The sequence below is a fragment of the Streptomyces cupreus genome (genome assembly GCF_014257025.1).
In the GTDB taxonomy this organism is placed as follows: Bacteria; Actinomycetota; Actinomycetes; order Streptomycetales; family Streptomycetaceae; genus Streptomyces; species Streptomyces cupreus.
On record NZ_JACMSF010000046.1, the window covers coordinates 1 to 57,671 of the forward strand.

Consider the following 57,671-nt stretch of genomic DNA (forward strand, 5'->3'; position numbering starts at 1 on the left):
CCCATGATCGGCCAGACGATGATCAACGTAAAGGTATCCGGTGCCCGTACCCGTCTGTCGACGTTCCTGGCCGGTGCGTTCCTGATGGTGCTGTGCATCGTCTTCGGCCCGGTCGTCTCCGACATCCCCATGGCTGCCCTGGTCGCCGTCATGATCATGGTGTCGTTCGCCACCTTCGACTGGCACTCGATCGCGCCGAAGACACTGAAGCGGATGCCGGCCGGGGAGATCACCGTCATGGTGATCACCGTCGCGTGCGTGGTCGCCACGCATAACCTCGCCATCGGTGTCGTCGTCGGCTCCCTAACCGCCATGGTTATTTTTGCCAAGCGCGTCGCACACCTCGCCGAGGTCACCGCCGTCACCGACCCCGAGGGCACAACGGTCGTCTACCGGGTGACGGGCGAACTGTTCTTCGCCTCCTCCAACGACCTCGTCGGACAGTTCGACTACGCGGGCGACCCCGATAGGGTCGTCATCGACCTGTCCGCGGCTCACATCTGGGACGCCTCCTCCGTCGCCGCCCTGGACGCCATCGAGACCAAGTACGCCCAGCGCGGCAAGACCGTCGAGATCACCGGTCTGAACAAGCCGAGCGCCCAGATCCACGAGAAGCTCAGCGGCGAACTCGCCGGCAGCCACTGAGCAACCGTGCGCCGGGTGGCTGCCGTGAGAGAGATCAGTCGGCAGGCTGGAGGGGGCGTGACGGCCAGTCGAGGAGACGGGCGCCGAGTACGGCGGTTTGCAGGATGTACCGCTGGTCGGGATCGGCCGGGTCGTGGCCGGTGAGTTGGCGGATGCGGGTGAGCCGGTAGGTGATTGTACGAACGCTCAGTCCGAGTCGCCGCGCGGTGGCGGTGTTCAGGCAGCCAGTGGCGAAGTATGCGGTCAGGGTCTCCAGGAGTGCCTTGGGTCCGCCGCGTGCGTCTTCGAGGCCGCCGAGGGCGGTGGCCACCAGGTCGGTGATGGCGGCCCGGTCTCTGCCGAGGACCTGGAAGACGAGCAGGTCGGAGGCGTGTATGAGCGGGGGGCTCAGACCGAGCTGGGTTGCGAGGTCGAGGGCGCTGCGTGCTTCCTGGTAGGAGCGGACGATGCCGCTGGGCCCGGGCCGCGGGCGGCTGACGGCGATCCGGCACTGCTCGTCGACAGCGTGGCGCACGGCGGTGGCGAAGAAGTCGGGAACATCCTGCACCGCGCCGGGCGAGACGCACACGAGCAGGCTGTCCTTGGTGGTGATCAGTACGTTCCCTGTGCTGAACCGGGAGGTCAGCGCCTCTTCGACATAGCGGGTCGTGTCGTCGCCCGCCCCGACGGGGCTGTCGGCCCGGGCGACGGCCACGCTGTGCGGTCCGACGAGCCGCAGCCCGAACCGTTCGGCCCGCTCGGCAAGACGACCCAGGTCGGTTCGGCCGTCGAGGAGGTCGTCGACGAACTCCCGCCGCATCGCCTCTTCACCTCGGACGGCTGCCCGGTGAGCGGTCTCGTAGCCCTGGGTCAGCGCCACCGTCGCATCGCCGATCGCTTTGATCAGAGCGGAACCGACCTCCCTCAGATCCTCGGGCGCCAGCACCTGCTGGGAGTCCGACAGGTCCGTCCAGATCCGGCAGACCGAGCCGAGATACTCGGCCACCAGGAACCGTAGGGCCGTTCCGCGGGCGGCAGCCGCCGCAGCGAGCTGCCGTAGCTCCTCAAGATCCTCCTCGGGCAGTCCCCGCTTGTTGAGAGAGGCGTCGGCGAGCCGTTTCAGGTGGCGGTGCATGTCCCCCGGCGGGGGTTCGTTCTCCGCCGCGGTCTCGGCATCCAGTGCGGGGACTGCGGCAGCTGGTGCCACCGGACCCGCATCTTGGGGACGCCTCCTCGTCGGCATGCTCCCATTTTGCCGAAGGACGGAAAAGTGCGGGGGGTCGAGACGGCCGTGTATGTGCCGACTCGGCAGGCGTCCTGCTGGGCCGCTCGGGTAATCGGTGGGTGAAGCGCCCGCTGGAGAACCCTGCGAACAGGGGGTACTGCGCTGTGCCCCGAAGCCGCCTCCTCTCGTCGGCCCGGAGGGTCGCCCAGATCCTCCTGGTGACGTTGGGCTGCCTGTTCGCCGCCCCGGTCGTGAGTTCGGCGGACTCGTCGTCCGTGCTCGTGATGCGGATCGACTCCACCATCACGCCGGTCGCCGCCGATCACCTTGAGGAAGGAGTACGCACCGCCGAGCGGGACGGACACGAGGCGCTCCTGGTCGAGATGGACACCCCGGGCGGGCTGTTCCAGTCGACCAGGGAGATCGTTCAGGACGTCCTCGCCTCCGATGTCCCGGTCATCGTGTACGTCACCCCGTCCGGAGCGCGAGCGGCATCGGCAGGCGCGTACATCGCGCTGTCTGCACACATCGCCGCCATGACGCCGGGCACCCACATCGGGGCCGGTACGCCGGTGACGGGACAGGGTGAGGACGCGAGCGAGAAGGTGGTCAACGACGCGGTCGCCTTCGCCGTATCGATCGCCGAGCAGCGGGGGCGCAGCAGGGACTTCGCGCGGGACATAGTCCGCGAAGGCAGGTCGGTGTCCGACGAGGAAGCCCTCCGGATCAAGGTCGTCGATTTTGTATCACCGTCCCGCGATGCCCTGCTCACAGAGCTGGACGGCCGCCGTGTCGTGGTCGGCCCTCCGGACGCGGAACGTGAGGTGGTGCTGCGCACGGCCGAAGCGCAGGTCGTGGAGCACGAGCTGGGGTTCTTCGGTGAGGTGCGGCAGTTCCTGGCGAGCCCGGAGTTGGCATATCTCTTCCTCTCGATCGGCACGCTCGCCGTGATCTACGAGCTGGCCAGCCCGGGCATGGGCTTCGCCGGTGTCATCGGAGCCATCCTGCTCGTCCTCGGCTTCGTCGCGCTCAGCGTGCTGCCCTTCAACGCCGGCGGGCTGCTGCTCCTCGCCCTGGCTGCCGCTTTGTTCGTGGCAGAGGTGCTCACTCCGGGCGTCGGCGTCTTCGCCGCGGGGGGAACTGTCTGCCTGCTGTTCGCCGGCGTGCTGATGTTCCGCGGCGAACTGGAAGTGGATCCCGCCGTGCTGTGGCCGACCGCCTTCGTGGTGGGCGGCGGCACGGTGCTCGCCGGCCGTCTGGCCTGGCGAGCCAGGAAGAAGCCGCCGACGACCGGGCACCAGGCATTTCTGGGCGAGGAGGCGGTCGTACGACGCGTCGAGGGCGCCACCGGGCAGGTGCTGCTCGAAGGGGCGTGGTGGACCGTCCGCGGCCGCGACGCCGAACTCGCCGAGGGGCAGCACGTCCGTGTGGTCGACGTCGACGGCTTGGAACTGATCGTCGAACCCGCCGAGCCCCCACCGGGCCGCGGAACCGAACAGGAGGACAGGCCATGAACGCGAGCCTGGTCGGCATCATCATCGGCGCAGGCGTTCTGCTCCTGCTGCTGATGTCCGCCGTGAAGATCGTGCCCGAGTACGAGCGTGGGGTGATCTTCCGCCTCGGCCGGATCATCGGAGCCAAGGGGCCGGGGTTGTTCTTCATCATCCCCGTGGTGGACCGGATGTTCCGTGTCTCGCTGCGTACCGTGACGATGGACATCCCCCCGCAAGACGTCATCACGAAGGACAACGTCACCGTACGGGTCAACGCCGTCACCTACTTCAACGTCGTCGACCCCAACCGCTCGGTGGTCGCCATCGAGGACCACATCAAGGGAACGTCGCAGATCGCCCAGACGACGCTGCGCAGCATCCTCGGCCAGGTCGACCTGGACGAGTTGCTGGTCAACCGGGACGAGATCAACCAACGGCTCCAGCGGATCATCGACGACGTCACCAACCCGTGGGGCGTCAAGGTGACCCTCGTCGAGGTCAAGGACGTCGAACTGCCCGAGGCCATGCGCCGGGCCATGGCCCGTCAGGCAGAGGCCGAGCGCGACCGGCGGGCCAAGGTCATCCACGCCAAGGGCGAGTTCGAGGCGGCCCAGACCCTGGCGGACGCCGCAGAACGGATCGAGGGCCACCCCGCGGCCATGCACCTGCGGATCCTGTCGACCATGGCGGAGATCTCCAGCGAGCGGAACTCCACCCTGATCTTCCCTCTGCCCATGGAGGTTCTCCGCCTCGTCGACATGCTCCGGCCCTCCGACGCGGCACCGGGCGCAGCCCGCACCGCGTAGCCGTATGGATCAGTACGTCCTCAGCTCACAGGTGATCGGCATGAGCCCCTCGATGGACGACCGGCACATCCTCGCAGAGATGGAGCGACACCTCTCCCGTGACGACCCCGAGCTGGTCGAACGGATGGACGCGTTGAACCATCAGTTCCCCGACGACGAGAACGACTCCGGTACCCGGAACGACGAGCAACAACGGTACGACTGGCGCTGGAAGGCCATCGTGGTGTTCGCCATCGTGCTGGCGGCGGGCCTCATCCTCACGGCGATCTTCAGCAGGACACCGTCGACCGATGACAAACACGCACCGCCGTACGGCCGTGCTCCGGCTGTCTCCGTCCACACCCCGGGGCCGGGGCTTCTGGCTGCCGCTCCGGACAGCACGGGCCACCACCTGCAGAAACAGCTCCTCCATGCCTGAGCGGGCCTCCGGCTGGAAGCACTCAAGAAGGCACGCCAGGTCATCGAAAGGTCGGCTGCATGCCCCGTCGCAACCGCAGGAACCGCGCCTTCCTCGGCCGTCTCCCGCTGCCAGAGCGGGCGTTCGTGGCGGATGCCCTGCGCACGGAGACCGTCGGCGGCGTGGTGCTGCTCGCCGCGGCCGCCGTGGCACTCGTGTGGGCCAACACGCCATGGAGCGACGCATACGAGACCGTACGGGACTTCCACTTCGGTATCGGGGCCCTCGGTCTTGACCTTTCCGTGGCCCACTGGACGGCTGACGGACTGCTGGCGTTCTTCTTCTTCGTCGCCGGTGCGGAACTCAAACGGGAACTGGTGGTCGGCGAGTTGCGTCATCCCGGCACGGCGGCACTGCCGGTGATCGCGGCGGTCTGCGGCATGGCGGTACCGGCCCTGGTCTACGGGCTCATCGCCACTGGCCTCGGCGGCACGTGGAACGGCTGGGCCGTCCCCATCGCCACCGACATCGCCTTCGCGCTGGGCGTGCTCGCGGTGATCGACACCCACCTGCCCTCCGCGCTACGTGCCTTCCTGCTGACCCTGGCCGTGGTCGACGACCTGGGTGCCATCGTCGTCATCGCTCTCTTCTACACCTCAACCATCAATCTGGCGGCCCTCATCGGCGCCGTAGTCGGTCTCGGTCTGTTCTTCCACCTGCACGACCGACGGCGCGTGCACGGCTGGTACTGGTACCTGCCGCTCACCCTGGTGATCTGGGGCCTGACACACGCCAGCGGCGTCCACGCCACCGTGGCCGGGGTCGCCATGGGACTGCTGCTGCGGGTGGCGGAGGACGGCGAAAGGGGCCGACGACCGGCCGAATGGATCGCGCACTTGGTCCGCCCCGTCTCCGCCGGGGTGGCCGTCCCGCTGTTCGCCCTGTTCGCGGCAGGCGTCAGCCTCACCGGCGACACGCTGAGGAACGTGATCAGTCAACCGGAACCACTGGGCGTGGGGCTGGGCCTGGCCGCCGGCAAGGTTCTCGGCGTCTTCGGCGGCTCCTACCTCGCCGTACGCTTCACCGGAGCCCGACTCAGCCGGGACCTCGTCTGGGCGGACGTGCTGGCCGTGGCCATGCTGGCCGGCATCGGCTTCACCATCTCGCTGTTGATAGGCGAACTCGCCTACCCCGACCCCGCAGACCTCGGGCAGATCAAAGCCGCCGTCCTCCTCGGTTCCCTGACCTCCGCACTCCTGGCCGCTGTGCTGCTGCGGCTGCGCAACAACAAGTACCGGCGGCTGTACGAGGAGGAGAACCGTGACCAGAACGCCGACGGCATTCCCGACATCTACCAACAGGCCGACCCCGTCCCCCCACGGACTGACGACCCACAGCCTCAGCATCGGGAGCGTCACGGTCGCAGGGGCGACAGATCCGTCGACACCTGAGCATCCGGTGGGTGATCCCCCCTGTCCGGGAACGCAGCGTTCCCCGTCCCTTGCTCTCACGGAGCGACACTGAGGGTGGGCGGACCCCGAGCCGTCCCTCGGGCGGCCCGGCGAATGGGTTTCGGCGGAGGAGCATCTGCCCCGTCCCCCTGGAGAAGGCGATGAACGGCTCGGTACGGATGGGACGAGTCATCGGGGTGCCGCTGCGCATCCACTGGACCGTGCCGCTGCTCGTGATGCTTTTCGGATACAGCCTGGGCAGTCACATGCTCCCGGCCGGCGTTCCGGACCAACTCAACCCTTCGGCCCAGGAGATGCTCCTGACAGGTGCCCTGTGCCCTACCGGCGCAGAGCCGCTCCGAGCTGCGCTGGTGTGCCCCCTTTGCGGACGCTGTTGGCTGATTCGGCCCTGCCGAGCCGACGCTCGGCGGGGCAATTCAGGGGCCGAATCAGCCAACAGCGTCCTTGAGCAGGTGCGGCCCACCACGGTGACTCGGGCCGAGCCGAGTGTGACGGTAGACCGGCTCGGTGGTCACGCCGACGGTGTCATCGGTGGTGCGATGACGTCAGGTAGTGCTGCCTGAGGAGTTCCTTTCCGTAGTCGTTACCGTTGGGGGTCCGTATGATCGAGTGGACGTGCAGCTGGGTCGGGGAGCCGCCCTGGGTCGCGCCGTCGGCGCCTGCCAGCGGTCCCGGATCCTGACAGTCCACCTCGATCCACCCGACCGGGCTGTGCACCCGGACGTAGAAGGCGTCGTCGTCGCTGGTGCCGCCGGCTCAGGTGACGTACGTGTTGTCGAGGTGCTTGCGGATCTCGGCCATCCTTACCTTCGCCGCGTCGGCCTTGGCACGGCCGACGAACGCCTCCGCGATGCCAAGGAGCTTGTTTCTTCTGAGCGGCGGTCAAGACGTTGCCGCGGATGCCGGTGTACTCCTGGACTGTGTTGTCGGAGAACGCGCCCGCCTTCATGGACTCGTTGGACTTGGTGGAGGACTCGATGGCGACGGCCTGCTGGGCCTCGGTGAGCGAGTTGATGAAGGCGAGGGACGAGACGACCTCCTCGTGGCACACGGTCACGGTCTCGCCGTCGATCTCCATGGAAGTCGGTTCGGACCCCCAGAAGCAGGGGCTCATCACGACCTGGCTGCCAAGGACGAAGTAGTTGATGACAAGGTGATGACCCGTCGAACTGGAAGCCCCAGGGCTCGGTCGCCGACGGGGTGCCCATGACGGTCCAGTAGAAGGCGTCCTCGTTGAAGGCGTCGGTGTTGTTGATCGCCTCACCCGCCGCCTGGTTGATCCGGCGGATCTTCTCGGTGGTCTCCAGGCCGTCCGCGCTGAGCGCGGAACTTCAACAGGGCGGTACCCAGGGTCTTTTGATTGTCAGTCAGATAAGCGAGGGAGACGCCCTGGCGCTCGTAGGAATCGATGTTGCTCCACATGCGCCACTCGGTGGAGTGGACGGTGAACTGCGTCGACGTCTTCTGGTCGTCGGTGAGCCCGTCCAGGAAGGCGTTCGCGGCGGAGACGACCGGGGGGCCAGGGGCAGCACGACCAGGGAGTTGCGGGTCGCGCCGGTGAAGACGATCGCCCGCCCGGCACCGGCATCGAGGCGAAACAGCTTGGCCACTGCCTTCCCTGCGAAGGTCACCACCAGCAGGAACAGGACGTAGAAAGGGATGACAACGGCCCACCGGTCAGGTTGTCGTCGAGTTGGGGATCTGGGAGTGACCACGGTCAGCAAGATCGCGGCCATCAGCGGAACTGTCGTGGTGGTCGCCGCGTCGGAGAACTTCTGCCCGGCCGGCCAGAGTGCGGACCACGCTTGCAGGGCCCAGGCGAGGGCGAGCGGGATGACGATCAGGAAGGCGAAGGCTTCGAGGAATGGGCTTGCCTCGACGATGTCGGCCAGCTCGGAGCCCATGAACATGTACAGGAACAGCGGCAGCAACAGCATCTGAGCCACGAGCAGCAGCGGGGTCGCGGCCAGCAGGCGGCGACTGGAGCCGCCGGCCAGCCCGGAAAAGACGATCACGTAGTCCACGCACGGGCACAGCAGGACCAGCAGGACCCCGACCTGTACGGCCGGGTCGGCGGGCAGGAACGTGAACATCCCGGCGACGACGAGCGGCACCACTACGAAGTTCACCACCAGGGCTGCGGTGAGGAACCGGCCGTCGCGCAGCGAGCGGACCAGTTCGGCGGCCGGGACCTGGAGGAAGGTGACGAACAACAGGGTGCCGAGGACCGGGTTGATGGCGTGTTCCAGCCCTGGGCTGGCGTCCGGGTCCGCCCAGCCCAGCAGGCCGCCGACGGCCATCGCGGCGAGGTAGATCGCGACCTGGTGGTGTTCCATCCGCTCGACCAGGCCCTGCGGTCCCTGCTGCGACAACCCGGCTGCTCCCTCGCGCTCGTACCGTGCCGCCCGGGGGCGGTCGGCTGTCCCTCCTTTTGGGGAACAGTGCCGCTGACTGCTCACAGCGGCCGCTCAGGGGTGTGTTCTTCAGGGGCCGCTGACCGCACCCGGGGCGCGGTCCCGGCGACGATCACCTTCGCCGCCTGGCCATCGTGAGCCCGGCCGATCCATGTCCCGTGGTCGCCATCGGGTGCCGCTGCGCGTACGGCTGGCGCGGCGACTCCTGCTCACCAGTGGTTGTGTACTCCTGGCGGCCGCGGCAGGTTCACCGTTCGATCATGCGCCGCGCGACGGTCTGCTGATCTTGTTGCGGGCCACCAGTTCCAGCACTACAGCCACCGCGACGGCCTCCACGGCCAGCAGGGCGACCAGCACGAACAGCTGGACCGCTCCAGCCAAGAGGGGTGATGCCCCGCCGAGCAGCATGCCGATGAAGGCGCCTGGCAGGGTGACCAACCCAACCGTCCTGGTCTGGTCGAGTGCTGGGATCAGCGCTCCGGCGGCCGACTGCCGGGCGATCTCCAGCCGGGCATCCCGATCCATGAACCCAATGGACAAGGCCGCTTCGACCTCTCCGCGACGCGTCTCCAGCTCCTCCAGTGCGCGCCGCCCGGCGAGCACCGTCGCGGTCAGCGCGCCCCCGATGAGGATGCCGGTGATCGGAATGAGAGCGATGCCCCTGACCGGCAGCACGCCGATCGCCACAAGCAGCACGACGACCGGGAACACGGCGACGCCGATCGGCACGGCCGCCCACCGCCAGGTGTCGTTCTTGGTGATGCGGCGACCAGCTGTACGGGTTGCCACCGCGAACATCATCGCTATGAAGGCGAAGAGCAGTGGGCGCGAGTCGAGCGCCCACCTGACGACGGCCGCGACCGCGGCCAGCTGCACCGTCGCCCGTAGCCCGGCGGTGACGATCGCGCGGGTATGCCCCAGCTGCGCCAGTGCCGCTACCGCGGCGCCCGCGACGAGCAGCACCGCGAGCGCGACGCCCAGAGCCGGGTTCACCGGAAGTAGGGTGGAGGCCGACGTGATCACGGCCTCACTCTAGGCGGGGTGCACAAGGCCGTCCTCGGTGATTGGGCAACCTCCTTCAACTCCGGTGCCGTCGAAGGGCGAGACTCGGACATCGCAGGGATCAAGGGGGTATGGATGCGTCAGTGGGCATGTTCGACACCCCGGCGAGGGCGAATCTGGCACCTGACAGACCTTGAGTGTCCCAGTGACGGCCGACTGCTCCACGGCTCTGCCCCTTCGCCCTCTCCCTCTGTGTGAACATCGTTCGTATGGAGGGGAGCTCGCTGCCGCGTCGTTCGCCGCAGACCCTTGCTGTCCGGCATTGCAGGAGGCGATGGCCGCCCTCGCGCCGGGGTTTCACGCGCGCTCCAGGAAACGCCGCAGCACGTTAACCCAACTGAGTCTTTCCTGTGAATGGCCGGTGTGAGTCAGAGGCCGGCGGGTGGGTGAGAAGGGTGGCCCGTGGTGAAACGCTACGCGGGTGGACGAGCGCCGCCGCGCGGACTGGGTGATCCGCGCGGCGGCGATTGGGCCGGCTCCAGGGACCGTAGTGGGGCCGACGCGTCTGGATGCAATTGCGAAGAAGGAAGGTCGGCACCGGTCCCCGGTGCTCAGGGTTGGCTGAGGAGGTAGCCGCCCATGGAGGTGAAGTACTCGGTCGCGCTCATCTCCCGGCCGTCTTCCGTCCGTACGCGCGTGATGGCCAGGCCGTGGTTGCGGCCGGTACGGGCATCGGCTCCGGCTACGATCACCACGCCGTCGCCCTCGCGATAGAAGATGCGGCCCGGCGTGCCGCCGTAGCGGCCCTGGGACACCACGGCGGCCAGGATCTCAAGTCGCTTGCCCTTGTGGAAGGTGAAGGCGCTGGGGTACGGCTCGGACTGGGCGCGGACGAGGCGTTCGAGGTCCTCCGCCGGCCAGGTCCAGTCGATGCGGATGTCCTCGGCAGACCGCTTGTGGAAGAAGCTCGCCTGGGACCGGTCCTGCTTGGTGAACTCCGTCTGCCCGGAGGCGATGAGGTCGAGCGCTCCGATGGTGACCGGCGCGATCAGGTCGACGGTTTTGTGGAACAGGTCGGTGGCGGTCTCGGTCGGCCCGACCGGCATCGCCACCTGCCGGACGATGTCGCCGGCGTCGAGTTCGTCGTTCATCATGTGCGCGGTGACGCCGACTTCGGGTTCGCCGTTGATCAGGGCCCAGATCAGCGGTGAGAAGCCGGCGTACTTGGGCAGCAGCGAGTCGTGCACGTTCAGCGTGCCGTGGCGCGGGAGGTCGAAGATGCGCGGGGGGATCCATGTACGCCAGTTGTTGGCCACGATGATGTCCGGGTCAGCCTCCTTGAGGCGCTCGAACAGCTCGTCGTCGTCAGGTCGGTTGCGGATCAGTACCGGGACGCCGTGCTCTTCGGCGAGGTCGGCGACGGAGTCGCTCCAGATCTTCTCGTAGGCATGCTCGCTCTTGGGGTGCGTCACGACCAGTACCACGTCGTGCTCGGAGTCCAGGAGGGCTTTGAGGGTGCGGTGCCCCCAGGTCTGGTAACCGAACATGACGACCCGCATGGGGTTCCTCCTCAGAGCAGGGATAGACCGGCGGCAAGTAAAGCAAGGCTTACCTTGGTTTTCAACGCCTATGTAGGGTGCCCCAGTTGACAGCTGCGGATGCGCGGTTGTCCGTTTTGCCTATCGACAGCTTCACGGGATTAGCTTAGCCTCCCCTAAGTTTGGTGAGCCGCTCCATCGGCGTGCCCACCTTCACTCTCCGCACGCTCGACAGGCGGCGGCCCCGCACGATGGGAGTGACATGTCACAGGTTCTTCCTGGTGACGTACCACCGGTCCATGACCTCATTGGCATCGGCTTCGGACCGTCCAATGTGGCCATGGCGATCGCACTCAGCGAGCACAACGCACGCGTCGGTAGGCAGAAGGCGGTCACCGCTCACTTCTTCGAGCAGCAGCCGCGCTTCGGATGGCACCGCGGCATGCTCATCGACGACGCGACCATGCAAGTGTCCTTTCTCAAGGACCTGGTGACGCTCCGGAACCCGGCCAGCGAGTTCAGCTTCCTGTGCTACCTGCAGAGCAAGGGACGGCTGATCGACTTCATCAACCACAAGAACCTCTTCCCGCTGCGGATCGAGTTCCACGACTACTTCGAGTGGGCCGCGGCCAAGGTCGACGACATGGTCTCCTACGGCCACGAGGTCGTCGGCGTCACGCCTGTCGTCCGTGACGGAGTCGTCGAGTACCTGGACGTGACAGTCCGGTCGGGGGAGGGGCTCGTGATCCACCGGGCCCGCAACCTAGTCATCGGCACCGGGCTGCGTCCCCTCATGCCGGAGGGCGTCGAGTGCGGCGACCGCGTCTGGCACAACTCCGAACTGCTGGCGAAGGTAGATGAGTTGGAGGGCACTTCGCCCACTCGGTTCATCGTCGTGGGCGCCGGTCAGAGCGCCGCCGAGAACGTCGCCTACCTCCACCGCCGCTTCCCCCAGGCCGAGGTCTGCGCCGTCTTCTCCCGCTACGGCTACAGCCCCGCCGACGACAGCAGCTTCGCCAACCGGATCTTCGACCCCGCGGCGGTCGACGAGTACTTCGCCGCACCCGAGATCGTCAAGCAGCAGTTGATGGACTACCACGGTAACACCAACTACTCGGTGGTGGACATCGACCTGATCGACGACCTGTACCGGCAGATGTACCAGGAGAAGGTCCTCGGCACCGAGCGGCTGCGCTTCCTCAACGTGTCCCGGCTCACCGGCGTCGAGGAGACTTCGGACCAGATCCGCGCCACCGTCAAGTCCCTTGTCACCGGCGAGGAGACGTCGCTGGACGCCGACGTCGTGGTCTTCGCCACCGGCTACAGCCCCGCCGACCCCCTCGGCCTCCTCGGCGAGGTCGCGGACAGTTGCCTCCGCGACGACGCGGGCCGCGTCCGCGTCGAGCGCGACTACCGCATCGCGACCGACTCCGACCTGCGCTGCGGCATCTACCTGCAGGGCGGCACGGAGCACACGCACGGCATCACGTCGTCCCTGCTGTCCAACACCGCCATCAGGGTCGGCGAGATCCTGGACTCGCTCCTCGACCGGGGCTTCAAGTCCGCGTCCGACGAGGCCCGGCCGGTCGCCGACGGAATCGGCAGCACCTCCCGTTAGCCCCCCGCCCACCGGTCCCACCCCCACACCCCGCCTGGTGCACCGCACCCGCAGGCGTGGCAGCACTGCGCAACACCGTGAAAGGAACATCCGTGTCCACTGGTACACGCCCTGGGCTGACGCGGTTCGCCAGATACGTACCCCGCGCCGCCGTGGCTGCCGTCGCGGCGCTTGCCCTGACCGCCTGTGGGGGCGGGACCGACAACGCCTCTGCCGAGTCCACGTCCTCGGCATCGGCCGGTGCGGACGCCAAGTCCGCCTTCCCGGTCACCGTGGAGCACAAGTACGGCAGCACGACGATCGACAAGGAGCCCAAGAAGGTCGTCACGCTCGGCCTGTCCGACCAGGACGCGGTGCTGGCGCTCGGGATCAAGCCGGTCGGTGCCGTGGACTGGTTCAAGGAGCAGCCGTACGGCAAGTGGCCGTGGGCCAAGGACAAGTGGGGCTCGGACCTGCCGGAGATCGTCGGTGAGCGCGACGACTACAACATGGAGAAGATCGCCGCGCTGAAGCCGGACCTGGTGATCGCCCAGTACTCGGGCATGAAGAAGGAGCAGTACGACACCCTCTCCAAGTTCACCAAGGTCGTCGCCCAGCCCAAGGGCCATGAGGACTACCAGGCGCCCTGGCAGGACATGACCCGGCAGATCGGCAAGGCGCTCGGCAAGGAAACCGAGACCGAGAAGCTGATCTCGGACATCGACGCCCGCTTCGCAGCAGTCCGGGACAAGCATCCGGAGTGGGCCGAGAGCACGCTCGCCGTGGCCGACAGCTTCGAGGCGGCTAAGTACGCGGCGTTCACGAAGACCGACCCCAAGGCGATCTTCTTCAACGAACTCGGATTCAAGCTCCACCCCGAGATCGACAAGCTGGCCGAGCCAGGTTGGAACGTCGCCGAACTCAGCGCCGAGAAGCTCAACGTGCTCGACGTCGACCGCCTCGTCTGGGTCACCTCCAGCACCGAGGCCAACGACCGTATCAAAGCCGAGCCGCTGTACAAGAAGCTGAAAGTCCACCAGGACAAGCGCGACCTGTTCGTCCCCTACCAGGACCCGGACATCGGCGCCGCGTTCTCCTTCAACACGGTCCTGTCGATCCCCTACGCGATCGACGAAATCGAGCCGCTGCTGACCGCCGTCAAGTGATCGCCCGTCTCACCCCCCACACCGCAACGCCCGCCGGTACCGCCGTCATACACGGCGGGCAGGCACGTAGCACGCACCGTGAAATCCCCGTGAAAGGAACATCCGTGTCCACTGGTACACGACCTGCGCTGACGCGGTTCGCCAGATACGTACCCCGCGCCGCCGTGGCTGCCGTCGCGGCGCTTGCCCTGACCGCCTGTGGGGGCGGGACCGACAACGCCTCTGCCGAGTCCACGTCCTCGGCATCGGCCGGTGCGGACGCCAAGTCCGCCTTCCCGGTCACCGTGGAGCACAAGTACGGCAGCACGACGATCGACAAGGAGCCCAAGAAGGTCGTCACGCTCGGCCTGTCCGACCAGGACGCGGTGCTGGCGCTCGGGATCAAGCCGGTCGGTGCCGTGGACTGGTTCAAGGAGCAGCCGTACGGCAAGTGGCCGTGGGCCAAGGACAAGTGGGGCTCGGACCTGCCGGAGATCGTCGGTGAGCGCGACGACTACAACATGGAGAAGATCGCCGCGCTGAAGCCGGACCTGGTGATCGCCCAGTACTCGGGCATGAAGAAGGAGCAGTACGACACCCTCTCCAAGTTCACCAAGGTCGTCGCCCAGCCCAAGGGCCATGAGGACTACCAGGCGCCCTGGCAGGACATGACCCGGCAGATCGGCAAGGCGCTCGGCAAGGAAACCGAGACCGAGAAGCTGATCTCGGACATCGACGCCCGCTTCAAGGCCGTCCGCGACAAGCATCCCGAGTGGAAGGGCAAGACGGTCGCCGTCGGGGAGCCCTACGAGCCGGGCAAGTTCTCCGCGTTCTCCCCCAACGACCCCAAGGTCATCTTCCTGACGGAGATGGGTTTCACCACCTCCGAGAAGTACCGCCAGGCTCTCGGCAAGGAGAACATCGCCGACCTCAGTGTCGAGCGCCTCGACGTCATGGAGGCCGACCGCACGGTGTGGCTGGGCACTCCCGACACGGAGAAGGCCATGAAGGCCGACCCGCTGTACAAGAAGACCAAGGTGTACCAGGAGAAGCGGGACCTGTTCCTGCCGTACGACAGCCCGGACATCGGCGCCGCGCTCTCCTTCAACACGGTGCTGTCGATCCCGTACGCCATCGACCAGGTCGTACCGATGCTGGAGGCCATCAAGTAAGCCGGACGGGGTGCCGCCCGCCGGCACCTGTCCAGGCTCCAGCCCGACCCGCCCGCCCGGTGGCCTTTCCGCACCGGGCGGGCGCGGCTCGCCACGCGACGACCCACCACTGACGTATTGCCACGGACCATCAGGAAGGGCCACGAACGATGTTTGACGCCGAGTCGGACCGGACAGCCGCGTCCGGTACACCCGTCACCGGCGGGCAGTCCGGCATCTGGCTTGCCCAGCAGATCGAGCCCGACGGCTCGGCCTACAACGTCTCGTTCGTCCTGAAGCTCCGCGGTGACATCGATCTCGATCGCCTGACGGCCGCCGTCCGGCAGGCCACCGAGGAAGCCGAAAGCCTGCACGTCCGGATCGTCGCCGAGAAGGGCGTACCCCACCAGGTCCCCACGCGCTTCCCGGTCGACGTCCCCCACGTCCACCTCAGCGGAGAGCCCGACCCGGAGGACGCGGCGCACCGGTGGATGGAAGCCGCCCGCGACCGCCCCGCCAACCTCGCCGAGGGCCCGCTGTTCGCCCAGGCGCTGCTCCGGCTCGCGGACGACCGCGTCTGGTGGTATCAGCGGTATCACCACATCGTCGTCGACGGTGTCGGTATCGCCGAGATCGCCCGCCGCGCAGGCGACCTCTACACGGGCGAGGACGTAACCCCGGACGACGACAAAGCCCCCGCTTCGGACTGGACGCTCTCCCGGCTGGTCGACGCGGACACCGCCTACCGCGCCTCCGAGCAGTACGCGCAGGACCGCGCGTACTGGCTTGAGCGGATGACCGACCGCCCGGAGCCCGTCCGGCTCGTCGAGCGCGCCTCGGCACCCATGCGGCGGCGCATCCGCCGCACGACAGAACTCCCGGCTCCGGTCGCCGCCCGGCTGCGCACCGCCGCAGCCGACGCGGACGTACGGCTTTCCCGCCTCCTGGTATCAGCCGTGGCCGCCTACCTGCACCGCGCCACCGGCGAACAAGACCTCGTGCTCGGCCTGCCCGTCACCACCCGGCAGGACCCCGCGACCCGGCACATCCCCGGCATGGTGTCCAACATCCTGCCCCTGCGCGTCACCGTCCGCCCGGACATGACCGGAGCCCAACTCCTGGCCGCTGCCCGCACGGCCATCGCCGAGACCGTCACGCACAGCCGCTACCGCGCCGAGGACCTCGCCAGGGAGCTGGGACTGGTCGACGGGGTGCAGGAACTCGTCGGCCCCACGGTCAACATCCTGCCGCGCGACGGGGGTCTGCGCTTCCGGGATCTCGAAGCCGACCTCGTCCCGCTGTGGCTCGGCCCGGTCAGCGACCTGGCGATCACGATCGACGACTTCGACGCCAACCACGGCCTGCGCATCCACTTCGACGCGGAAGCCGATGTGTGCGACGAGTCGACGCTGGCGGAGCACGAGCGGCGCTTCCTCATGCTGCTCCATACGTTCGCCGGGGACCTCTCCCGCCCGGTCGCCCACCTGGAGCTGGTCTCCGACGCGGAACGCGCACAGCTGCTCGGCGAGTTCGGCGTGGCGCCCCGCGAGGTGCCCGAACTGTCCTGGCCGACCGCCTTCGAGCAGCAGGTGCGCCGCACCCCGGACGCCGTCGCCCTCGTGTGCGAGGACCGGGAGCTGACGTACGCGGAGCTCAACGCCGCCGCCAACCGCCTCGCCCGACTTCTGGCCGCCCGGGGCGTGGGCGGCGAGGACGTCGTCGCCGTGGCGCTGCCCCGTTCGCCGGAACTCGTGGTCTGCCTGCTGGCCGTAATGAAGGCCGGAGCGGCGTATCTGCCTCTGGACGCCGACCACCCGCAAGACCGCATTGCGTACATGCTGGACGACGCCGGCGCGCGGATGGTCGTGACCACGCGGGAGCTTTCCGCCGACCTGCCGGGGACGCCCGGTGTCGAGCGGCTGTTGCTCGACGAGCCCTCCGTGGCCGTTGAGTTGCCCACCCTGGACCCCTCCGACCTGGGCCTGACCATCGCCCTGGACCAAGCCGCGTACGTCATCTATACCTCGGGCTCCACTGGCCGCCCCAAGGGCGTCGTGGTCTCGCACGACGGTGTCGACAGCCTCATCGCCACCGCCACCGACCGCATCGGCATCACCGCCGACAGCCGCGTGGTGCAGTTCGCGTCCGTCGGCTTCGACGTGACGGTCTGGGACCTGATCATGTCGCTGTGTGTCGGCGGCCGGATCATCGTCGTACCGACCGACCGACGGGTCGCAGGCCCCGCCCTCACCGACTACATCGCACGGCACCGCGCCACCCACATGATCCTGCCGCCGTCGCTCGTTTCGGCACTGCCGCAGGACTGTGAACTCCCCGAGGGGGCTGTGCTGATCGTCGGTACCGAGGCGGTCCCCAGCGAGCTGATCGCCCGCTGGTCGGGGCGGCTGCAGGTCGTCGTCGCTTACGGGCTCACCGAGGCGACCGTCAACTCCACCCTGTGGATCGCCGATCCCGACCGGCCCGGCGCCGCGCCCATCGGGGTCCCCGACCCCAACACCCGCGTCTACGTGCTCGACTCGGCCCTCCGCCCGGTCCCGGTCGGAGCCGAGGGCGAGCTCTACGTCGCCGGGCGCGGCCTCGCCCGCGGCTACCTGGGCCGACCGGGGCTCACCTCGGAGCGGTTCGTCGCCGACCCGTTCGGCTCCGAGCCGGGCGCGCGCATGTACCGCACGGGCGACCGGGTGCGCTGGGCCACGGACGGCAACCTCGAGTTCCTCGGCCGGGCGGACGGCCAGATCAAGATCCGCGGCCACCGCATCGAGCCGGGCGAGATCGAGAGCGCCTTCATGGCCTGCCCCGGTATCGCCCAGGCCGCCGTCCTCGTCCGCGAGGACCACCGGAACGTCAAGCGGCTCGTCGCCTACCTCGTTGCCGAAGCCGGTACGGACCCCGACGCCGCGGTGGCTCAGGCGCGCACCCAGATCGCGGACACGCTGCCGGACTACATGGTCCCGTCCGCCCTCGTCCGCCTCGACGGCCCCCTGCCGCTCACCCCGAACGGCAAGCTCGACCGCCGTGCCCTGCCCGAGCCGCAATGGACCGCGATGGCCGGCGACGACCAGCCCACCACCCCCGCCGAGACCGCGCTCGCCGCGCTGTTCGCCCAGGTGCTGGGTCTGCCGTCGGTCGGTGTCCACGACAGCTTCTTCGAGCTGGGCGGTGACAGCATCGTCGCCATTCAGCTCGTGGGCCGCGCCCGGGAGGCCGGGTACTCCATCAGCCCGCGCGAGGTGTTCCGTCACCGTACGGTCGCGGCGCTGGCGCGGCTCGCCGGAGAAAGCGGCACGGGGGGCGCTGCGAAGGGCCGGAGCGGGGACCTGCCCGCTCCCTTCTCGCTCGTCGCGCTCAGCGAGGCCGAGCGTGCCGAGTGCGTCGCGGCTGTCCCAGACCTCGTCGACGCCGTCCCGGCCACGCCGCTCCAGGAGGGCTTCTACTTCCACGCCTCCGTCGACGAGTGCGGCGCCGACGGCTACACCGTGCAGGACACCGTCGACCTCGCCGGTGACGTCGACCCCGAGGCCCTGCGGGCCGCCGTACAGCGCCTCCTCGACCGCCACCCGCTGCTGCGCGCCGCCTTCCACCAGCTCCCGGACGGCAGGATCGTCCAGCTCATCGGCGAGCGGGTCGAACTGCCCTGGCGCTACGCCGACCTGTCCGGTGTGGACGCCGAGCGGCAGGCCGCTGCCGCCGCCGAGGTCGGGCGGGAGGAGTGGGCGGCCGGATTCGACCTGGCCGTGCCGCCCCTGCTGCGGGCCGCGCTGATCCGGTACGGCGCCGAGCGCTCCCAGCTCGTGCTGACACTGCATCACATCGTGGTGGACGGCTGGTCGGTGTTGCTCCTGATGCGTGAGCTGCTGAACGGCTACTGGCCGGGCGACGCAGGGGCGTCGCGGCCGTTGGAGGATCTGGCGTACCGGGCCTACGCGGGCTGGCTTGCCGCCCGCGACACCGAGGGCGCACTGGGTACTTGGCGCGCGGCGCTCGCCGGCTTCGACGGCCCGACCCGGCTGCCTGTGATCGGGGCGGACATGGAGGATCGTCGTACGAGCACGATCACCGTGGAGCTGTCCACTGCTGAGACCGCTGACCTCGCGGCCCGGGCCCGGCGGCTCGGGCTGACGCTGAGCAGCGTGGTCCAGGGCGGTTTCGGCCTGCTGCTCGGCGATGTCGTCGGCTCCCGCGACGTGGTCTTCGGCACCACCGTCTCGGGCCGCCAGGCCCCCGTCGAGGGCGTCCAGACCCTGGTCGGTCTCCTCATCAACACGCTTCCCGCGCGGCTGCGGTGGCGTCCCGAGCAGTCGCTCGTGGACGTCCTCGCGCGCTTCCAGGACGAGCAGGCGGACCTGCTGGACCACCAGCACATGGGACTCGCTCAGATCCAGCGGGCCCTGGCGCATGGCGACCTGTTCGAAGCGCTGGTCGTCGTGGAGAACCTGCCCGACGCGGGCGAGCCATCCGACCCGACCGGACAGGTCCGCATCACCGGCTCGCACATCCGCGACTCCGTCCACTACCCCCTCGCCCTCACCGTCCTGCCCGGCGAACGGCTCCGGCTGCGCCTCGACCACGACCCGGCTCGCCTCGACACGGAGGCGGCCCGCCGGTTCGCCGATCGCCTCAAGGGCCTGCTCGACCAGCTCGTCACCGACCCGCGCCGCCCGGTCGCCCGGCTCGCCACCCTCCCGGCCGACCAGGTGCGCGCCACCCTGGACCGGCTGACCGGTGCCGTCCACGCCCTGCCCGACGACACCGTGCACGCGGCTTTCGCCCGGCAGGCCTACCGCACGCCGGACGCGACCGCACTGGTCCAGGAGAACGGGCGGACCACCACGTACGCCGAACTGGACGCTCGGGCCGAGGCGTTGGCGCACCGGCTGCTCGGCCAGGGTGTGACGCCCGAGTCCGTCGTCGCCGTCGCCGTGCCCCGTTCGGCCGAGACGATCGTCGCCCTGCTCGGCGTCCTCAAGGCGGGCGCGGCCTACCTGCCGGTCGACGTCGACTACCCGGCCGACCGGGTGCGCTACATGCTCGCCGACTCCGGGGCGCGGACCGTCGTCGTCACCGCCGCGGCCCGGACCCGGCTCCCCGAGCTTGAGGGCGTTGCGCACGTGGTGCTCGGCGAGGGGACGGCCGCCGCCCCGGAGGCGACGGTGGGCGTGCCGGTCCACCCGGACAGTGCCGCGTACCTGATGTACACCTCCGGCTCCACGGGCCGCCCCAAGGGCGTGAGCGTGCCCCACCGCGCAGTCGTCGGCCAACTCGTCTGGACCGCTGCGCAGTTCGGCTACGGGCCGGGGGAGCGGGTCCTGCACCAGTACTCGACCAGCTTCGACCCGTCCGTCCTGGAGATCTTCACCCCGCTGCTGACCGGCGGCACCGTCGTGATCGCCCGGCCGGACGGGCACCGGGACCCCGCGTACCTCGTCGAACTCATCCGCCGCGAGCGGGTGACGAGCATCGATCTCGTGCCCTCGCTGTACGGCGCCCTGCTCGCCGAGGACGAGGCAGGACCGTGGTGGACCACCCTGCGCCGCGCCTTCAGCGGCGGCGAGGCTCTGCCCGTCCCGCTGGCCCGGCGCTGGCGGGAGCGTACCGGCGTTCCGCTGTTCAACGTGTACGGCCCCACCGAGGCCGTCATCCAGGTCACGAGCTGGGAGGCCGGTTCCGGCCTCCACGACCGGGGCTCGGTGCCCATCGGGCGATCCGTGTGGAACACCCGCCTGTACGTCCTGGACCGCCACCTCCGCCCCGTCGCGGAGGGCGAGCCGGGCGAGCTGTACATCGCGGGCGCACAGCTGGCCCGCGGCTATCACGGGCGCACCGCGCTGACCGCGGAGCGTTTCGTCGCCGATCCGTTCGGCGGTCCGGGGGAGCGGATGTACCGCACCGGAGACATCGTTCAGTTCGGTGGAGACGGTGTGCTCACCTATCTGGGGCGCACCGACCACCAGGTCAAGATCAGGGGTAACCGGGTGGAGCTCGGGGAAATCGAGGCCCGGCTGCGCGAGGTGCCGGCCGTCGGCGAGGTCGCGGTCGTGGCCCGCGACGACAAACGGGGAGTCAAGCAGCTGGTGGCCTACCTGGTCCCGGCCGCCGACGCGGACCTGGACGTCGAAGCCGTACGGGCCGCACTGAGCGGTGCGCTGCCCGCACCAATGGTGCCCAGTCACTTCGTACGACTGGACGCGCTGCCGCTCACCCCCGGCGGCAAGGTCGACCACAAGGCACTGCCCGCACCCGAGGTGCGCACGCGGCAGAGTCGTACCGCTGCCGTATGCGAGGGCCACGAGCGGCAGTTGTGCGCCATCTTCGCCGAAGTCCTCGGCATCGACACCGTCGAGGCGGACGAGGACTTCTTCGTCCTCGGCGGCGACAGCATCCTGTCGATGGCGGTCTCCAGCCGCGCCCGCAAGGCGGGCCTGGCGGTCACCCCGCGGGACGTCTTCGAGCACCGCACCCCGGCCGCTCTGGCGGCCACCCTCACCGGCACCGGCACGGAGCACAGCGCCCCGGCCGAGGCCGCCGCCTCCGACGGCGTCGGTGACGTGCCGCTGCTGCCGATCGTCCACCAGCTCCGCGAGGACGGCGGCACGATCAACCGCTTCAACCTGTCGATGCTGCTCCAGGCCCCCGCCGACGCCGACACCGAGAAGCTGACCCGGGTCCTCCAGGCGGTCCTCGACCACCACGACGGCCTGCGGCTCACCCTCACGCGCATGGACCTCGGCCCGTCCATACCGGCCCTGTGGTCCGCCCGGACCGCCGCCCCGGGCGCGGTCGACGCCTCCGCGCTGCTCCGCCGCGTCGACGTACGGGACCTCGACGACGCCGCTGTCCGGGCGGCCATCGGCGACGAGTCCGACGCCGCCGCCAACCGCCTGGACCCCGACGGCGGTGTGATGGTGCAGGCGGTGTGGTTCGACGCCGGTACGGACCGTCCCGGACGGTTGCTGCTGGTCGTCCACCACCTGGTGATCGACGGTGTGTCCTGGCGGATCCTCCTCGGCGACCTGGCCGCCGCCTGGGACGCCGTCGTACGGGGTGAGCGGCCCGCCCTGGAACCGGTGCCCACCTCCCTGCGCGGCTTCGCCCGCAAGGTCGCCGAGCAGGCCACCTCACCGCAGCGGCAGGCCGAACTGCCGTACTGGGCCAAGACCCTGGCCCCCGGCGCCGAGCTGCTGCCCACAGCCACCCGCACCGGTACGTCCGGCGCGGCACGGGAACACCTCGTCACCCTGCCCGCCGAGGAGACCCGGGCGCTGCTGACCGCCGTGCCCGCCGCGGCGGGCGCCGACGTCACCGAGGTCCTGCTCGCCGCGCTGCGGCTGGCTGTCACCCGCTGGCGCGCATACGGCGGTTCGGCCCCCGACGGCGACCTGCTGGTCGACCTGGAGCGGCACGGTCGTGACGGCACCGACGCCGACCTGTCGCGCACCGTCGGCTGGTTCACCGGCCTCCACCCCGTACGCCTGCCCGCTGCCGCTGCCGCCGCCGACCCGCTCGACACGCTCAAGCAGGTCAAGGAGTCCGTGCGGTCCGCCCCGGACTCCGGCGCCGGGTACGGCATGCTGCGCTACCTCAACCCGCAGCTCGCCCCGGTGTTCGCCCAACTGTCCACCGCTCAGGTGCTGTTCAACTACTTCGGCCGACTCCCGGCCGAGCAGAGCAGCGACTGGGCGCCGGCCGTCGAGTCGGACGCGCTGCGCCTCGAGCCCGACGCCGACCTTGCCCTGCCGTACCCGCTCCAGGTCAACGCCGTCTGCGCGGACACCCCGCAGGGCCCCGAGCTGCGGGCCACCTGGACCTGGCCGGAGGGCGACGTGCTCACGGCCGAGGACGTGCACGCCCTCGGCCGTGCCTGGGCGGACGCCCTGCGCGAGCTCGTTGCTCGTACCGGGACGCCCGGTGCCGCGCCGTCCCTCACCCCGTCGGACGTGCCGCTGGTCACCCTCAACCAGGCCGACATCGACCGTATCGAGCGGGTCAGCCCGGTGCCGGTCGCCGACATCTGGCCGCTGTCGCCATTGCAGGAAGGCATCTACTTCCACGCCAGCTACGACACCTCGGCCCTCGACGTCTACACCGCGCAGGACACCTTCGACTTCGGCCATCGGCTGGACGCCGACCGGATGCGCGCGGCCTGCGCGGCCCTGCTGCGCCGCCACCCGAGCCTGTGCGCCGGTATCACCAGCGACGGCCTGCCCGAGCCGGTCCAGTTCGTGGCCCGGGCCGCCGACCTGCCCCTGCCGCTCACCGAGGTGGACCTCACCGGCCTGGCCGAGGACGAGCGGCAGGCACGGCTGGCGGAGATATCCGACACCGACCGGCGGCAGCGGTTCGACCTGGCCGCGCCCCCGCTGTTCCGGCTCACCCTGATCCGGCTCACCGACACCACCGACCGGCTGATGCTCAGCCACCACCTCGTCGCGTGGGACGGCTGGTCCCAGTCCCTCTTCCTCGAGGAGCTGCTGGAGCTCTACGCGGCGGCCGGCGACGACAGCGCCCTGCCCGCTCCCGGCAGCTACCGGGACTACCTGAGCTGGCTCGCAGGCCGGGACTTCGACGCGGCCCGCGAGACCTGGCGGCGGGCCCTGGCCGGACTGGACGAGCCGACGCTCGTCGCCCGCGAGCGCGGTGACGAGCCGACCATGCCCCGCCGCCGCACCCTCAGCCTCGGCCGCGCGCTGAGTGACCGGCTGCGCTCGTCGGCCCGTGAACACGGGCTCACCCTCAACGCTGTGCTGTCCGCCGCTTGGGCGCTCGTCCTGTCCGCTGCGGTCGGCCGTGACGACGTGGTGTTCGGCGCCACCGTCGCGGGCCGCCCGGCTGAGGTGCCGGGGGTGGACAGCACGATCGGCATGTTCCTCAACACCGTGCCCCAGCGGATCACCCTCGACCCTGCGGAGCCGGTCGGCGACCTGCTGCGCCGCATCCAGGCGGAGCGGGTTCCCCTGATGGACCACGAGTACCTGGGCCTGGCCGAACTCCAGCGCGGGGGCGGTCACCCGACGCTCTTCGACACGCTGTACGTCCTGCAGAACTTCGCCGACGAGGGCGCCTTCAAACGGCTGACCGAGCGGCACGGCATCACGGGCGTGGGCAGCGTGGACGCGACCCACTACCCGATGACCCTGATCGTCAACCCGGCGGAGACCGTCCAGGCCAAGCTGGAGTACCGGCCCGACCTGGTCGACGACGAGCGGGCCGAGGCCACGCTGGACCGCTTCGGCGCCCTCGTCGAGCGGCTCGTCGGCGACCTGACCACGCGCGTCGGATCCCTGGACCTGCTGCTGCCCGGCGAGCGGGAGTCCCTGACCGCCGAATGGGCCGGCAGCCGCGAGCCCGTGCCCAACGAGACCATCGCCGACATGCTCACGGCCCAGGTCGCCCGCACGCCGGACGCGGTGGCCCTGGTCTTCGGCGAACGCGCGCTGACGTACGCCGAGTTGGACGCGCACATCAACCGGATCGCCCGGCTGCTGCTGGCACGGGGCGCGGGCCCGGAGAAGGTGGTCGCCCTCGCGTTGCCCCGGTCCATCGACATGGTGGCCGCGCTGTTCGCCGTCCTGCGCACGGGCGCCGCCTACCTGCCGCTGGACCTGGACCACCCGGCCGACCGGCTGCGGCTGATGGTCGAGGACACCGGCCCGCTGTGCCTGGTGTCCACCACGGCCGTCGCTCCGACCCTGCGCGCGAAGGACGGTCCCGTCGCGCCCGAACTCCTCCTGGACGACGAGTCCGTGGCCGCCGAACTGGCCGCGCTTGCGGGCAAGGAGATCACCGACGCCGAGCGCCCGGCCTTCGCGCACGACGTAACGGACCGCCTGGAGTACCCGGCGTACGTCATTTACACCTCGGGCTCGACCGGGCGCCCCAAGGGCGTCGTCACCCCGTACCGGGGTCTGACGAACATGCAGCTCAACCACCAGAAGGAGATCTTCGACCCGGCCATCGCCTCGGCAGGTGGGCGGCGGCTGCGCATCGCTCACACCGTGTCCTTCGCCTTCGACATGTCCTGGGAGGAGCTGCTCTGGCTCGTCGAGGGCCACGAGGTGCACGTCTGCGACGAGGAGCTGCGCCGCGACGCCGAGGCCCTGGTGGCCTACTGCGACCGGCACCGCGTCGACGTGGTCAACGTGACCCCGACCTATGCCCAGTTGCTCATCGAGGCGGGCCTGCTCGACCAGGACGACACAGCCGGGAAGCACCGGCCCGCCCTGGTGCTGCTCGGCGGGGAGGCCGTGTCGGACGCGGTGTGGAGCAGGCTGCGCCACACTGAGGGCACTTACGGCTACAACCTGTACGGGCCGACCGAGTACACGATCAACACGCTCGGCGGCTCCACGACGGGCAGCGCCACCCCGACCGTCGGCCTGCCCATCCGCAACACCCGTGCCTACGTGCTCGACGCGATGCTGCGCCCCGTCCCGCCGGGCTGCCCCGGCGAGCTGTACATCGCCGGCACCGGCGTGGCCCGTGGCTACCACGACCGGCCCGGCCTGACCGCCGAGCGGTTCGTCGCCGACCCGTTCGGCGAGCCGGGCGAGCGGATGTACCGCACGGGCGACCTCGTACGGCAGCGGCCGGACGGCCTGCTGGACTTCCTCGGCCGCACCGACGACCAGGTGAAGATCCGCGGCTACCGGATCGAGCTGGGCGAGATCTCCACGGCGCTGTCCTCACATCCGGAGGTGGCCCATGCCGCGGTGGTCGTGAACGAGGCCGCGGACACCAAGCGCCTGGTGGGGTACTTCGTACCGGAGGACGGCACGGAAGCGGGGGAGGATCTGCTCCAGCGCCTGCGCGACCACCTGAAGGCCGGACTGCCCGACTACATGGTCCCTGCCGCGCTGGTCCCCGTATCGACGCTGCCGCTGACCGTCAACGGCAAGCTGGACGTCAAGGCGCTGCCCGCCCCGGACTTCGGCGGCGCGGGCAGCAGCCGCCCGCCGCGCACACCGCAGGAGGAGACGCTCTGCGCACTCTTCGCCGAGGTGCTCGGGCTGCCCGAGGGCAGCGTCGGCATCGACAGCGACTTCTTCGACCTGGGCGGCCACTCCCTGCTGGCCACCCGCCTGGTCAGCCGCGCCCGCACCGCCCTTGACGCCGAACTGGCGATCCGGGACCTGTTCGAGGCGCCGACCGTCGCCGAGCTGGTGGAGCGTGCGGCCCGCTCGGACACCGCCGCCCGCCCCGCGCTGACGGCAGCAGAGCGCCCCGAGGAGCTGCCGCTGTCCCACGCCCAGCAGCGGCTGTGGGTCATCCAGCAGATCGAGTGCACCTCGGCCGCGTACAACTTCCCGCTGGTGATGCGGTTGCGCGGTGCCCTCGACAAGGACGCGTGGCGCAGGGCACTGGCCGATGTGACGGTCCGCCACGAGGCGCTGCGCACGGTCTTCGCCGAGCGCGACGGCCAGGTGTTCCAGCGCGTCCTGCCCGCCGAGCAGGCGCACCCGGTGGTGGAGCACGTCAGCGCCGCCGAGGACGAGGTGCCCGGCGTCGTGGACCGGGTCGTCAACCGGCCGTTCGACCTCGCCGCCGAACTGCCCCTGCGCGCGACAATCGTGGAGCTGGCACCCGACGACCACGTCGTCGTCCTGCTGCTGCACCACATCACCACCGACGAGTGGTCGGACCGACCCTTCCTGCGTGACCTCGCCACCGCCTATGCCGCGCGCCTCGACCCCGGCGAGGCCCCCGACTGGGAGCCGCTGCCCGTCCAGTACGCCGACTACGCCCTGTGGCAGCAACGCCTGCTCGGCGACCTCGCCGACCCGGGCAGCCTGGCCGCCCGGCAGCTGGAGTACTGGCGTACGACGCTGGACGGCGCGCCCGAGGAGCTGGAGCTGCCCGCCGATCGCCCCCGGCCCGCACGTCCGGCGTTCTCCGGCGCCGAGCTGGACATCGAGTTCGACGCCGACGTCCACGAGGGGCTGAAGCGGCTCGCCCGCGAGACCGGCGCCAGCATGTTCATGGTCGTGCACGCGGCCGTCGCCGCCCTGCTGCACCGCATGGGCGCCGGGACGGACATCCCCCTGGGCGCGCCCATCGCCGGGCGGAGCGACGAGGCGCTCGACGATCTGGTCGGCTTCTTCGTCAACACGCTCGTGCTGCGCACGGACCTCGGCGGCGACCCGAGCTTCAGCGACCTGCTGGCCCGGGTCCGGGAGACCGACCTGGCCGCGTTCTCCCACGCGGACGTGCCGTTCGAGTCGGTCGTGGAGAAGCTCAACCCGACCCGGTCCCTCTCCCGCAACCCGCTGTTCCAGGTGATGGTCGGCTACCACGCCCGCACCGGCGAGGGCCTGGAACTGCCCGGACTGGGCGTGGAGTACGTGCCGTTCCGGATCAGCTCCGCCAAGTTCGACCTGGTGTTCAGCTTCACCGAGCAGCTGGCCGCCGACGGCGGCGCGGGCTCCCTTGCCTGCCGTCTGGAGTTCGCGACCGAGCTGTTCGACCACGAGACCGCCGAGCGGATCGGCGACCGGCTGCGCAGGCTCGTCGCCGCCCTGGTGGCCGCACCCGAACGGCCCGTCTCGCAGGCGGAGATCCTCTCGGACGACGAGCGGCGGCAGGTCCTTGAGGGCTTCAACGCCACCGCACGCGAGGTGGACGAGGCATCCCTGCCCGCCCTGTTCGCCCAGCGGCTCGCCGAGCGGCCCGACGCGGTCGCCGTGGTGGAGCGGTCCCGCTCGGTCAGCTACGCCCAGTTGGACGCCCGCTCCAACCGCATCGCCCGGCTCCTCGCCGCACGCGGTGTCGGCGCCGAGAGCGTGGTGGGTGTGGCCGTGCCCCGGTCGGTCGACATGGTCGCCACCGTGCTGGCCGCGCTGAAGCTGGGCGCCGCGTTCCTGCCGCTTGACCTGGCCCACCCGGCCGACCGCCTCGCCTACATGATCGAGGACGCCGGCACCGCGCTGGTCGTCGGTACCGAACCGGTGGCAGGGAAGATCCCAGGCGTGGCAGGCGCACCAGTGGTGTTGCTGGACGCCCCGCAGACGGCCACCGAACTCGACCGGCTGCCCGAATCCCCTGTGGAGGGCGACCCGGTCGCCCTCGACCAGGCCGCGTACGTGATCTACACGTCCGGTTCGACCGGCCGCCCCAAGGGCGTCGTCGTCCCGCACGAGGGCATCTCCAGCCTGGTCGCCACCGCTGTCGACCGTATGGGCCTGCAACGCGACAGCCGGGTGCTGCAGTTCGCGTCCATCGGCTTCGACGTCTTCGTCTTCGAGCTGGCGATGGCCCTGTGCCACGGCGGACGCCTCGTCCTCATCACCGACGAGGCCCGCGTCGCGGGACCGGCGCTCACGGACTTCCTCGCGGACCAGCGGATCACCCACATGATCCTGCCGCCGTCCCTCGTGTCGGCCCTGCCGCCCGGCTGCGAGCTGCCCGAGGGGTCCACCGTCCTGGTCGGCACCGAGACGGTGCCACCGGACCTGTTCGAGCGCTTCGGCAGCACCGCCCACCTGATCTGCGCGTACGGTCTGACCGAGGCGACGGTCAACTCCACGCTGTGGCCCTCCCGGGAGCACGGCGGCCGCCCGGCCGGCCGGGTGCCGATCGGCCGGCCGGACCCCAACACCCGTGCCTACGTCCTGGACGAGCACCTGCGGCCGGTGCCGCCTGGGGTGGTGGGGGAGCTCTACGTCTCCGGCCGCGGCCTCGCCCGCGGCTACCTCGGCAAGACCGCCCTGACCTCGGAGCGGTTCGTCGCGGACCCGTACGGCCCGCCCGGCAGCCGCATGTACCGCACCGGCGACCGCGCCCGGTGGCGGGCGGACGGCAACCTCGACTTCCTCGGCCGGGTCGACACCCAGGTGAAGGTGCGGGGCTTCCGGATCGAGCTGGGCGAGATCGAGGCGGCGCTGACCTCGCACCCGTCGGTGGCCCAGGCCACCGTGGTACCCGACCGCGACGGCGACATCGTCCGCCTGGTCGGCTACGCGGTCCTCGAGTCGGGGGAGCTCGACCCGCTGGAGCTGCGCGCCCATGTGAGCGGGCAGCTGCCCGAGTACATGGTTCCGGCGTTGATCGTGCCGCTGGACGGCCCGCTGCCGCTGACGCCCAACGGCAAGCTGGACCGCAGGGCACTGCCCGCACCGGACTGGTCCGCGATGACCGGGGACGCCCGCCCGGCCACCGAGACACAGGCCCGTCTAGCCGAGCTGTTCTGCGAGATCCTGAAGCTGGACAGCGTCGGCGTGCACGACAACTTCTTCGCACTCGGCGGCCACTCCATGGCCTCCATGCGGCTCCTGGGCCGTATCCGCGCCGAGTTCGACGTCGAACTGAGCATCCGGGACGTCTTCGACGCGCTGACGATCGCCGGTATCGAGGCCAAGCTGGAGGGCGCGGCCAAGGCCCGTCCGGCCCTGCGTCCGGTCGAGCACCGTGCGGAAACGCGGGCGGTGGCCCCGGTCCAGCGCAGGCAGTGGGAGGCGTACCGCCGTAACCCGGGCTTCGACCATGCGCTGGTGCTGCGCTCGCCGGGCGGACTGGACGCGGAAGCGCTGTCGGCGGCGCTGGCGGATGTGGTGACGCGCCACGAACCCCTGCGTACCGCCTTTGAGGAGCGCGAGGGCGCGGTGTTCCGCCGGACCGCGGAGCAACCGATCCTGCGACGGGAGGAGCGCGCGGACCTGGACGCCCGCCTGGCCGAACTGGCCGCCGGGAGACCGGAGCTGGAGCGGGAGGCACCGCTGCGGGCCCACCTGCTGTCAGCTGAGGACGGCGAACATGCGCTGCTGCTGACCACGCACCACCTGGCCGTGGACGAATGGTCCGTGGTGCCGCTTTTCCGTGACCTCACCACGGCGTACGCGGCCCGTACGCAGGGCCGGGCGCCCGAGTGGGAGCCGCTGCCGGTGTCGTACGCGGACTACACGCGCTGGGCGAGCGAGGTGCTGGGTGATCTCGGCAACCCGGAGAGCCGGGGCGCCCAGCAACTGGCGTACTGGCGGCAGACGCTGAAGGACGTACCGTTCCAGCTGGCCCTCCCGGCGGACGGCGGCACACGCCCGTCCTCGCCGGGTAGCGGCCACGTGGGCTTCGTCCTGGACGAGGAGTTGCACGCGGCCGTGGACGACCTGGCCCGGACGACCGGCACCAGCATGTTCATGGTGCTGCACTCGGCCCTGGCGGCGCTGCTCACCGCGCACGGCGTGGGTACCGACCTGCCCATCGGCACGATGGTCGCCGGGCGCACCGACGACCAACTCGCCGACCTGGTGGGCTGCTTCCTCAACACGGTGGTACTGCGCACCGATACGGCGGGTGACCCGACGTTCGCGGAGCTGCTGTCCCGTGTGCGGGAGACCACGTTGAGTGCCCTGGATCGCCAGGAGGTCCCGTTCGAGGAGGTCGTCCGGGCCACCGGCCTGCCGCCGCAGGGCCCCCAGGTCATGGTGATCCACCATGAACAGGCCGACTTCGGGCAGTTGGAGGGCGGCATGGGCTCCTTCCACGCCGTACCGACCGGCTCGGTGCGTGCCGAGCTGACGCTCAGCTTCTACGAGCCGCAGGGCGAGGGCCCGGTGCACTGCGAACTCATCCACTCGACCGCCCTGTTCGGCACCGCGAAGGCCAGGCGCCTGGCCGACGAACTCCAGAACCTGCTGCAGACCGTTGCAGCCGACCCGGAACAGCCGCTGTCGGAGCTGTTCACCGCCATGTCCACAAGGAGTGACGACGCATGACCACCAACCCGTTCGAGGACCCGCAGGGCAGCTTCCTGGTCCTGGTCAACGACGAGAACCAGCACTCACTGTGGCCCTCCTTCGCCGAAGTACCGGCCGGGTGGCGTGCCGTCTTCGGTGAGGACACCCGCGAAGCCTGCCTCGCCTATGTCGAGTCCCACTGGACCGACCTGCGCCCGGCGAGCCTGATCGCCCAGCAGGGCTCATCCGGCAGACAGGTCCTCGCCGCCGTCGGAGAGACGTGGATCGACTCTCCGGCGGCGGCCCTCTGTTAGATGCCTCCATCGGGTCACCCTCGATGCCGTACGTCGGCGTGAGGAACAGCTCAAGGGCGTCGTCCGACTCCCGGTAGAAGCACCCGGCCGCCGTGAGAGTGGCATGCGAGAGCTGTGTCTCCCCGAGACAGGACTCGAGCAGCCCGCCGCCGAGCCGTTTGGTAAGCGCGTTCATCTGGACGTAGTGATTGGCCGGGTTGCTCGGTATGACCGCGTCCCGAACGGCGTCGGCGGCCTCCGCGTCGTACTGGTATCCGGCCGCGTCCGCCGCCTTGCGCAGACCAGCATGCTTGTGCTGGTACGCCTTGTTCATGGAGTCCACGGCGTCGTCCCCGTCCCGGACGAGCCACTGGAGATGGGCAACGTAGTCGACCATCAGGCGCCGATTGGGCGCGGCCTCGTGGGCAAGTCCCTTGCTGTGCAGTGTGACTACGGCGGCGGCCTGTCGGTGCAGGGCGGCCAACAGCCCCCAGCCGACCAGGAAAGGGCGGCGGTCCTCGGGGCAGGAGCGTGGTCCGCGACTCCCCGGACCAGCAGCTTGGTCAGAGCGTCCCGCATGTCCTGCCTCTTGTGCGCCAGAGTTTCCGCGCAGGGACCCGGAGCGCGACCTCAGGCAATGCACGGCACTCTTGCTGCCGGTGCGACGCCCCGACGTCGGCAGCAACTCACCGGAGTCGTTGTTCCACTCCGCTCTACGCCCCCTGCCGGCTGTCCGCCCACGCCGCCCACAGCGTGGCGTACCGCCCGCCCGCCACGGCCAGTTCCTCGTGGGTGCCGTTCTCTACGACCCGGCCCTCGTCGAGGACGACGACGCGGTCGGCGGTCGCGGCCTGGGGCAGGCGGTGCGCCACCATCAGGCCCGTGCGGCCCTCCAGTGCTTTCAGGGCGGCTGCCTCCAGGACGCGGGCGCCGGCGCTGCCTGCGTCGGCGGTGGCCTCGTCCAGGATGGCGATCGGCGGGTCGGCGAGGACGAGGCGGGCCAGTGCCAGCTGCTGGGCCTGGGACACGGTCAGCCGGTGGCCGCCCTCGCCGACGACCGTGGCGAGCCCGTCGGGCAGTGCCTGAGCCCATTCCAGGGCCCCCACCGTCGCCAGGGCCGCCCGCAGTTCCTCATTGGTGGCCTCCGGCCGGGCCAGCCGCAGGTCTTCGGCCAGCGGTCCGGCGAAGACGTGGACCTCCTGGCTGATGAGCGTCACGGCGCGGCGGACGCCCGCGGGGCCGAGCTCCCCGGCGTCGACGCCGCCCAGCGTGATCGTGCCGCCGGACGGCTGGTGGATACCAGCGATCAGCTTGGCGAGGGTGGTCTTGCCGGCTCCGCTCGCCCCCACCAGGGCGACCCGTTCCCCGCTGCCCACCTCCAGGTCGACGTCGCGCAGCACCGGGTGGCCGGACACGTAGTGGTAGGTGAGCGAGGAGACCTTGACCGAGCCGTCCACCGGTACGGCTCGACCGCCGGGCTCCGGTTCGCCGGCGAGGTTCGACACGCCGACCAGGCGGGCGAGGCTGGCGCCCGCCGACTGGGCGTCGTCGAGGAGGAACAGGGCGGCGTTGACCGGGTTGAACAGGCTGTGGAAGTACAGGGCCGCCGCGGTCGCCGTGCCGATGCTCACCGAGCCGCCCTCGACCAGCAGGAAGCCGGTGACCAGCACCCCCGACAGCCCGATGAACTCGGCGAGGTTGAGCCGGGAGAAGAACCCGGTCACCGTGTGAATGCCGCGCAGCGCGAGGTCGACGGCCGACCTCGACCGCTGCTCCAGGACGTCTGCGTGCACGCGGTTGAGCCGGAAGGCGCGTACGGTGCGGACGCCGCCGACGCTGTCGAGGAGCTGGTGCTGGAGCGCTCCGGTGGCCACCCGGTGCTCGGCGTACACGGGCGCGGCCCGGCGCACGTACCAGCGCACGGACAGCACCTGGACCGGCACGGCCAGCAGGACAGCGATCAGGAACCGCCAGTCCAGCACGGCGAGTCCGACGAGCGTCAGGACGATGACGAGCGCGGATCGGGCGAACTCCGGCAGGGCCTGGCGCACCGAGTTCGTAATCACGGAGACGTCGCCGGTGACCCGGGAGACCAGGTCACCGGAACCGGCCGCCTCCACTCGCTCCAGCGGCAGCGCGAGGGCCCGCTCGACGAACCGCTCCCGCAGAGCCGCGAGGACGGTCTCGCCCAGCCGGGCCACGAGCGCGCTGCCGACGGCGGTGGCTGCACCGCTGGCCAGGGCGACCGAGATGAGCAGGACCGTCGGTAGCACCAGGGCATCCGTACCCGCCTGCCCCACCACCAGGTCGACGACGTGCCCGAGCAGGGGAGCCGTCAGCAGGCCGGTGCCGGTGCCGGCGACCAGGACGCCCAGCGCTGTCACCGCCAGGAGGCGGTGGCCGTGCAGCAGGGCGCGGAGTGCGGCCAGGGTCTCGGCGCCGCTGGCGGTCGGCAGTAGCGCGCGGTTCGCTGCGGGACTGGCTTCGCTCATCGTTGTCTGGGTCCGTCCTTCGTCGGGCCGTTCCGTGGCGCTCACTTCCGTGCCGTACTCGGACGTCATGTCAGCACCGCCGCACGGTAGGTCTCGTCGGCGGCGACGAGTTGGGCGTGGCTGCCGTCGGCGGTGACCGTGCCGTCGTCGAGCACCACGACCCGGTCGGTCGCTGCCAGCAGTGCGGGGCTGGTGGTGACCAGGATGGTGGTGCGTCCGCGACGGATGTCCAGCAGCCGGGCGGCGATCCGGGACTCGGTCACCGTGTCCACCGCGGTGGTCGGGTCGTGCAGGACCAGTACGGGGCGCTCGGCGGCCAGTGCGCGGGCCAGCGCGACGCGTTGCCGCTGCCCGCCGGACAAGGAGCGGCCGCGTTCGGCGAGCACGGTGTGCACGCCGTCGGGAAGCTGTCGGGCCACGTCGTCGGCCGCCGATGCGGTGAGGGCCGGTTCGACGTCCGTCGTGGCCGGGTCCGCTCCGGCGCGGACGTTGTCCAGGAGGCTGGCTTCGAACAGATCGGCGTCGTGAGGGGCGACCAGGATCACGCGGCGCAGATCGTCGGGGTCCAGGTCGGCGAGGGGCACGCCGTCGAGCTCGATCACGCCTTCGACCGGATCCGTCTCCCTGGCCAGGCAGTGCAGGAGATCGCCCGCCGCGGCCGGGTCCCTGGTCACGATGCCGGTGAGGCTTCCGGCCGCGATGTCGAGGTCGATCCCGCGCAGCGCACCGAGCGCGACACCGCGCAGCCGGATCTCGCCGGCGACCGGGTCGGGAGGCGGGGCGCCGCCCGGTTCCACGGCAGCGGGTGCCGCCAGCACCTCGGCGATCCGGCGGGCCGACGCACGGCCCTGGGCGAACTCGGCGTTGACGTAGGTCAGCAGCTGGAACGGCCCGAGGAGGAACTGGGCGAGTCCCACCGCCGCCACCAGATCGCCGACGCTGATGCTGCCGCGCATGGCCAGGTATGCGCCGACCAGCCCGATCGCCGCGATGAAGACGCCGGTCAGGGCGAGGACGGCGCCTTCGTGCCCGGCCCGGCTCCGGGCGGCACGCAGCGCGGCGGCCAACGAGTCCTGGCTGGTGTGCCGATACCGGGACACGGCGGCTGCTTCGGCGCCCATTCCCTTGACCACCCGCAGCCCCGCGACGAGGTCGGCGGCGACGCCGGAGGCATGGGCGGCGCGCTCCTGTTCGGTCTCGCTGCGCTGTTCCAGCGGGCGGCTGATGCGGTGGCCCAGCCACAGCAGGGGCGGTATGCCGAGCAGGACGAGCAGGCCGAGCGGCACCGAGATGCGCAGCAGCGCCACCGCGCTGATCGCGAGGGCGGCCAGGGCCGCGGAGCCATACGGGACCAGGGTCACCACCAGGCCCGCGCGCCGGGCGTCGTTGGTGGCGACGCTGGTCAACTCGCCCGGGAGCCGGTCGGCGTCGGCGCCGCCGCGTGGATCGAGCACCCTGGTGCCGAGTTGGAGCCGGAGCCGGTGCGCAGCCTCTTCGCCCGAGCCGTCCGTGATCCGGGCGCCGATCCGGTAACACGTGGACAGGACGAGGAAGACGGCGGCGAGGATCAGCAGCCAGCGCAGCATGGTTCCGGCGGAGCCTGTGGCCACCGCGTCGTCGATGATCACGCCGATGACCAAGGGCACCATGGCCTCGCACCCCTGGTGGGCCATGCCGAGCAGGGATGCCGCCACAAGGCGGCGGCGTTGGGCTTTGATCGCTCCACGGAGGACGTGTCCCCCCGTCGGTCCTCCAGCCGGCATGCGGTACCTCCGCCGATGGTCAGATGGTTAGGTGAGGCTACTCTAATTAAGCTGCCCGTCAGTCCAGACCTGTGCGGCGCCCTCCGGGGTCTACCCGTTACCCGTGACGTGCAATACCTGTGCGTTGACCGGCCGTTGGCGTGCGGTTAGCCTCACCTAAGTAACATTCCGCTGTTCATGCGTCGCGCTGTCCGGTGACGCGGTGAGAGCACGGTGAGCCGCCGCCAGGGGGAGTTGTCGTTGTCGGTCGAAGCCCAGGCGGTGCCCGGGACCGAGGTCACCGGTCCCGCCGTGCCCGCAACCCGGAGGAGCGTGGCCGCGCTCCACGGCGCGGGACTGCTGCTCTCCCTCGGCGCCCTGGTACTGATCGGACTGGTCAGCGTGTGGGTGGGCACCAGAGGCATTCCGTTCACCTCGACTTGGAGCCTGCTGTGGCGTCCTGACGGGTCGGAAAACTCGGTCATCATCCACGACTACCGCATCCCCCGTACCCTTCTCGGACTGCTCGTCGGTTCGGCCCTCGGGCTGTCCGGCGCGCTGATGCAGGCCCTGACGCGCAACCCGCTCGCCGACCCCGGTCTGCTCGGCGTGAGCCAGGGCGCCGCCACCGGCGTGGTCCTGGCCATCGCCTACCTCGGGGTGGGATCGGTGCTGGGTCAGATATGGTTCGCGCTCGCCGGCGCGGCCCTCACCTCGGTGGTGGTCTACCTGCTGGGCTCCTCCGGGCGGAAACTGGCCACGCCCGACCGGCTGGTCGTCGCGGGAGCGGCGGTGACGGCCGTGCTGTTCGCCTTCTGCTCGGCGGTGCTGCTGCTTGAACCGCGGGCCTTCGACCAGTTCCGCTTCTGGACGGTGGGTGCGCTGGCGGGCCGGTACCTGGACGTCGTGTACGTCGTCCTGCCGTTCGTCGCCGTGGGGCTGCTCATCGCCCTGGCAATCGCCCCGTCGCTCAACGCCCTGGCCCTCGGCGACCAGATGGGACGCGCGCTGGGCGTGAACGTCGGCCGGACCCGGGTGCTGGGCGCCGTCGCGGTGATGCTGCTGTGCGGCGCCGCCACCGCCGCGGTCGGCCCGATCAGCTTCGTGGGCCTCGCCGTACCGCACGTGGCTCGCTTCATCGTCGGCCCGGATCAGCGATGGGTGCTCGCGTACTCCACGCTCCTTGCGCCCGTGCTGCTGATCGGCGCGGACGTCCTGGGCCGGGTGCTCGGCGCGCCCGGCGAGGTCCAGGTCGGAATCGTCACCGCGTTCCTCGGTGCACCGTTGTTCATCGCGCTGTGCCGCCGCCGAAAGCTGGTCATGCTGTGAGCACCGTACGGAAGCCGGGCACCACCGCCACCGCCGCGCCCCCCGCCGTCCCGCGCCTCGCGAAGCCGCGGGTCATCAGCGGACTCGTCGTACGGACCGGGCGAGGCGGAGTCTCCGTGCGGATCCAGGGGCGCGTGGTGGCCGTGACGGCCGTGCTGCTCGCCGTACTCGTCGTCGTCATGGGTGTCAGCCTGACCACCGGTGACTTCGCCCTGTCCGTCGGAGAGGTCCTGCGGGCGCTCACCGGCAGCGGAGACGCCGGTGCCGACTTCATCGTCAACACCCTGCGCATGCCCCGTCTGGTGACCGCGGTGTGCGTCGGAGCGGCGCTCGCGGTCAGCGGGGGGATCCTGCAGACCCTGACCGGCAACGCCCTCGGCAGCCCCGACTTCATCGGCTTCACCAACGGGTCGGCCGTCGGCGCGCTGGTGGTCATCATCGTGATGCACGGCAGCATGACGCAGATCGCGCTGGGTGCCCTGATCGGCGGCCTGGCCACGGCCGCCCTGGTGTATCTGCTCATGATCGGGCGGGGGTTGCAGGGGTTCCGGCTGGTCGTCATCGGCATCGGGGTCAGCGCGCTGCTACTCGCCGTCAACTCCTACCTGATCACCCGGGCGACCTGGCAGGAGGCGCTGGAAGCCCAGGCGTGGCTCATCGGCAGCCTGAACAACCGCGGTTGGACCCACGCCAACGCCATCGGCCTCGCCGTCGTCGTACTCCTCCCGCTCGCCTTCGTGCTGGCCCGTCGCCTGTCCATGGTGGAGATGGGTGACCTCACGGCGACCGCGCTCGGCGTCAGCGTGACGCGCACCCGCGCCGTCCTGCTGGTCATCAGCGTCGCTCTGGCCGCGTTCGCCACCGCGGTGACCGGCCCCATCTGGTTTATCGCCCTGGCAGCACCCCAACTCGCCCGCCGGCTGACCGGGGCCTCCGGCCCGGCTCTCGTGCCCACCGCCCTCATGGGTGCCGTCCTGCTGACGGCGAGCGACCTCGCCGTACAGCGCCTCTTCGCCCCCGCCCTCCTTCCGGTGGGTACGGCCACCGGCACCATCGGCGGCCTGTACCTGATCTGGCTGCTGGTCACCGAGTCCCGAAAGAGCCGCGCATGACAGGAACGAACACCCCGGCGCCCCGCCTGCGGGCCGAGAACTTGACGCTGTCGTACGACCAGCGGACCGTCGCCACCGGCCTCGGCGTCGACATCCCCGACCACTCCTTCACGGTGATCATCGGGCCGAACGCGTGCGGCAAGTCCACCCTGCTGAAGGCGCTGGCACGGATGCTCAAGCCCAAGGCGGGGGAGGTCTACCTGGACGGAGCCGCCATCGCCTCCTATCGCACCCGCGAGGTCGCCCGCCGGCTCGGGCTGCTCCCGCAGTCGTCGACCGCGCCCGGTGGTATCACGGTGGGCGACCTGGTGGCCCGCGGACGCTATCCCCACCAGCGGCTGCTGAAGCAGTGGTCCGCGGACGACGAGGCCGCCGTCACCGCAGCGATGCGGCAGACCGGCGTACTCGAACTCGCCGACCGGCCCGTCGACGACCTCTCCGGCGGCCAGCGCCAGCGCGTCTGGCTCGCCATGGTGCTCGCCCAGCAGACCCCCATCCTGCTGCTGGACGAGCCCACCACCTTCCTCGACATCGCGCACCAAGTAGAGGTCCTGGACCTGTGCGCGGCCCTGCACGCGCGAAAGGGCCACACCGTCGTCGCCGTCCTGCACGACCTGAACCAGGCCTGCCGCTACGCCACCCACCTCATCGTCATGCGACCCGGCGGCGAGGTCGCGGCCGAGGGCGACCCGGCGAGCGTCATGACGGCCGAGCTGATCGAGGACGTCTTCGGCCTGCCCTGCCGCATCATCGACGACCCGGAAACCGGTACGCCGCTGATGGTGCCCGCCGCGCCCAAACGCCCCGCCCCCGACGACTCGTCCGCGACCGTCATGGCCGACCTCTCTCAGGGACACCGCTGATGCTCTGTATGCGCCTGACGAACGCCCGCTTCCTCACCATGGACCCGGACCATCCGGTCGCCCACGACCTGGGCATCTGGCAGGGCCGGATCGTCGGCCTCGACGAGGCCGTGACCTCCCTGCCCGCACGCGAGGTGATCGACCTGCAGGGCGCCACCGTACTGCCCGGCTTCATCGACGCCCATGTTCACCTGGCCTGGACCGGCTTCAAGCAGAACACCCCAAGCATCGCGGGTCTCACGCGGATCGACGCCGTGCTCGCCGTCGTGGAGGAGGCCGTCTCCCGGCAGTGTTCACACGGCGCCTGGGTGAGCATCGCCGGCTACGACCAGAGGGCCCTCGGCCGCCACCTGACCGCCGCCGAACTGGACAAGGTCAGTTATGGCCGCAAGGTGTTCATGATGCACGACTCCGGGCACGGCTGCGTCGTCAACTCCGCCGTGCTCGACCTGCTCCCCGCCGACATCCCGCACGACAACGGCTTCCTCGCCGAGGGCGCCATGGGAGCGGCGCGGGCACTGCGCCTGCCGTACTCCCAGGAGGAGCTCGCCGAGGCGATCGGGCGCGCCGCCCGGTCCTGCCTGTCCGAGGGCGTCACCGCCTGCGCCGAGGCCGGCATCGGTGGCACCCTCTTCGGCCACAGCCCCGTCGAACTGGGCGCCTACCAACTCGCCCGCGAGAAGGGCCTGTTGCCGCTCCGCGTGCAGCTCATGGTGTCCGCGGACCGGCTGCGCCCGGTCGCCGCGCACGAGGCCGACGGCATTCCCCGGGCCCTCGACCTCGGCCTGCGCACCGGATTCGGCGACGACTGGCTCTCCGTGGGAGCGCTGAAGATCTACACCGACGGCGGCATGATGGCCCGGACCGCCGCGCTCAGCGATCCGTACGAAGGGCTGGACCACACGGGCCAGTTGCAGGACGACCCTGAGGTACTCGCCGACACGATCGTGGACGGCCACCTCGCCGGGTGGCAGCTCGCCGTCCACGCCATCGGCGACCGCGCGACCGATGTCGCCCTGGACGCCCTGGAACGGGCCCAGCGCCTGCGGCCGCGCCCCGAGGCGCGGCACCGCATCGAGCACGCCGGCCTGATCCGCCCCGACCAGCTCGCCCGTTTCGCACAGTTGGGCGTCGCCGCGGTCGTCCAGCCCAACTTCCTGCGCTACTTCGGCGACGACTACGCGGCGATCATGGGAGAAGAACGGGCACCTTGGCTGTACCGCGGCAGGGGCTTCCTGGACCACGGCATCACGCTGGTCGGCAGCTCCGACCGCCCCGTCACGGACGGCTCACCGCTGCGGGCCATCCAGTTCATGGTCGAGCGAGCCTCCACGTCCGGCCAGGTGATCGGCCCGGACGAGGGCATCACCGTCGACCAGGCCCTGTACGCGTACACCGCCGCCGGTGCCTTCGCCTGCCACTGGGAGGACCGCGCGGGCAGCCTCACCCCGGGCAAGCGCGCCGACCTGGTCGTGCTGGGTGACGACCCGCGGCGCGTCGACCCCTCGAGGATCGGTGACATCGAAGTGGTGGCGACGTACGTCGACGGCCGCGAGACGGAGAGGGCCACGCCGTGAAAAAGCTGGAAGACGCCATCGAGGCATACGCGGACCTCTGGCAGGACGATGAGCAATGGCCCAGGTGGGTCATCTGGAACACCGCCGCCGGCACCCTGGTCTTCGATCGGGAGACCAACTGTCCCGTGTACATCGACGACGAAGCGGCCCAGCAGGAGGTCCTCCGCAGGATGCGCGCGGCGGGTGTACCCGAGAGCGAGGACTACCCGGGCCGTCCCTGCGCGTAGGCACGATCCGGTCCGGCCGGGAACGCGAACCCCTCGCTTGTCTGTGACCAGGCCGGTGAGCTGTCCTGCGCACGGCGCATCCGAGGAAGGAAAGCCTGGACCACGGCAATGCCGCGCCCCACCCAGCCGCCGACCACATCCTCCGTGCGTCCCGAGCCCGGAGGATGCCGCCGTGCTGGTGACTCTTTCCCGGCCGTTCGTGCGCTCGGGAGCCCTGCGTGAACGCCCTGACTCCCTCTACGCCTTCCGCGCGGCCGACTTCGTCGTCTCGGAGGCTCCCGACGGCACACTCGACGGGTGTCTCGCGCTGCGCGTCCACGCCGCCGACACCGCGACCGGACTCGGGTCGGCAGGCGTTCTGTACAACTTCTGCGTGGCCCGCCACAGGCAGGGACACGGAGTGGGGACCCGGCTCATGCGTGCCGTACTGGCCAGGGCGAGCGCCCAGTCGCTGGGAGGGCTCTTCACGGCCACCATCGGCGGGGGCGATCTCTTCCTCCGGTACGGGTTCAGACCGTCGTCCCCCGGCATGGCGCTGGCCGCCTGGGCCCAGTCCCTGGACCCGCCGCAACGCTCGGATCCTGTGACAGCGCAGGGGGCGTGGCCAGCGGTCAGGCGCCGTTCCGCTTGTCGTCCGGGACCACCGTTGTGCCTGGGCTGTTCTCGCCGAGGATGCCCCGCAGCAGGGCGTGCGGCACCCGGCCGTCGAGTACATGCGCCTTGCGCACCCCGGACTGGACGGCTCGCAGACAGCCCTCCATCTTCGGCAGCATTCCGCTCCGCAGCCCCGGAAGCAACGCGTCCAACTCGCCGACCGCCAGGCGCTCGATCACCTCGGTGCTGTGCGGCCAGTCGCGTAAAGCCCCGCCACGTCGGTGAGCATCACGAGCCGTTCGGCGCGCAGGGCCGTGGCCAGCGCCGACGCCGCCAGATCGGCGTTGACGTGTAGATCTCCCCGCCGGTGCCACGTGCCACGGGGGAGACCACCGGGATACGTCCCTGTTCCAGGAGCACGCGTACCGTGTCCGGTTTCACGTCCACGATGTCGGCGACGAGACCGATGTCGACCGGTCTGCCATCCACCCGGGCGGACCGCCGCACGGCGGTCATCGTGTGCGCGTCCTCACCCGTCATACCTACGGCGAAGGGGCCATGCGCGTTGATGCAGCCGACCAGCTCTCGCTGGACACGGCCTGTCAGGACCATGCGCACCACCTCCATGGCCTCCGGAGTGGTCACCCGCAGGCCCGCCTCGAAGCGAACCTCCAGTCCGAGGCGGTCGAGCATCGCGCTGACCTGGGGTCCACCGCCGTGCACGACGACCGGACGCACCCCGGCACGCCACAGGTCCACGACGTCCTGGGCGAACGTCCGCTGCAGGTTGCCGTCCACCATGGCGCTGCCGCCGAACTTGACGACGACCACGCCGCCCTCGAGCTCCTCCGGCAAAGGCAGTGCCCCGACGGACGGTTCCACGTCCGCGCCCTGAACGACGACTGTTGCCATGCGTGTTCTCACTCCTTCACGAGCTGTACGCGCTGTTTCGTGGATCGCGAGCGTGATCCGGTATCCGGAGAGGACGATCGTCCCTGGGCCGGTTATCCATCCGAAGCCATCACGTCGTCCGACGCTTGCCGGTTGAGGAGCAGATCGCGCAGCAGACGGTCGGTTGTGCAGACCATGCCGCTGTGCGCGGCCCACTGGAGTGCCATGGAATGCTCCTCAGCGGAGCAGTCGGCCACGGCGTCGGCAACGACGAAGGGCTGTATGGCGTTCGTGAAGGCGTCCGCCGCCGTCAGCAGGACGCCGACACCTGGCCGGCGATCCTGCGCAAAGGAACGGACGAGGGCACCGGGATCCTCTTTGCCTCTCCTGGCCGACACGCACCGGCAGCCCTCTCCGCTTGACCGCCCGCTTGTCTGGGGCTGGAACGAGGTGACGCTGGCGCGCAGCCGGTTGGCGGGGCAACGTCGTCGGGCACATCGTGCCCTACCGCATCCGCCTGTCCCAGGGAAAGGACGCGTACTGGGCCATTGAGGCGAGACCGGCGGAGCCGCACGAGCTGGCCCAACACTGCTTGTTCCCTCCACGGGTTACTTCACAGAGGAGGTCGACCAACACCTGGCGTATGCCTGCGCAGGCCTGCCGGTGGTGGACCGAGTCGTCCCCGACCGGCAGGATCGGCGCCCCCGCTCCGGACGGCCCGCTGACTCGAGCGAAGGGTTGACCTTCGAGTTCTCTGATGAGGCAACGGCCTTTGGACGGGGGCCGGACTCAGCGGACCAAGCGGTAACCGGTGACGAACTCGGTCTTGATCCATGCCAGATGTGCCGGTGTACACGTGAACGTAGGCCGTACGGCCCGGGCGCCCCAGCGGCTATGCGCGGGCACACCGGCCAGGCGGGGCGGCGAAGACCGGGACGAGGTGAGCGATGGGCTGACAGCGATCAAATCGAGCCTGGAACAGTGGGCATCCAGCGGGATCACGAGTGGGGTCGTCCGTTACGGGTGGCTGGGCGTGGCCCCTGGGCGTGCGCTGGGTGGGAACATGCGGGCGGTGCCGCGGACGCGCAGGGCGACCTCGTCGTCGGCGGCGGGCGGGAGGGCGGCCGGGTCGAAGATGCGGGCGGTCACGTGGGTGCCGTCGGTCAGGCGCAGGACGAGCATGGCGTCGTGGCCGTAGAAGTCACGCCGTACGACGGTCGCGGCGATGGCATCCGGATCGCCGGGTGGGGCGAGCGTGATCTGCTCGGGCCGCAGCAGCACGCGCATCGGTCCGGTCGGCAGACGGCCTTCGACTGGTGTGAGCCGTATCGTGCCCAGCGGGGTGTGGGCCCGGTCGCCGTCCGCCGTGGCGGGCAGCCACACCGCCTCGCCCACGAACCCGGCGACCCACGGGTCGGCCGGTTCTCTGTAGAGGAGTTCCGGTGGTCCGCTCTGGACGATGCGGCCGTCCCGCATGACCGCGATCTCCTCGGCCACGGACAGTGCCTCCGCCTGGTCGTGGGTGACGAGGACGGCCGTGGCGCCGTCGGCGCGCAGGGCCTGTCGGACGTCTCGGCGCAGTTCGGCCCGCAGGGCGGCGTCGAGTGCGTTGAACGGCTCGTCGAGCAGCACGACCGGCGGGTGGGGCGCGAGTGCGCGGGCGACCGCAACGCGCTGTTGCTGCCCGCCGGAGAGGTGGTGCGGCATCCGGCCCTCGAAACCCGCCAAGCCCACGAGTTCAAGTACGGTGGCCGCCCGGCCGGCCCGCCGGGCGGAGCGGCCGAGTCCGTAGGTGACGTTGCCGAGGACGGACAGGTGCGGGAAGAGCGCGCCCTCCTGGGGGACCACCGCGATCCGCCGCCGCTCGGGCGGCACCGATGCGCCGCGGGTCGCGACACGACGGCCGTCGATCCGGATCTCTCCGGCGTCCGGCGTCTCGAAGCCGGCGATGCAGCGCAGCAGCGTGGTCTTGCCCGCGCCCGAGGGGCCGAGGACGGCCACCAGGGTTCCGGAGCGGACGGTGAGATCCACCCCGGACAGCGCCTGGATACGGTCGTAGGCCTTGCGGACGTCGGTGATGCGCAGCTCCGCCATGTCAGCCCCCGGTTCGGGTGAGGACTCCGGTGCGGGCCGATAGCCACCAGGTGGGCATGGCGGCGATGAGCACCAGCAGGGCCGCGTAGGGTGCGGCGGCCGCGTAGGCGGCGACCGAGGTGTGCGTCCACAGGCCGGTGGCGAGGGTGTTCATGCCGGTCGGGCGCAGCAGCAGGGTGGCGGGCAGTTCCTTCATGCAGGTGAGGAAGACCAGTGCGGCGCCGGCGCCGATGCCGGGTGCGGCCAGGGGCAGCGTCACCGTGCGCAGGACGTACGCCCGGCGCCGCCCGAGTGAGCGGGCCACCTCCTCCAGACCGGGCGGGGCCTGTGCCGCGGCGGCACTGACGGCGGCGACCGCGAGGGGCAGGAACAGTGCCGCGTACGCGAGGGCGAGCAGCCACACGCTCTGGTAGAGCGGGTAGGCCACGTTGATGCCGAAGAACACCAGCGAGAGCCCGATGACCAGGCCGGGCAGCGCGTGGGAGAGATAGGCCAAGCGGTCCAGGGCGACGGCGAGCAGGCCGGGCACGCGGGCGGACAGCAGCCCCACCGGCAGCGCAAGCACCACGGTGAGAACCGTGCCGAGGAGGGCGACCCCGAGCGAGTTGCCCGCCGCGTCGGCCAGCTCGCCGAGCGACCCGGGCCGTGAGACGCCCTCGCCGAACCACCGCACCAGGCTGACGGCCGGCACGCCCAGAGCCGCGCCCAGCACACCGGCGAGCCCCAGCACGGCCGGCCACCGCAGTCGGCCCAGGCGCAGCCGCGTGGGAGGCCGGGGCGCCCCGCCGCCGAGGCGGGCGTAGCGGGCGGCACGCCGCCGGCTGAGCTGCTCGGCCAGGAGCACCAGTGCGCTGAGGGCGACGAGGACCGTGGCGAGCACGAGCGCACCGGTGCGGTCGAAACCGAGGTTGATCGCGGTGAAGACAGCCCGGGTGAATACGTCCACCCGCAGGATCGAGACGGCACCGAAGTCGGAGAGCACATAGAGCGCGACGAGTAGCGCGCCCGCCGCCACCGCCGGGCGTACCTGGCGCAGCGTCACGCCGACGGCCGTCTGCCACGGGCCGCGCCCCAGCGACCGCGCCACCTCCTCCTGCGCCGGATCCACGCCGACCAGAGCCGCCGCGACCGGCAGATAGACATACGGGTACGAGACCAGCGTCAGCACGAGCGCCGCCGCCCAGAAGCCCTCGAAACCCTGGGCCAGGGACACCCAGGCGAACGCGGCGACGTAGCTGGGCACCGCGAGCGGCAGCGCGGCGAGCACCCCGAACACCCGTCGGGCCGGCAGGTCGGTGCGGGTGACCAGGAACGCCGCGGCGACGCCCAGGACGGTGCAGGCCGCGGTGACGACCCCCGCCAACGCCACGCTCCGGCCTGCCAGATCCCCGGTGCGCGCCGTGAACAACTCGTCGGCGATCCGGCCCCAGCCCGCTTGGCCAACCCGGATCCCCAGATACACCAGCGGGATGAGCGCGACGCCGACGGCGAGCACCGCCGCGCAGGCCAGTGCCGGGCGGGGCAGGAACCGCCGCGCCCGGCGCGGGGTGAGGGTCGGCATGCTGCTCAGACGAGCCCCGATTCCTTGATCATCTCGATGGTGGTCCGCAGATCGTCCAGGTCGTTGAGGTCGATGTCCGGTGCGTTCAACGACACCAGCGAGGGCAGGCCGGGGGCGGTGACGACGCTGTTGATCAGCGGGTACTCGTAGATCTGCTCGGCGAAGTAGGTCTGAGCCCCCTTGCCCAGCAGATAGTCGACGAACTTGCGGACGTCGGGGTCGTCGTCGGCCTTGTCCAGCACACCTACACCGGAGACGTTGACCAGACTGCCGATGTCTCCGTTCGGGAAGAAGTGGTTCTTCGCCTTGAGGGCGTCGACGGTGGTGCCCTTCTCCTTGGCCAGCTCGTACACGTAGTAGTGGTTGACCAGCCCGGAGGCGAGCATGCCGGAGTTGACGTCGGCGACGATCGGCGCGTTCCCTTCGCGGATCTGCGCGTCGTTGGCCTTCAGCCCCGCGAGGAAGTCCTCGGTCCTCTCGTCGCCGTGCTCCACCCGCATCGCGGTGATGAACGCCTGGAAGGAGCCGTTGGTCGGTGCGATGCCCACCTTGCCCTTCCACTCGGGCTCGGTCAGTTCGAACACCGACTCCGGCAGATCGCCCTTGGGAACCTGGTCGGTGTTGTAGGCCATCGTGCGTACGCGGCCTGTCACGCCGACCCACTCGCCGTCCTCGTCCCGGTAGGCGGCCGGTACTTTGTCCAGCACCTCATTGGGCAGCTTGGCGAAGAGACCCTGGCCGGCGACGGACCCCAGTGCGCCGGCGTCCTGGGCGAGGAAGACGTCCGCCGGGCTGCGGTTGCCCTCCTCCTGCAGTTGGGCCGCCATCTGCGCGGTGTCGCCGTAGCGCACCTGGACGGTGATGCCGCTGGCCTTCTGGAAGTCCTCCAGGACCGGTTTGACGAGCGACTCGCTCCGGCCGCTGTAGACGGTGATCTTCTTGTCGGAGCCCGCTTCGGGCTCGGCCTGTGCCGTCTGCTCCGAGCCGCAGGCCGTGGCTCCAAGGGCCAGCAGACCTGCGAGGGCCGCCGCCAACAGAGGTCTCATCCCGGGAGTACCCACGATCCCGCTCCTCCGTCACCCGTCACGCCGGACATGGTTAGGTCAGGCTAAGCTTCATTAAGTCAGGCTAACCATAGAATCGGCGCGTATGTCACCTTTTGTGTGGCGCAAGGGTGAGTAGCAAGCAGGCCATGCTTGCCCTTCATGCCCGAATGAGGAGCTCCGGGCCGTGGGCTGGTCGCCGGTCCGCGTCGGCGTGCGGCTTCGTGGTCAGCTCTCGGGCTGCTCGACGAGCTGCGCGATGTACAGCGGCTCGCCCAGCTTCTCGATCAGCTCAAGCTGCGTGTCGAGATAGTCGATGTGGTTCTCCTCGTCGGCGAGGATCGACTCGAAGATGTTCGCCGAGGTGATGTCGCCCTTGGAACGCATGACCTCGATGCCGCGCCGGAGACGATCGATCGCCTCGACCTCGACCTCGCGGTCGGCCTGGAGCATCTCGGTGACGGTCTGTCCCACCCGTACGTGGAAGAGCCGCTGGTAGTTGGGCAGTCCGTCCAGGACCAGGATTCGGTCGGTGAGAGTCTCCGCATGGTTCATCTCGTCGAACGACTCATGGCGCGTGTATGTCGCGAGCTTCGTCCAGCCGAAGTGCTCCTGCATCTTGGCGTGCAGGAAGTACTGGTTGATCGCGGTCAGCTCTGCGGTCAGTTGCTCGTTGAGGAATTCGAGAACCTCGGGGTCGCTCTGCATGGCAAGCCGTCCTTCCGAGGAGACGGACTCGAGGCCACGCGTCCATCAACACCGGCGTCCGACCCGGCAGGCGGACACGTGCGGCAAGCAGTCCATCCTCGCTGGTGGCCGACACATTCGTTACGGCCAGGACGCTATTGACGACGTCCGCTTCTTCGACGATAGCGCGCGCCGGGTTCATGTGGGTTGGCCATGGTTTGCCGCCACTTGCCTGCTGTACCCAGGGGCGCTGTTCGGCGGGCGACGCAATGTGCCTTCGGGCACCAGTGTGATGAGGTCGAAGGTGGTGGGAGTGCCGCCGTCCTCCGTCGGATGGTGGCGTACCAGCTGGATGTCGTCGAGGGTGTGCAGCGACGCCCTCGCCTGCGGACGCCCACCCGGCTTCGGCGAGAAGGGCGACGAACGCGGTCTTCCACACCAAGCCCCGTCAGCTGTCAGGACGTAGTGCGCTCGGCAGCGGTGGCGACAGCGGCTCGCGATGGGCCAGACGTGTTGCGGCACATCCAGTGCGACGCTGCCACAGTGATGTCACTGAAGATCCAGATCGGCCCGCACCTATGGAGTCCGGGCCGTGTGTACGGCCTGGGGCAAAGCGGTACACACGGCCCGAGGCCAGCTGCGGTTCTTGCGCCTACTTGGCGGGGTCGACCTCGAAGGTGCGGGCCATGTCGTCGAGGATCATGTCGGCGCCCTGGAGGGAGACGGAGGTCATCCAGATCTCGTCCTTCACCCGGTGGACGTTGCCGGACTTGACGGCGTCCAGGCGCTTCCACAGCGGGTTGGCGAGGAACTTCTTCTCGCGCTCCTCGCCGCCGGAGAAGGTGCTGTAGAAGATGACGTCGGCGTCGGCCTGCTCGATCTGCTCCTCGCTGATCTCGATGTTGAACTCCTCGGGATCGCGCTGGTTCTCGGGGCGGGCCAGGCCCATGTCCTGCAGGATGATGCCGCTGAAGGTCTTCGGCAGGTAGATGCGGGTCGGGCCGTCGAGGAAGCGGACGATGGAGACGGTCGGGTCACCGGCCTTCTGGTTGATCGCGTCGCCGATCTTCTTGGCGCGTGTCTCGTAGGCGGTGAGCTTCGCCTTGGCCTTGTCCTCCTCGCCGAGGGCCTTGGCGAGGAGGGTGATGTTGTCCTTCCACGTCGGGCCGGTGGTCTCGACGAAGACCGTGGGGGCGATCTCGCTGAGCTGGTCGTAGAGGTCGTCGTGGCGGACGGTCGCGGAGACGATCAGGTCGGGCTTGAGGGCGGCGATGGCCTCGAGGTTGGGGCTGTCGAGCGGGCCGACGTCCTCGGTGTTCTTGACCGCGTCGCCGAGGTAGTCGGGGAAGCCCTTCTGGTCGCGGTAGGAGCCGATGCCGCCGACCAGCGGCCCGTCGAGGGCGACGACGGCCTCGACGAGGCTGTTGTCGAGGGCCACGATGCGCTCGGGCTTGGCCTTGATCTCGGTGCTGCCCTTGTGGTGCTCGATGGTGCGCGGGAAGCCGGCCGACTTCTCGGCGGCCGCGCTGGTCTCGGAGGCCTTGGCGTCCGAACTGTCCGAACCGCCGCAGGCGGTGAGTCCGGCGGCCAGGACCGCGGTGAGGAGGAGGGCGCCGATCCGGCCACGGCGGCCAGGGGTGCGGGTGAACATGGAACTCCCAGAGCGGATGGGTTAGGCAAGGCTTACCTGTGTAAGGCCTGGGTGAGCATAACCATCCGAGTCACAGAGAAAACACAGGGGGTGGCCGAAACCTCTTCTTAGGCATGCCTTACCTTGTCGGCGTGACTGTGTCGTCCTCCGTTCCCAGCGCGGATCCCCTCGCCGTGTCCGCCCCGCCGCGCGGGCGCCCCGCTGTACGGTCGGCAGCGCTGCTCGCGCTGGCCGGTCTGCTGGCCGCAGCGCTCTGTGCCTCGCTCGCCATCGGAACCAAGTCCGTTCCGCTCTCCGACGTGCTGTCCGCGATCGGCGGCGGCACCGATGGCGACGCGGTCGTCGTACGCGAACTGCGCATGCCCCGGACGCTGTTGGGCCTGCTGGCCGGTCTCGCGCTCGGCGCGGCGGGCGCGGTGACCCAGGAGATCACCCGCAACCCGCTGGGCGACCCGGGGCTGATCGGCATCAGCGCCGGGGGAGCGTTCGCGGTCGCCGCGAGCATCGGACTGCTGGGGCTGACCAGTTCGTACGAATACGTCTGGTTCGCCTTCCTCGGTGGTGCGCTGGCCGGTCTCCTCGCCTACGCCGTCGGCGGCACCGGCCGCGGCGGCGCCACCCCGGCCAAACTCGCCCTGGCCGGCGCCGCCGTGACCGTCCTGCTCGACGCCTGCACCAACACGCTGGTGCTCCTCGACGTTCGCACCCTCGACCAGTACCGCTACTGGGCGGTGGGCTCGCTGGCCGGGCGCGACGCCGGGCTCGGTCTGCAGCTTGTGCCGTTCATCGCCGTCGGCCTGCTGCTCGCGCTCGCGGTGAGCGGACGCCTGAACACGCTCGCGTTGGGCGACGACCTCGCCACCACGCTGGGCACGAAGGTCGCCGTCACGCGGGCCGTCGGCGCGTTGGCCGTGATCCTGCTGACCGGTGCCGCAGTTGCCGCGGCGGGACCGGTGACCTTCGTCGGGCTGGTCGTGCCGCACCTCGTACGGGCGTTCACCGGCCCCGACGCCCGCTGGCTCGTGCCGTGTTCGGCGCTCGGGGGAGCCGTGCTGATGCTGAGCGCGGACGTCGTGGGCCGTATCGTCGCGCGGCCCGCCGAACTGGAGGCCGGGGTGGTCACCGCCGTGATCGGGGCGCCGTTCCTGGCGCTGCTGGTCAAGCGCGGCAAGCTGAAGGAGCACACGCGGTGAGGTCCTTGAGAGCCGAACTCGGGCCCGTCGGCATACGGTTGCGGCCGCGCGTCGCGGTCGCGCTGGCCGCCTTGGCCGCGGTCGCCTTCGCCGGGGTGATCGCCTCGGTGTCGCTCGGCACCTACGCCATCCCGGTCCCCGACGTCCTGTCGGCCGTCCTCGGCACCGGCTCCGGCAGCGCGGACCTGATCGTCCATCAACTCCGGTTGCCGCGCGCCCTGACGGCCCTCCTGGTCGGTGCCGCCTTCGGGCTCGCGGGCGCCGTCTACCAGGCGGTGACCCGCAATCCGCTGGCCAGCCCCGACTTGATCGGTATCTCCGCCGGGGCCGGGGCGGGCGCGGTCGCCTCGATCCTGATCGGCGGGGTCACGGCCGCGGGGGCCGGCACCTTCGGGGCGGTCCCGTTCGGGGCACTGGCCGGGGCGCTCATCACGGCGACGGCCATCTACCTGCTGGCCTGGCGGGACGGCACCGTCACCGGCTACCGCTTCGTGCTCGTCGGCATCGCCGCCAACGGCGCGCTGGCCGCCCTGACCCGCTGGATGCTCGCCCGCGCCGACATCGACCAGGCGTCCCGCGCCATGGTGTGGCTCACCGGCAGCCTCAACGGCCGCGGCTACGACCACGTCCGCTGGGCCGGCTACGCCCTCCTGGTCCTCGTCCCCCTGGTGCTGGCCCTGGCGCGGTCGTACCAGCTCCTCCAGTTCGACGACGACACCGCGCTCGGCCTAGGCATCCGCATCGGCCGGGCCCGGATCGCCCTGCTGGTCCTCGCCACCTGCCTGGCCGCGCTCGCCACGGCCGCCGCCGGACCGGTCGCCTTCATCGCGCTCGGCGCCCCGCAGATCGCCCGCCGCCTGACCGGAACCGCCGGCATTCCGCTCGTCGCGTCCGGTCTGACCGGCGCGGTCCTGCTGCTCGGCGCCGATCTGGCCGCACGGCTCGTCTTCTCGCCCACCGAGCTGCCGGTCGGCATCGTCACCGGCGCGCTCGGTGCCCCGTACCTGTTGCTGCTGCTCGCCCGCGCCAACCGCGCCGGCAAGGGAGGCTGATGTGATCACCGCACTCGAGGGAACCGCGCCGTCGGTACCCGCGCTGGAGGGCGTCGGCCTGCGCCTGGCCTACGGCGACCGCGTCGTCGCGGACAGCCTGGACCTTCGGATCCCGGAAGGCCGTATCACCGCCCTGGTCGGCCCCAACGCCTGTGGGAAGTCGACGGCGTTGCGCGCCCTGGCCCGCCTGCTCAAGCCCAGCGCGGGCGCGGTCCACCTGGACGGCCGCGACCTCACGGCCGTCTCGTCCCGCGAACTCGCCCTGAAACTGGCACTGTTGCCGCAGACCCCGACCGCCCCCGACGGCATCACCGTACGGGACCTGGTCGCCCGCGGCCGTACTCCGCACCAGCGCTGGTGGCGCCAGTGGTCCTCGGCCGACGAGGCGGTCGTCGACCGCGCCCTGGCGGCCACGGGCGTCGCGGAGCTGGCCGACCGCACGCTCGACGAGCTCTCCGGCGGCCAGCGCCAGCGCGTGTGGATCGCCATGGCCCTCGCCCAGGACACCCCCGTCCTGCTCCTCGACGAGCCCACCACCTACCTCGACCTCGCCCACCAGGTCGACGTCCTGGAACTCGTCCGTGACCTCAACCGCGCCCACGGCCGCACCGTCGTCATGGTCCTGCACGAACTCAACCTCGCCTGCCGCTACGCCGACCACCTCATCGCGATGCGTGACGGAACCGTCGTCACCGCAGGCGCGCCCACCGACGTGGTCACCCCCGAACTCGTCGCCGAGGTCTTCGACCTGCCCGCCACCATCATCACCTGCCCCGTCGCGGGCACCCCGCTGGTCATCCCGGAGGGAGGCCGCCGCGACAACGCGCCATCCTCCGGCTGACGAGAATCGGCCACCCGGTCCGAAGGCCCCCTCGGACCGGGGCTATTGCCCTGTGTATCCACTTCAAGGAGCGCGGACTGGAGTTCGTCGAAGGCGCAGAGCGACGAGTGGGATCTGGGACGTCTTCAGATGGGAGGACGCCGACAAGTACAACGCCGACGTATGCGCGTCCATTCTCGAACAAGTCGCCGCAGCCATCGAGAAGTCCGAGAAGCGCTCCGCCTGACCGCCTGAAAGGTTAACGGGCTGACCGACGAAGTTCCGCGCGCGCGGGGGCCAAGGGGCGAAAACCGAGTAAGGAGGGACTTGCGGGTCGGCTCGGCGGCGGCGAGCCACGGCGGTGCGGCGGCGGGCCCGGCGACACCGGCGCGCAGCCGGGCCCGGGCGCTCCCGCCGTACGGATTGGAGGGGTCGTCCACGCCGACGACGTCCACCGCCGACACGCGCTCAGCCGCCTACCCGAGCCCTGCCCTCACCTTCCCCCGCCGGTCCCCCGAAGGGCCTCCGATCGGGGTGACGAGCGTCGACCGCCGGCCGGAGGACAGCGGCTTCCGGATCCGGTTCATGGACCCGGAGGATGTGCCGTTCGTGGTGGCCGAGTACCTGAGGTACTTTCCGGACGGCTTCTTCGCCCGCCTTGGGCCGAGGTTCCTGGCCGCGTACACCCGGACCCATCTCACCGGCCCGGACGCGCGTGCTTACATCGTGGAGATGGGCGGGCAGCCGGTGGGCTTCCTCATCGGTGGGATCGACCCGGCGGCGCACCGCCGCCATGTGCTGCGCGACCACGGGAGCGGACTGCTGCTGCGGGCACTGGGCAGCCTGTGTCTGCGGCCCCGACTCGCCTGGCAATTCGTGCGTACCCGGCTGGTGCGCTACGGCCGCAAGCTGATTCCCAACCGGACGGCCCGGCAGGCTCCCGCCGCCGGTCCCGTTGGTGTCACCGCGGTCCTGGACTATGTCGTCGTGGCCGAGCACGCCCGCTGCCGTGGCATAGGGGCTCGGTTGATCGCGCGGTTCGTCAAGGACGCCACCGATGCGGGCTGCGCGCGTGTCACTCTCGTCACCGCCGCCGACGGCGGAGCGGGACCGTACTACGAGCGACACGGCTGGCTGCGTCACGGAGAGATCCGCACGCCCGAGGGCCGCCGCCTCCTCACGTACGACTTCCCGCTGAACGAAGGCCCGACCTCGGAGCGCAACTGAGGCGCCAACATCGTCCGCCCAGTCCAGGACCGACCGATCCACCTCGCCCCGGGATCACGGCCGTATTCGACACGGCTACGTCGGAGGCATCTCCAGGAGATCCTGCTTGACCAGCCACGTACGGGAGTGGGAGCACGCGCGCACCCAGCCCTTCACCCACACCGTCCCTGGACGCCGTCGTCACGAAGATCACGGACGTCCAGTGGTCCCGCATGCTGGCGGCGGGACTGTGGCGCAAGGGCTGTCCCGACGTCTGGGACCAGTTGCGCCGCGTGGAGATGAACTTCGTGGGCTTCGACGGCGAGGTGCACCGCGGTGTCCTGGTGGTCAACGCCGATGTCACGGCCAGCGTCGTCCCCATCTTCACGAAGCTGTTCGAGGAACGCTTCCCCATCCGCCGTATGGAGCCGATGGAGGTCTACGACGGGCACCTCAACGCGAGCCTGCGCGCCGACAACACCTCCGCCTTCAACTGTCGCCGTCCCGACCAGATCAACGCCCCGTTCAGGGAATCCCCGCACGCCAACGGCCGCGCGATCGACATCAACCCGCTCGAGAACCCGTGGAAGGACCTGCGGACGAAGCGCTGGTCGCCGAGCGGCGAGTACGCCCCGCGCACCGAGCGGGAGGGCAAGATCCTCAAGGGCGGCCTAGTCTGGCGGGCGTTCATCGAGGAGGGGTGGGTCTGGCAGGACATCAAGGTGCCCGACTACATGCACTTCGACACCGGATACCCGTCCAAGCCCTTCAAGGGACCCATCGCGAGTCCGTCCACTGCCAGTCCACCGACTTCGGCGCAGTCGACCCCGGCCGGGTGAGCGGGGGAGACTGGCCGGCGGCGCTGGAGCCGGTTGTCCGGCCAGGACGCTGCTGACATCCGCCACGCCATGACCAGGGGCCCGGACGCGCCTGCCGGGTCCAGCCGTGCTCCTCAGCGCCTGCGGCGGCATGGGCGGTATTGCTGCACTAGTCCTTCGCCGACGTCTCCTGTGCGCGGTCCCTCAACCGGGGCCATTTGGCGGCGGCTTCGGCGACGTACCGCTGTGCGGGGCGGGTCGATGGGTTCGGAGCACCGCCTGGAGTCTGCGGCGTAGGGAGTCGACTTCGCCGTCGGCGCTCTGGCCGGAGCCCGGCTGGTGGCACTCCGGGGCCTCGGCCAGGACTTTCTCGATGTCGTCCAGAGCTGCCCTGGCTTGCTGCAACTCCCGTTTCATGGCGTGCAGGTGGGCGGCCTGTCCACCGAGTTTCCGCCGGGCGGCGGCCAGGCGTTCGTACTCGTCGGGGGCCAGCACGACCACCTGCTGGCCCTACAAGGCCATCGTGCGCGGCTGTGGGCGCCTGCTCACGGCGGTCGTCCTCTCGGCTCGTCGGGATGGCCCACGTAGGCAGCCAACCGTAGATGAGCGCTGCCTTCCGCGGCAGGGCACGAGAGGTGGGACGGGAAGGGGGCGCGATGCCGGAGGATCCTCTCCGCCGGGCGCTCCGTTCGGTGTGCGCTGACGGCTGACGTGGCCCGTCCGGGCCGCGCCCGGACGCTGCCGGCCGAGTCTGACCGTTACCCGGTGCCGCTGTAGCGTACCGCCGAGTTCCGCTCCGGCGTCCCTCTCGATCCCTCGGGGTCACCATGGGACAGGCGGACGGGCCCGCGGGCGAAACCCCCGACGGCCCCGTCAATCCGGCATTCTCAGTGGGGTGCGGGGGCTGCCTGCGGTGGCGCAGCCTGCTGGGTGGGTGCGGTGGTGGTGCGAGGTTCCAGGACCCGCTCGGCGAGGTGGCCGAAGATCACGCCGAAGGATGCCCACAGAAGAAGCTGCATGCCTGCCGCGGCGACGCGGAAGTCCCAGACCACATTGGCCGGGAAGCCTTCGGGCATTTCGTTGACAGCGGGGAGGAAGGCCAGCGCGAGGCCGACCGCCACCACGAAGGCCACGGAGGCGGCGATGGTCGCGTTCCAGTTGCCCAGGCGTGGGGCCAGCCGCTGGCCCAGGACCACGGCCGCGATGCCGATCAGCACACTGAGCGCGATCATCAGCCAGTACAGGGCGGTGCGCTGGTTGAGGGTGTCGGGGGCGCTGACCGCCGGGGGATTCGCCGGGTACTTGAGGAACGGCACGAGGAACACGGTGACGAAGCCGCCCAGGGCGACCAGGCCCGCGGTGACGCGTGGACCGAAGCGGCCTATGCGGCCCAGGGCGAAGCAGAACGCCAGGGCGGCGATTCCGGCGAACGCGGTGGTGAAGAAGAGCACGCCGGTGGCCAGGCCGGCGGTCTCCTGCAGGGTTCGGCTGACCAGTTCCGGGCCGTGTTCGGTCGCGTGGGCGGCTTCAAAGACGAGTGCGGACCTCAGCGGCGATTCCCCCACGAGGTAGGCGAACCCGAAGACCAGCAGCCCGGTGGCGATGCCGGTGAGCATGCCGCGGACCAAGAGGGTTCTGACGGTGGCGGAGTTCATGTGCGCGGCCTCGTCTCAGTGGCAGGGGAAGCCGAGCAGGTGGCGTCCGTCGTGCACCCACTCGTGCACGCCCTCGCCGGAGAAGACAGCCGCCGTGCCGCCTTCGGCGCCGACGAAGTACAGCAGGATCAGCATCAGGATGCCGAAGAACGCCGCCCAGGGCAGGATCGCCCGGACGGGGAGGGTGAGGGGTGCGTCGGGGGCGACGGCCGGCGGGGCTGCGGACTGCGCCATGGCAGGACCTCCTGGGGGGAACTCGCGTCCCATGTCGTTGGAGCTCGAAGCGACGGCTGCGGGTCTGACTCGCCCGGCGATCAGCGCCCTGGCGGGGGCGGCTCCGGCTGGGCTTACAGTGGCGCGACCGTGCCGGATTCTCACCGGACTTCCGTCATGCCGTCGTCAATGTCGTGGTGACGGTAGCGCGGAGCGGCATTCCCGCCAAGAGCGCGCGGGTGGCCCCGGCGCGCGCCGGATCCACTCCCATACGCCCAAGTTCCGGCGTTTGCAAGCCCGTTCGGTGAGAGGAGGAGGGTGCATGACAAGCCGGGTGATGTTGATCTCACCAGCGGTCAGCGCGGCGCTACGGGAGGCGCGCTTCGACGATGGTTGCTCCCTGGACGTCGCTGGGCTGCGGCGGGCGCGGTCGGCTGCCGGAACACTGCCTGCGGCCGACCGGGTGTTCGCCTCCCCGTCGGTGCGCTGCCGGGAGACGGCTGCCGGGCTCGGGCTGGAGGCGGTGCCGCTGCCCTGGTGGCCGGGTGGGCGGTGGGCCGGTGGCGGGGCAGGACCTTGGGAGAGGTGACCGCCGGCGAGCCGGAGGCGGTCGAGGCCTGGCTGACGGACCCGGTATGAGCGCCGCACGGCGGGGAGTCGCTGCTGGAGCTGTGCGACAGGGTCGGAGGATGGCTGGACGCGGTGGCCGGTGAGGCGGGGCGGGTGATCGCCGTCGTGGAGCCGGAGGCCGTCCGCGCGGCGGCGGTGCGGGCGCTGGGGGTGACGGCGCAGGCGTTCTGGCGGATCGACGTACCGCCGCTGTCCGCCGTGGAGTTCAGCGGGCGCGCCGGGCGGTGGAATCTGCGGCCGGAACGGCCGCTGGGGGACGCCAGGTAACCGTATGGCCTTTCTCGCCGGCATGCGGGCCGGTGACTTGCTCACCGTGCACGCGGAGCTGGAGCGGGCCGGGCGTACATCGACGGACGTCGGCGTCCGCGTCACCGCGGAGCGGCCGAATGCCTCCGGGCCCGCCGCCGACGTGGCAACAGCGCAGAGACCTTCGTCGCCATCGACGTCGAGAGCCGACCATGCCCGGTCCCGCCCCTCAGCACGATGGAAGCCGGCGTAACAGGCCGCGGCACCCGACAGAGCGGGCGAGAGACACGACGGGGCGCTCCGGGGACAGGCGCCCCCGCCGTACAGCCGGCCGGTGCCGGTTCGCGGTCAGGGCGCGATCGGGTACGGCACGAAGGTGCTGGTGTTCTCGTCGATGGAGAGCCGTTGTCCGAGTGGCGGCACGGCGCGCTGTGGGCAGTCGAGGCGTTCGCAGACGCGGCAGCCCATGCCGATGGGAGTGGCGGCGGAGGTGTTGTCGAGGTCGAGTCCGTCGGAGTAGACGAGGCGTGAGGCGTGGCGGATCTCGCAGCCCAGGCCGATCGCGAACGTCTTGCCGGGCTCGCCCCAGCCGCCGCGGCTGCGGGTGACGGTGCGGGCGGTCCACAGGTAGCGCTGTCCGTCGGGCATGGCGGCGATCTGGACGTGGATGCGGCCGGGTGCGGCGAACGCCTCGTAGACGTTCCACAGGGGGCAGGTGCCGCCGGCGCGGGAGAAGTGGAATCCGGTGGCGGACTGGCGTTTGGACATGTTGCCCGCGCGGTCCACGCGGACGAAGGAGAAGGGCACGCCGCGCAGGCGCGGGCGCTGAAGTGTGCTCAGGCGGTGGCAGACGGTTTCGTGGCCGAGGCCGAAGCGGTCGGTAAGGCGCTCGATGTCGTACCGAACCTCCTCGGCGGCGGTGTGGAAGACGGTGTACGGAAGGATCAGCGCGGCGGCGAAGTAGTTGGCCACTCCGATCCGCGCCAGCTTCCACGTCGTGGAGCCTTCCTCGTAGTCCTCACTGGCGTGGCGGGAGAGTTCGTCGCCGTATTCCAGCAGGGCCAGTTGGGTGGCCATGCGGAACGCCTGCTGGCCGGGGCGCAGGCGGGGGGAGAGGTGCAGCGTGTGGTCCCGC

36 protein-coding genes and 7 pseudogenes (1 of these 43 running past the window's edge) are annotated in these 57,671 nt (G+C 70.5%); 23 read left to right on the forward strand and 20 right to left on the reverse strand.

Translation table 11 applies throughout. From position 1 onward, the window contains the following. Positions 1-645, forward strand: a 645-nt coding sequence (locus H4N64_RS32330; RefSeq protein WP_186285999.1) for a SulP family inorganic anion transporter, incomplete at its 5' end; no start/stop codon positions are given. A 34-nt stretch (positions 646-679) separates the two neighbouring features. Here H4N64_RS32330 and H4N64_RS32335 read toward each other — a convergent pair. Beyond that, on the reverse strand, positions 680-1,831 hold the full coding sequence (locus tag H4N64_RS32335) for a PucR family transcriptional regulator (protein ID WP_336246850.1): 1,152 nt from the start codon (positions 1,829-1,831) through the stop codon (positions 680-682). 182 nt (positions 1,832-2,013) lie between these two features. Here H4N64_RS32335 and H4N64_RS32340 point away from each other — a divergent pair, with 182 nt between their 5' ends. From H4N64_RS32340 to nhaA, 4 genes are read left to right on the forward strand one after another with little or no spacing between them, the layout of a single operon-like run. Next, a complete protein-coding gene (locus tag H4N64_RS32340; protein WP_336246851.1) occupies positions 2,014-3,363 on the forward strand; it encodes an NfeD family protein in 1,350 nt (449 codons plus the stop codon). After that, positions 3,360-4,148 (forward strand): slipin family protein, encoded by a 789-nt coding sequence (locus H4N64_RS32345; protein ID WP_186286001.1) that lies wholly within the window; start codon positions 3,360-3,362, stop codon positions 4,146-4,148. Before H4N64_RS32340 ends, H4N64_RS32345 begins: the two co-directional genes overlap by 4 nt. Before the next feature lie 4 nt (positions 4,149-4,152). Further along, entirely contained in the window at positions 4,153-4,566 is a 414-nt protein-coding gene (locus H4N64_RS32350) for a DUF3040 domain-containing protein (RefSeq protein WP_186286002.1), read from the forward strand. A gap of 59 nt (positions 4,567-4,625) precedes the next feature. Further along, a complete protein-coding gene (gene nhaA, locus H4N64_RS32355) occupies positions 4,626-5,996 on the forward strand; it encodes a Na+/H+ antiporter NhaA (RefSeq protein WP_186286003.1) in 1,371 nt (456 codons plus the stop codon). 546 nt (positions 5,997-6,542) lie between these two features. Here the strand turns inward: nhaA and H4N64_RS45735 are convergent. The 7 genes and pseudogenes from H4N64_RS45735 to H4N64_RS32390 all read right to left on the reverse strand — a co-directional run bounded on the left by H4N64_RS45735 (position 6,543) and on the right by H4N64_RS32390 (position 10,992). After that, complete coding sequence (locus tag H4N64_RS45735) at positions 6,543-6,734, reverse strand: DUF3500 domain-containing protein (protein ID WP_336246852.1); 192 nt, start codon at positions 6,732-6,734, stop codon at positions 6,543-6,545. A gap of 205 nt (positions 6,735-6,939) precedes the next feature. Further along, a pseudogene (locus tag H4N64_RS45740) lies at positions 6,940-7,131 on the reverse strand (DUF3500 domain-containing protein); the annotation flags it as partial. A 106-nt stretch (positions 7,132-7,237) separates the two neighbouring features. Then, positions 7,238-7,306 (reverse strand): annotated as a pseudogene (locus H4N64_RS45745) (hypothetical protein); the annotation flags it as partial. Next, a pseudogene (locus H4N64_RS32375) lies at positions 7,278-7,475 on the reverse strand (hypothetical protein); the annotation flags it as partial. The pseudogenes H4N64_RS45745 and H4N64_RS32375, both read right to left, overlap by 29 nt. Next, entirely contained in the window at positions 7,385-8,353 is a 969-nt protein-coding gene (locus H4N64_RS32380; RefSeq protein ID WP_260860103.1) for a bile acid:sodium symporter, read from the reverse strand. The gene H4N64_RS32380 and the pseudogene H4N64_RS32375, both read right to left, overlap by 91 nt. Before the next feature lie 336 nt (positions 8,354-8,689). Further along, complete coding sequence (locus H4N64_RS32385) at positions 8,690-9,424, reverse strand: ABC transporter permease (RefSeq protein ID WP_336246853.1); 735 nt, start codon at positions 9,422-9,424, stop codon at positions 8,690-8,692. Between the two features lie 620 nt (positions 9,425-10,044). After that, a complete protein-coding gene (locus H4N64_RS32390; RefSeq protein ID WP_186286005.1) occupies positions 10,045-10,992 on the reverse strand; it encodes a methionyl-tRNA formyltransferase in 948 nt (315 codons plus the stop codon). 241 nt (positions 10,993-11,233) lie between these two features. Between H4N64_RS32390 and H4N64_RS32395 the strand changes: the two genes are divergently transcribed. From H4N64_RS32395 to H4N64_RS32415, 5 genes and pseudogenes are all read left to right on the forward strand, one after another. Continuing rightward, the gene (locus H4N64_RS32395; RefSeq protein WP_186286006.1) at positions 11,234-12,589 is read left to right on the forward strand and encodes a lysine N(6)-hydroxylase/L-ornithine N(5)-oxygenase family protein; all 1,356 of its coding nucleotides are present in this window, start codon (positions 11,234-11,236) and stop codon (positions 12,587-12,589) included. A 92-nt stretch (positions 12,590-12,681) separates the two neighbouring features. Next, positions 12,682-13,734, forward strand: a complete 1,053-nt coding sequence (locus tag H4N64_RS32400) for an ABC transporter substrate-binding protein (RefSeq protein WP_186286008.1) — start codon at positions 12,682-12,684, stop codon at positions 13,732-13,734. 104 nt (positions 13,735-13,838) lie between these two features. Then, positions 13,839-14,885 (forward strand): ABC transporter substrate-binding protein, encoded by a 1,047-nt coding sequence (locus H4N64_RS32405; protein ID WP_186286010.1) that lies wholly within the window; start codon positions 13,839-13,841, stop codon positions 14,883-14,885. Between the two features lie 149 nt (positions 14,886-15,034). Continuing rightward, positions 15,035-30,586 carry a non-ribosomal peptide synthetase gene (locus H4N64_RS45750; protein ID WP_186286012.1) on the forward strand — a complete coding sequence of 5,184 codons (15,552 nt, stop codon included), beginning with the start codon at positions 15,035-15,037 and terminating at the stop codon, positions 30,584-30,586. Then, positions 30,583-30,786, forward strand: a pseudogene (locus H4N64_RS32415) (MbtH family protein); the annotation flags it as partial. The gene H4N64_RS45750 and the pseudogene H4N64_RS32415, both read left to right, overlap by 4 nt. Before the next feature lie 767 nt (positions 30,787-31,553). Here the strand turns inward: H4N64_RS32415 and H4N64_RS32420 are convergent. Together H4N64_RS32420 and H4N64_RS32425 are read right to left on the reverse strand one after the other, a co-directional pair. Beyond that, a complete protein-coding gene (locus H4N64_RS32420) occupies positions 31,554-33,332 on the reverse strand; it encodes an ABC transporter ATP-binding protein (protein WP_186286014.1) in 1,779 nt (592 codons plus the stop codon). A gap of 65 nt (positions 33,333-33,397) precedes the next feature. Next, on the reverse strand, positions 33,398-35,095 hold the full coding sequence (locus H4N64_RS32425) for an ABC transporter ATP-binding protein (protein WP_186286015.1): 1,698 nt from the start codon (positions 35,093-35,095) through the stop codon (positions 33,398-33,400). Between the two features lie 240 nt (positions 35,096-35,335). Between H4N64_RS32425 and H4N64_RS32430 the strand changes: the two genes are divergently transcribed. The 6 genes and pseudogenes from H4N64_RS32430 to H4N64_RS46475 all read left to right on the forward strand — a co-directional run. Next, positions 35,336-36,403, forward strand: coding sequence for a FecCD family ABC transporter permease (locus H4N64_RS32430; RefSeq protein WP_222109669.1), 1,068 nt, complete (start codon positions 35,336-35,338; stop codon positions 36,401-36,403). After that, positions 36,400-37,515, forward strand: coding sequence for an iron chelate uptake ABC transporter family permease subunit (locus H4N64_RS32435; RefSeq protein ID WP_186286017.1), 1,116 nt, complete (start codon positions 36,400-36,402; stop codon positions 37,513-37,515). The genes H4N64_RS32430 and H4N64_RS32435 overlap by 4 nt, the downstream gene beginning before the upstream one ends. Continuing rightward, positions 37,512-38,378 (forward strand): ABC transporter ATP-binding protein, encoded by an 867-nt coding sequence (locus H4N64_RS32440; protein WP_186286019.1) that lies wholly within the window; start codon positions 37,512-37,514, stop codon positions 38,376-38,378. Before H4N64_RS32435 ends, H4N64_RS32440 begins: the two co-directional genes overlap by 4 nt. After that, the gene (locus tag H4N64_RS32445) at positions 38,378-39,955 is read left to right on the forward strand and encodes an amidohydrolase (protein ID WP_186286021.1); all 1,578 of its coding nucleotides are present in this window, start codon (positions 38,378-38,380) and stop codon (positions 39,953-39,955) included. Before H4N64_RS32440 ends, H4N64_RS32445 begins: the two co-directional genes overlap by 1 nt. Beyond that, positions 39,952-40,182 (forward strand): hypothetical protein, encoded by a 231-nt coding sequence (locus H4N64_RS32450; RefSeq protein WP_186286023.1) that lies wholly within the window; start codon positions 39,952-39,954, stop codon positions 40,180-40,182. The genes H4N64_RS32445 and H4N64_RS32450 overlap by 4 nt, the downstream gene beginning before the upstream one ends. A gap of 199 nt (positions 40,183-40,381) precedes the next feature. Continuing rightward, positions 40,382-40,636: pseudogene (locus H4N64_RS46475) on the forward strand (GNAT family N-acetyltransferase); the annotation flags it as partial. Positions 40,637-40,793: 157 nt separating this feature from the next. On the opposite strand, the pseudogene argB reads toward H4N64_RS46475, so the two are convergent. From argB to H4N64_RS32485, 6 genes and pseudogenes are all read right to left on the reverse strand, one after another. Continuing rightward, a pseudogene (argB, locus tag H4N64_RS32455) lies at positions 40,794-41,577 on the reverse strand (acetylglutamate kinase). 1,107 nt (positions 41,578-42,684) lie between these two features. Further along, a complete protein-coding gene (locus H4N64_RS32465; RefSeq protein ID WP_186286027.1) occupies positions 42,685-43,761 on the reverse strand; it encodes an ABC transporter ATP-binding protein in 1,077 nt (358 codons plus the stop codon). Position 43,762: 1 nt separating this feature from the next. After that, complete coding sequence (locus H4N64_RS32470) at positions 43,763-45,322, reverse strand: ABC transporter permease (protein WP_186286029.1); 1,560 nt, start codon at positions 45,320-45,322, stop codon at positions 43,763-43,765. Between the two features lie 5 nt (positions 45,323-45,327). Beyond that, positions 45,328-46,368 (reverse strand): iron ABC transporter substrate-binding protein, encoded by a 1,041-nt coding sequence (locus H4N64_RS32475; protein WP_186286031.1) that lies wholly within the window; start codon positions 46,366-46,368, stop codon positions 45,328-45,330. A 225-nt stretch (positions 46,369-46,593) separates the two neighbouring features. Continuing rightward, a complete protein-coding gene (bfr, locus tag H4N64_RS32480; protein WP_186286032.1) occupies positions 46,594-47,073 on the reverse strand; it encodes a bacterioferritin in 480 nt (159 codons plus the stop codon). Positions 47,074-47,704: 631 nt separating this feature from the next. Continuing rightward, positions 47,705-48,703 (reverse strand): ABC transporter substrate-binding protein, encoded by a 999-nt coding sequence (locus H4N64_RS32485; protein WP_186286034.1) that lies wholly within the window; start codon positions 48,701-48,703, stop codon positions 47,705-47,707. 137 nt (positions 48,704-48,840) lie between these two features. Between H4N64_RS32485 and H4N64_RS32490 the strand changes: the two genes are divergently transcribed. From H4N64_RS32490 to H4N64_RS32510, 5 genes are all read left to right on the forward strand, one after another. Further along, entirely contained in the window at positions 48,841-49,896 is a 1,056-nt protein-coding gene (locus H4N64_RS32490; protein WP_336246854.1) for a FecCD family ABC transporter permease, read from the forward strand. Continuing rightward, complete coding sequence (locus H4N64_RS32495) at positions 49,893-50,948, forward strand: iron chelate uptake ABC transporter family permease subunit (protein WP_186286038.1); 1,056 nt, start codon at positions 49,893-49,895, stop codon at positions 50,946-50,948. The genes H4N64_RS32490 and H4N64_RS32495 overlap by 4 nt, the downstream gene beginning before the upstream one ends. 1 nt (position 50,949) lies before the next feature. Continuing rightward, entirely contained in the window at positions 50,950-51,789 is an 840-nt protein-coding gene (locus H4N64_RS32500; protein WP_186286040.1) for an ATP-binding cassette domain-containing protein, read from the forward strand. A gap of 306 nt (positions 51,790-52,095) precedes the next feature. Further along, positions 52,096-52,995 (forward strand): GNAT family N-acetyltransferase, encoded by a 900-nt coding sequence (locus H4N64_RS32505; protein WP_260860098.1) that lies wholly within the window; start codon positions 52,096-52,098, stop codon positions 52,993-52,995. 212 nt (positions 52,996-53,207) lie between these two features. After that, positions 53,208-53,813, forward strand: coding sequence for a M15 family metallopeptidase (locus H4N64_RS32510; protein ID WP_260860099.1), 606 nt, complete (start codon positions 53,208-53,210; stop codon positions 53,811-53,813). Between the two features lie 183 nt (positions 53,814-53,996). On the opposite strand, the gene H4N64_RS32515 is transcribed toward H4N64_RS32510, so the two are convergent. The 3 genes from H4N64_RS32515 to H4N64_RS32525 all read right to left on the reverse strand — a co-directional run bounded on the left by H4N64_RS32515 (position 53,997) and on the right by H4N64_RS32525 (position 55,681). Then, a complete protein-coding gene (locus H4N64_RS32515) occupies positions 53,997-54,293 on the reverse strand; it encodes a hypothetical protein (protein ID WP_186286041.1) in 297 nt (98 codons plus the stop codon). Between the two features lie 386 nt (positions 54,294-54,679). Then, positions 54,680-55,447 carry a CbtA family protein gene (locus H4N64_RS32520; RefSeq protein ID WP_186286043.1) on the reverse strand — a complete coding sequence of 256 codons (768 nt, stop codon included), beginning with the start codon at positions 55,445-55,447 and terminating at the stop codon, positions 54,680-54,682. A 15-nt stretch (positions 55,448-55,462) separates the two neighbouring features. Next, positions 55,463-55,681, reverse strand: a complete 219-nt coding sequence (locus H4N64_RS32525; protein WP_033309275.1) for a CbtB domain-containing protein — start codon at positions 55,679-55,681, stop codon at positions 55,463-55,465. Between the two features lie 301 nt (positions 55,682-55,982). Between H4N64_RS32525 and H4N64_RS32530 the strand changes: the two are divergent. Then, a pseudogene (locus tag H4N64_RS32530) lies at positions 55,983-56,557 on the forward strand (histidine phosphatase family protein). A 22-nt stretch (positions 56,558-56,579) separates the two neighbouring features. Beyond that, positions 56,580-56,789 carry a hotdog domain-containing protein gene (locus H4N64_RS46910; RefSeq protein WP_418896306.1) on the forward strand — a complete coding sequence of 70 codons (210 nt, stop codon included), beginning with the start codon at positions 56,580-56,582 and terminating at the stop codon, positions 56,787-56,789. Positions 56,790-56,884: 95 nt separating this feature from the next. Here H4N64_RS46910 and H4N64_RS32540 read toward each other — a convergent pair whose 3' ends face one another. Continuing rightward, positions 56,885-57,671: the 3' portion of a short-chain fatty acyl-CoA regulator family protein gene (locus H4N64_RS32540; RefSeq protein ID WP_186286045.1), read on the reverse strand. It continues 614 nt past the right edge of the window; the window shows 787 of its 1,401 coding nt (coding positions 615-1,401); its start codon lies off the right edge, out of view; its stop codon occupies positions 56,885-56,887.

Excerpts from the sequence above, each read along its gene's own strand:
- H4N64_RS32345 (WP_186286001.1), top strand. The coding sequence starts at position 3,360 with ATGAACGCGAGCCTGGTCGGCATCATCATCGGCGCAGGCGTTCTGCTC.
- H4N64_RS32350 (WP_186286002.1), top strand. The coding sequence starts at position 4,153 with ATGGATCAGTACGTCCTCAGCTCACAGGTGATCGGCATGAGCCCCTCG.
- nhaA (WP_186286003.1), top strand. The coding sequence starts at position 4,626 with ATGCCCCGTCGCAACCGCAGGAACCGCGCCTTCCTCGGCCGTCTCCCG.
- H4N64_RS32380 (WP_260860103.1), bottom strand. The coding sequence starts at position 8,353 with ATGGAACACCACCAGGTCGCGATCTACCTCGCCGCGATGGCCGTCGGC.
- H4N64_RS32390 (WP_186286005.1), bottom strand. The coding sequence starts at position 10,992 with ATGCGGGTCGTCATGTTCGGTTACCAGACCTGGGGGCACCGCACCCTC.
- H4N64_RS32395 (WP_186286006.1), top strand. The coding sequence starts at position 11,234 with ATGTCACAGGTTCTTCCTGGTGACGTACCACCGGTCCATGACCTCATT.
- H4N64_RS45750 (WP_186286012.1), top strand. The coding sequence starts at position 15,035 with ATGTTTGACGCCGAGTCGGACCGGACAGCCGCGTCCGGTACACCCGTC.
- H4N64_RS32420 (WP_186286014.1), bottom strand. The coding sequence starts at position 33,332 with ATGAGCGAAGCCAGTCCCGCAGCGAACCGCGCGCTACTGCCGACCGCC.
- H4N64_RS32425 (WP_186286015.1), bottom strand. The coding sequence starts at position 35,095 with ATGCCGGCTGGAGGACCGACGGGGGGACACGTCCTCCGTGGAGCGATC.
- H4N64_RS32440 (WP_186286019.1), top strand. The coding sequence starts at position 37,512 with ATGACAGGAACGAACACCCCGGCGCCCCGCCTGCGGGCCGAGAACTTG.
- H4N64_RS32445 (WP_186286021.1), top strand. The coding sequence starts at position 38,378 with ATGCTCTGTATGCGCCTGACGAACGCCCGCTTCCTCACCATGGACCCG.
- H4N64_RS32465 (WP_186286027.1), bottom strand. The coding sequence starts at position 43,761 with ATGGCGGAGCTGCGCATCACCGACGTCCGCAAGGCCTACGACCGTATC.
- H4N64_RS32470 (WP_186286029.1), bottom strand. The coding sequence starts at position 45,322 with ATGCCGACCCTCACCCCGCGCCGGGCGCGGCGGTTCCTGCCCCGCCCG.
- H4N64_RS32475 (WP_186286031.1), bottom strand. The coding sequence starts at position 46,368 with ATGAGACCTCTGTTGGCGGCGGCCCTCGCAGGTCTGCTGGCCCTTGGA.
- bfr (WP_186286032.1), bottom strand. The coding sequence starts at position 47,073 with ATGCAGAGCGACCCCGAGGTTCTCGAATTCCTCAACGAGCAACTGACC.
- H4N64_RS32485 (WP_186286034.1), bottom strand. The coding sequence starts at position 48,703 with ATGTTCACCCGCACCCCTGGCCGCCGTGGCCGGATCGGCGCCCTCCTC.
- H4N64_RS32510 (WP_260860099.1), top strand. The coding sequence starts at position 53,208 with ATGCTGGCGGCGGGACTGTGGCGCAAGGGCTGTCCCGACGTCTGGGAC.
- H4N64_RS32520 (WP_186286043.1), bottom strand. The coding sequence starts at position 55,447 with ATGAACTCCGCCACCGTCAGAACCCTCTTGGTCCGCGGCATGCTCACC.
- H4N64_RS32525 (WP_033309275.1), bottom strand. The coding sequence starts at position 55,681 with ATGGCGCAGTCCGCAGCCCCGCCGGCCGTCGCCCCCGACGCACCCCTC.
- H4N64_RS46910 (WP_418896306.1), top strand. The coding sequence starts at position 56,580 with ATGCGGGCCGGTGACTTGCTCACCGTGCACGCGGAGCTGGAGCGGGCC.